Annotated in this window: 55 protein-coding genes and 2 pseudogenes (2 of these 57 cut by a window edge); 13 read left to right on the forward strand and 44 right to left on the reverse strand. The window is 59.7% G+C overall.

What is annotated here, in order from left to right:
• The 3 genes in view from kdpB to D3879_RS16345 are tightly spaced (at most 12 nt apart) and all read right to left on the reverse strand, a layout consistent with a single transcriptional unit that may run on beyond the window.
• A protein-coding gene (gene kdpB / locus D3879_RS16335; RefSeq protein WP_119955335.1) for a potassium-transporting ATPase subunit KdpB crosses the window boundary here: on the reverse strand, positions 1-469 show its 5' end (the start). 1,583 nt of this gene lie to the left of the window's left edge; 469 of the gene's 2,052 nt are visible here — the first part of the coding sequence; its start codon is at positions 467-469; the stop codon falls past the left edge of the window.
• Between the two features lie 12 nt (positions 470-481).
• The gene (gene kdpA, locus D3879_RS16340; RefSeq protein ID WP_119955336.1) at positions 482-2,176 is read right to left on the reverse strand and encodes a potassium-transporting ATPase subunit KdpA; all 1,695 of its coding nucleotides are present in this window, start codon (positions 2,174-2,176) and stop codon (positions 482-484) included.
• 8 nt (positions 2,177-2,184) lie between these two features.
• Positions 2,185-2,274: a K(+)-transporting ATPase subunit F gene (locus tag D3879_RS16345; protein ID WP_119955337.1), complete on the reverse strand. Its 90-nt coding sequence runs from the start codon at positions 2,272-2,274 to the stop codon at positions 2,185-2,187.
• A 113-nt stretch (positions 2,275-2,387) separates the two neighbouring features.
• Between D3879_RS16345 and D3879_RS16350 the strand changes: the two genes are divergently transcribed.
• Positions 2,388-2,588, forward strand: coding sequence for an EF-hand domain-containing protein (locus D3879_RS16350; protein WP_119955338.1), 201 nt, complete (start codon positions 2,388-2,390; stop codon positions 2,586-2,588).
• A 73-nt stretch (positions 2,589-2,661) separates the two neighbouring features.
• Here the strand turns inward: D3879_RS16350 and D3879_RS16355 are convergent, their stop codons facing one another.
• The 12 genes from D3879_RS16355 to D3879_RS16410 all read right to left on the reverse strand — a co-directional run bounded on the left by D3879_RS16355 (position 2,662) and on the right by D3879_RS16410 (position 13,476).
• Entirely contained in the window at positions 2,662-3,735 is a 1,074-nt protein-coding gene (locus tag D3879_RS16355) for an AI-2E family transporter (protein ID WP_119955339.1), read from the reverse strand.
• Between the two features lie 159 nt (positions 3,736-3,894).
• On the reverse strand, positions 3,895-4,701 hold the full coding sequence (locus D3879_RS16360; protein WP_420800934.1) for a DUF4892 domain-containing protein: 807 nt from the start codon (positions 4,699-4,701) through the stop codon (positions 3,895-3,897).
• 8 nt (positions 4,702-4,709) lie between these two features.
• Positions 4,710-5,375 carry a glutathione S-transferase family protein gene (locus tag D3879_RS16365; protein WP_119955341.1) on the reverse strand — a complete coding sequence of 222 codons (666 nt, stop codon included), beginning with the start codon at positions 5,373-5,375 and terminating at the stop codon, positions 4,710-4,712.
• Between the two features lie 50 nt (positions 5,376-5,425).
• A complete protein-coding gene (locus D3879_RS16370) occupies positions 5,426-6,289 on the reverse strand; it encodes an alpha/beta hydrolase (protein ID WP_119955342.1) in 864 nt (287 codons plus the stop codon).
• Positions 6,286-7,095: an alpha/beta fold hydrolase gene (locus D3879_RS16375; protein ID WP_119955343.1), complete on the reverse strand. Its 810-nt coding sequence runs from the start codon at positions 7,093-7,095 to the stop codon at positions 6,286-6,288. Before D3879_RS16375 ends, D3879_RS16370 begins: the two co-directional genes overlap by 4 nt.
• A 99-nt stretch (positions 7,096-7,194) precedes the next feature.
• Positions 7,195-7,848 carry a LysE family translocator gene (locus D3879_RS16380; RefSeq protein WP_119955344.1) on the reverse strand — a complete coding sequence of 218 codons (654 nt, stop codon included), beginning with the start codon at positions 7,846-7,848 and terminating at the stop codon, positions 7,195-7,197.
• Positions 7,849-7,952: 104 nt separating this feature from the next.
• On the reverse strand, positions 7,953-8,759 hold the full coding sequence (locus tag D3879_RS16385; protein WP_119955345.1) for an AraC family transcriptional regulator: 807 nt from the start codon (positions 8,757-8,759) through the stop codon (positions 7,953-7,955).
• Between the two features lie 121 nt (positions 8,760-8,880).
• Positions 8,881-9,321: a hotdog fold thioesterase gene (locus D3879_RS16390; protein WP_119955346.1), complete on the reverse strand. Its 441-nt coding sequence runs from the start codon at positions 9,319-9,321 to the stop codon at positions 8,881-8,883.
• A 24-nt stretch (positions 9,322-9,345) separates the two neighbouring features.
• On the reverse strand, positions 9,346-11,013 hold the full coding sequence (locus D3879_RS16395) for an AMP-binding protein (RefSeq protein ID WP_119955347.1): 1,668 nt from the start codon (positions 11,011-11,013) through the stop codon (positions 9,346-9,348).
• A gap of 415 nt (positions 11,014-11,428) precedes the next feature.
• Entirely contained in the window at positions 11,429-11,893 is a 465-nt protein-coding gene (gene sixA, locus D3879_RS16400) for a phosphohistidine phosphatase SixA (protein WP_119955348.1), read from the reverse strand.
• Positions 11,894-11,915: 22 nt separating this feature from the next.
• Positions 11,916-12,263: a DUF4389 domain-containing protein gene (locus D3879_RS16405; RefSeq protein WP_119955349.1), complete on the reverse strand. Its 348-nt coding sequence runs from the start codon at positions 12,261-12,263 to the stop codon at positions 11,916-11,918.
• A gap of 190 nt (positions 12,264-12,453) precedes the next feature.
• Positions 12,454-13,476 (reverse strand): NAD(P)H-dependent glycerol-3-phosphate dehydrogenase, encoded by a 1,023-nt coding sequence (locus D3879_RS16410; RefSeq protein WP_119955350.1) that lies wholly within the window; start codon positions 13,474-13,476, stop codon positions 12,454-12,456.
• Between the two features lie 345 nt (positions 13,477-13,821).
• On the opposite strand from D3879_RS16410, the gene D3879_RS16415 reads away from it, so the two are divergent.
• The 4 genes from D3879_RS16415 to fabB all read left to right on the forward strand — a co-directional run bounded on the left by D3879_RS16415 (position 13,822) and on the right by fabB (position 18,607).
• Positions 13,822-14,727 (forward strand): ABC transporter substrate-binding protein, encoded by a 906-nt coding sequence (locus D3879_RS16415; protein ID WP_119955351.1) that lies wholly within the window; start codon positions 13,822-13,824, stop codon positions 14,725-14,727.
• The gene (locus D3879_RS16420; protein WP_119955352.1) at positions 14,724-16,652 is read left to right on the forward strand and encodes a response regulator; all 1,929 of its coding nucleotides are present in this window, start codon (positions 14,724-14,726) and stop codon (positions 16,650-16,652) included. The genes D3879_RS16415 and D3879_RS16420 overlap by 4 nt, the downstream gene beginning before the upstream one ends.
• A 207-nt stretch (positions 16,653-16,859) precedes the next feature.
• Positions 16,860-17,375, forward strand: coding sequence for a 3-hydroxyacyl-[acyl-carrier-protein] dehydratase FabA (fabA, locus tag D3879_RS16425; protein WP_119955353.1), 516 nt, complete (start codon positions 16,860-16,862; stop codon positions 17,373-17,375).
• Positions 17,376-17,386: 11 nt separating this feature from the next.
• The gene (gene fabB, locus D3879_RS16430) at positions 17,387-18,607 is read left to right on the forward strand and encodes a beta-ketoacyl-ACP synthase I (protein WP_119955354.1); all 1,221 of its coding nucleotides are present in this window, start codon (positions 17,387-17,389) and stop codon (positions 18,605-18,607) included.
• A gap of 80 nt (positions 18,608-18,687) precedes the next feature.
• Here fabB and mddA read toward each other — a convergent pair whose 3' ends face one another.
• The 4 genes from mddA to D3879_RS16450 form a co-directional block, all read right to left on the reverse strand.
• Positions 18,688-19,452: a methanethiol S-methyltransferase gene (gene mddA / locus D3879_RS16435; RefSeq protein WP_119955355.1), complete on the reverse strand. Its 765-nt coding sequence runs from the start codon at positions 19,450-19,452 to the stop codon at positions 18,688-18,690.
• Between the two features lie 136 nt (positions 19,453-19,588).
• Complete coding sequence (locus D3879_RS16440; RefSeq protein WP_119955356.1) at positions 19,589-22,408, reverse strand: PAS domain S-box protein; 2,820 nt, start codon at positions 22,406-22,408, stop codon at positions 19,589-19,591.
• A 219-nt stretch (positions 22,409-22,627) separates the two neighbouring features.
• A complete protein-coding gene (locus D3879_RS16445) occupies positions 22,628-23,350 on the reverse strand; it encodes a response regulator (RefSeq protein ID WP_119955357.1) in 723 nt (240 codons plus the stop codon).
• A 556-nt stretch (positions 23,351-23,906) separates the two neighbouring features.
• Positions 23,907-24,371, reverse strand: coding sequence for a DUF3859 domain-containing protein (locus D3879_RS16450; RefSeq protein WP_119955358.1), 465 nt, complete (start codon positions 24,369-24,371; stop codon positions 23,907-23,909).
• 294 nt (positions 24,372-24,665) lie between these two features.
• On the opposite strand from D3879_RS16450, the gene D3879_RS16455 reads away from it, so the two are divergent.
• Together D3879_RS16455 and D3879_RS16460 are read left to right on the forward strand one after the other, a co-directional pair.
• On the forward strand, positions 24,666-25,085 hold the full coding sequence (locus tag D3879_RS16455) for an OsmC family protein (RefSeq protein ID WP_119955359.1): 420 nt from the start codon (positions 24,666-24,668) through the stop codon (positions 25,083-25,085).
• 75 nt (positions 25,086-25,160) lie between these two features.
• Positions 25,161-26,024, forward strand: coding sequence for a pirin family protein (locus D3879_RS16460; RefSeq protein ID WP_119955360.1), 864 nt, complete (start codon positions 25,161-25,163; stop codon positions 26,022-26,024).
• A 41-nt stretch (positions 26,025-26,065) separates the two neighbouring features.
• On the opposite strand, the pseudogene D3879_RS16465 reads toward D3879_RS16460, so the two are convergent.
• The 5 genes and pseudogenes from D3879_RS16465 to D3879_RS16485 form a co-directional block, all read right to left on the reverse strand.
• A pseudogene (locus D3879_RS16465) lies at positions 26,066-26,377 on the reverse strand (dienelactone hydrolase family protein); the annotation flags it as partial.
• 53 nt (positions 26,378-26,430) lie between these two features.
• Entirely contained in the window at positions 26,431-28,329 is a 1,899-nt protein-coding gene (gene htpG / locus D3879_RS16470; RefSeq protein WP_119955361.1) for a molecular chaperone HtpG, read from the reverse strand.
• Positions 28,330-28,422: 93 nt separating this feature from the next.
• Positions 28,423-29,679: an MFS transporter gene (locus D3879_RS16475; RefSeq protein ID WP_119955362.1), complete on the reverse strand. Its 1,257-nt coding sequence runs from the start codon at positions 29,677-29,679 to the stop codon at positions 28,423-28,425.
• 50 nt (positions 29,680-29,729) lie between these two features.
• Complete coding sequence (locus D3879_RS16480) at positions 29,730-30,176, reverse strand: PaaI family thioesterase (protein ID WP_119955363.1); 447 nt, start codon at positions 30,174-30,176, stop codon at positions 29,730-29,732.
• Complete coding sequence (locus D3879_RS16485) at positions 30,173-30,649, reverse strand: PaaI family thioesterase (RefSeq protein ID WP_119955364.1); 477 nt, start codon at positions 30,647-30,649, stop codon at positions 30,173-30,175. The genes D3879_RS16480 and D3879_RS16485 overlap by 4 nt, the downstream gene beginning before the upstream one ends.
• A gap of 195 nt (positions 30,650-30,844) precedes the next feature.
• Between D3879_RS16485 and D3879_RS16490 the strand changes: the two genes are divergently transcribed.
• Complete coding sequence (locus D3879_RS16490; protein WP_119955365.1) at positions 30,845-31,054, forward strand: hypothetical protein; 210 nt, start codon at positions 30,845-30,847, stop codon at positions 31,052-31,054.
• Positions 31,055-31,113: 59 nt separating this feature from the next.
• On the opposite strand, the gene D3879_RS16495 is transcribed toward D3879_RS16490, so the two are convergent.
• From D3879_RS16495 to sdhC, 12 genes are all read right to left on the reverse strand, one after another.
• Entirely contained in the window at positions 31,114-31,503 is a 390-nt protein-coding gene (locus D3879_RS16495; protein WP_119955366.1) for an MAPEG family protein, read from the reverse strand.
• A complete protein-coding gene (locus D3879_RS16500; protein WP_119955367.1) occupies positions 31,500-32,234 on the reverse strand; it encodes a DUF599 domain-containing protein in 735 nt (244 codons plus the stop codon). Before D3879_RS16500 ends, D3879_RS16495 begins: the two co-directional genes overlap by 4 nt.
• 97 nt (positions 32,235-32,331) lie before the next feature.
• Complete coding sequence (gene brnQ / locus D3879_RS16505) at positions 32,332-33,645, reverse strand: branched-chain amino acid transport system II carrier protein (RefSeq protein ID WP_119955368.1); 1,314 nt, start codon at positions 33,643-33,645, stop codon at positions 32,332-32,334.
• A 296-nt stretch (positions 33,646-33,941) separates the two neighbouring features.
• A complete protein-coding gene (sucD, locus tag D3879_RS16510) occupies positions 33,942-34,823 on the reverse strand; it encodes a succinate--CoA ligase subunit alpha (protein ID WP_119955369.1) in 882 nt (293 codons plus the stop codon).
• Complete coding sequence (sucC, locus tag D3879_RS16515; protein ID WP_119955370.1) at positions 34,823-35,989, reverse strand: ADP-forming succinate--CoA ligase subunit beta; 1,167 nt, start codon at positions 35,987-35,989, stop codon at positions 34,823-34,825. Before sucC ends, sucD begins: the two co-directional genes overlap by 1 nt.
• A 161-nt stretch (positions 35,990-36,150) precedes the next feature.
• Positions 36,151-37,587, reverse strand: coding sequence for a dihydrolipoyl dehydrogenase (gene lpdA / locus D3879_RS16520; RefSeq protein WP_119955371.1), 1,437 nt, complete (start codon positions 37,585-37,587; stop codon positions 36,151-36,153).
• Positions 37,588-37,652: 65 nt separating this feature from the next.
• Positions 37,653-38,882, reverse strand: coding sequence for a 2-oxoglutarate dehydrogenase complex dihydrolipoyllysine-residue succinyltransferase (gene odhB, locus D3879_RS16525; RefSeq protein WP_119955372.1), 1,230 nt, complete (start codon positions 38,880-38,882; stop codon positions 37,653-37,655).
• A gap of 84 nt (positions 38,883-38,966) precedes the next feature.
• Entirely contained in the window at positions 38,967-41,801 is a 2,835-nt protein-coding gene (locus D3879_RS16530) for a 2-oxoglutarate dehydrogenase E1 component (protein ID WP_119955373.1), read from the reverse strand.
• Positions 41,802-42,051: 250 nt separating this feature from the next.
• Complete coding sequence (locus D3879_RS16535; RefSeq protein ID WP_119956330.1) at positions 42,052-42,756, reverse strand: succinate dehydrogenase iron-sulfur subunit; 705 nt, start codon at positions 42,754-42,756, stop codon at positions 42,052-42,054.
• A gap of 26 nt (positions 42,757-42,782) precedes the next feature.
• The gene (gene sdhA, locus D3879_RS16540) at positions 42,783-44,555 is read right to left on the reverse strand and encodes a succinate dehydrogenase flavoprotein subunit (protein ID WP_119955374.1); all 1,773 of its coding nucleotides are present in this window, start codon (positions 44,553-44,555) and stop codon (positions 42,783-42,785) included.
• Positions 44,556-44,558: 3 nt separating this feature from the next.
• Positions 44,559-44,927, reverse strand: coding sequence for a succinate dehydrogenase, hydrophobic membrane anchor protein (gene sdhD / locus D3879_RS16545; RefSeq protein ID WP_119955375.1), 369 nt, complete (start codon positions 44,925-44,927; stop codon positions 44,559-44,561).
• Positions 44,921-45,307, reverse strand: a complete 387-nt coding sequence (sdhC, locus tag D3879_RS16550) for a succinate dehydrogenase, cytochrome b556 subunit (RefSeq protein WP_177412448.1) — start codon at positions 45,305-45,307, stop codon at positions 44,921-44,923. Before sdhC ends, sdhD begins: the two co-directional genes overlap by 7 nt.
• A 351-nt stretch (positions 45,308-45,658) precedes the next feature.
• Here sdhC and gltA point away from each other — a divergent pair, with 351 nt between their 5' ends.
• Positions 45,659-46,948 (forward strand): citrate synthase, encoded by a 1,290-nt coding sequence (gene gltA, locus D3879_RS16555; RefSeq protein ID WP_119955376.1) that lies wholly within the window; start codon positions 45,659-45,661, stop codon positions 46,946-46,948.
• Between the two features lie 52 nt (positions 46,949-47,000).
• Here the strand turns inward: gltA and D3879_RS16560 are convergent.
• From D3879_RS16560 to D3879_RS16570, 3 genes and pseudogenes are all read right to left on the reverse strand, one after another.
• Positions 47,001-48,223, reverse strand: a pseudogene (locus D3879_RS16560) (IS3 family transposase).
• A 108-nt stretch (positions 48,224-48,331) separates the two neighbouring features.
• Entirely contained in the window at positions 48,332-48,940 is a 609-nt protein-coding gene (locus D3879_RS16565; RefSeq protein ID WP_119955377.1) for an START domain-containing protein, read from the reverse strand.
• Between the two features lie 65 nt (positions 48,941-49,005).
• Complete coding sequence (locus tag D3879_RS16570; protein ID WP_119955378.1) at positions 49,006-49,278, reverse strand: YkgJ family cysteine cluster protein; 273 nt, start codon at positions 49,276-49,278, stop codon at positions 49,006-49,008.
• Positions 49,279-49,508: 230 nt separating this feature from the next.
• On the opposite strand from D3879_RS16570, the gene D3879_RS16575 reads away from it, so the two are divergent.
• Positions 49,509-49,823, forward strand: a complete 315-nt coding sequence (locus D3879_RS16575) for a DMT family protein (protein WP_274381400.1) — start codon at positions 49,509-49,511, stop codon at positions 49,821-49,823.
• 85 nt (positions 49,824-49,908) lie between these two features.
• Here the strand turns inward: D3879_RS16575 and D3879_RS16580 are convergent, their stop codons facing one another.
• The gene (locus D3879_RS16580; protein ID WP_119955380.1) at positions 49,909-50,781 is read right to left on the reverse strand and encodes an NAD(P)-dependent oxidoreductase; all 873 of its coding nucleotides are present in this window, start codon (positions 50,779-50,781) and stop codon (positions 49,909-49,911) included.
• Between the two features lie 96 nt (positions 50,782-50,877).
• Between D3879_RS16580 and D3879_RS16585 the strand changes: the two genes are divergently transcribed.
• The 3 genes from D3879_RS16585 (at position 50,878) to rhtA (ending at position 52,919) form a co-directional block, all read left to right on the forward strand.
• Positions 50,878-51,420: a 3'-5' exonuclease gene (locus tag D3879_RS16585; RefSeq protein ID WP_119955381.1), complete on the forward strand. Its 543-nt coding sequence runs from the start codon at positions 50,878-50,880 to the stop codon at positions 51,418-51,420.
• A gap of 78 nt (positions 51,421-51,498) precedes the next feature.
• Positions 51,499-51,780: a pyrimidine/purine nucleoside phosphorylase gene (ppnP, locus tag D3879_RS16590; protein WP_119955382.1), complete on the forward strand. Its 282-nt coding sequence runs from the start codon at positions 51,499-51,501 to the stop codon at positions 51,778-51,780.
• Positions 51,781-52,037: 257 nt separating this feature from the next.
• Positions 52,038-52,919, forward strand: a complete 882-nt coding sequence (rhtA, locus tag D3879_RS16595; protein ID WP_119955383.1) for a threonine/homoserine exporter RhtA — start codon at positions 52,038-52,040, stop codon at positions 52,917-52,919.
• A 75-nt stretch (positions 52,920-52,994) separates the two neighbouring features.
• Here rhtA and D3879_RS16600 read toward each other — a convergent pair whose 3' ends face one another.
• The 4 genes from D3879_RS16600 to D3879_RS16615 all read right to left on the reverse strand — a co-directional run.
• On the reverse strand, positions 52,995-54,770 hold the full coding sequence (locus D3879_RS16600) for an ABC transporter transmembrane domain-containing protein (protein ID WP_119955384.1): 1,776 nt from the start codon (positions 54,768-54,770) through the stop codon (positions 52,995-52,997).
• Between the two features lie 114 nt (positions 54,771-54,884).
• Positions 54,885-55,325 (reverse strand): thiol-disulfide oxidoreductase DCC family protein, encoded by a 441-nt coding sequence (locus tag D3879_RS16605; RefSeq protein WP_119956332.1) that lies wholly within the window; start codon positions 55,323-55,325, stop codon positions 54,885-54,887.
• A gap of 91 nt (positions 55,326-55,416) precedes the next feature.
• Positions 55,417-55,824, reverse strand: coding sequence for a GFA family protein (locus D3879_RS16610; protein ID WP_119955385.1), 408 nt, complete (start codon positions 55,822-55,824; stop codon positions 55,417-55,419).
• A 67-nt stretch (positions 55,825-55,891) separates the two neighbouring features.
• Positions 55,892-56,768, reverse strand: partial view of an ATP-NAD kinase family protein gene (locus D3879_RS16615; RefSeq protein ID WP_119955386.1) — the 3' portion only. Its footprint extends 245 nt past the window's final position; 877 of the gene's 1,122 nt are visible here — the last part of the coding sequence; its start codon lies off the right edge, out of view; it ends in the stop codon at positions 55,892-55,894.

Genomic DNA, 56,768 nt, shown 5'->3' on the forward strand with positions numbered 1-56,768 from the left:
TGACCGCGGCGACACCTTCGATCACCTCGCCGTCGCCGGGGATCAATTCGCCGGCCTGGACGCGCACCACGTCACCCTTGCGCAGGGTGCTGGCGGCCACGGTTTCGAACTCGCCGCCGGCCTTGCGGCGATGCGCACTGAGGCCCTGGCTGCCAGCCCGCAGGCTATCGGCACGAGCCTTGCCACGACCTTCGGCAAGCGCCTCGGCGAAGTTGGCGAAGAGCACGGTGAACCACAGCCAGAGGGCCAGTTGCACCGCCACCGCGGTATCCACCGCCGGGTTCGGCACGAAGCACAGAACGGTGGTCAGCACGGCGGTCAATTCGACCACCAACATCACCGGCGACCGTAGCAGCACGCGCGGGTCGAGCTTAACGAAGGCCTGGACCAGCGCCACGCGCCAGAGCGAGCTGACTGAGGCAGTCTGGATTTTTGCGCGCTGTTTCAGCGCTTGAGTCTGAGCGTTCATCTCAATCATTCCTTAGAAGCCAATGCTCAGTTGTTCGGCCAGCGGGCCCAGAGCCAGGGCCGGCAGGAAGGTCAAGCCACCGACCAGCAAAATGGTCAGGGTGAGCAAGGTGACGAACAGCGGGCCATGAGTGGGGAAGCTGTTGGGGCCGAGCGGTGCCGTCTTCTTCGCCGCCAGGCTACCGGCGATGGCCAGTACCGGCAGGATGTAGCCGAAGCGACCGATAATCATGGCCAGGCCGATCATCAGGTTGTGGAACGGCGTGTTGGCGCCGAAACCACCGAAGGCCGAGCCGTTGTTGGCGGCGCCGGAGGTGAAGGCGTAGAGCAGTTGGCTGAAGCCATGCGGACCGGGGTTGCTCACCGAGGCCAGCGGGCCTGGCAGAGTCGCGGCGAAGGAGCCAAGCACCAACACACCGACCGGCATCACCAGCAAGGTGGCGACCAGCAGACGCACTTCCTTGGCTTCCAGCTTCTTGCCCAGGTATTCCGGGGTGCGGCCGACCATCAAACCGGCGAGGAACACCGCGATCAGGACGAACAACAGCATTCCGTACAGACCCGCGCCGACGCCGCCGAAGATCACTTCGCCAAGCATCATGTTGATCATCGGGACCATGCCGCCGATGGCACTCATGCTATCGTGCATGGCGTTCACCGAACCGTTTGACGCAGCGGTGGTGGTCACCGCCCAGAGCATCGAGGCGGTGACGCCGAAACGGCTCTCCTTGCCTTCCAGCGAAGCACTCTGCTCCACCGGCAGACTGGCCAGGGCAGCATTCGGCTGATACTCGGCGACCAGTGCCGTGCCCAGGCCGAGCAGGAACAACACCAGCATGCAGGCCAGGATGGCGCGACTCTGGCGCAGGTCCTTGACGTAGTGGCCGAAGGTGAACACCAGCGCGGCCGGGATCAGGATGATAGAGGCCAGCTCGAACAAGTTGCTCCACGCCGTGGGGTTCTCGAACGGATGCGCGGAGTTGACGCCGAAGAAGCCACCGCCGTTGGTGCCGAGCTGCTTGATGGCTATCTGGCTGGCTGCCGGGCCGAGCGGCACGACCTGGTCGGCACCCTGCAGGGTGACGGCGTTGACGTACTCGGCGAAGGTCTGCGGCACGCCCTGCCAAACCAGGAACAGTGCCAGCAGCAGGCACAGCGGCAGCAGCCCGTAGAGGGTGCCACGGGTCAGATCGACCCAGAAGTTGCCCAGGCTGTGACTGGAACGGCGAGTCAGGCCACGGCACAACGCAACCAGCACGGCCAGGCCGGTAGCGGCGCTGACGAAGTTCTGCACGCCGAGGCCGACCATCTGACTGAAGTAGCTCAGCGCGGCTTCGCCGCTATAGGCTTGCCAGTTGGTATTGGTGACGAAGCTCACCGCAGTGTTGAACGCCAGGGTCCATTCCAGGCCCGACAGTTTCAGCGGATTGAGCGGCAACATGCCTTGCAGCATGAGGATGGCGAACAGCAGCACGAAGCCGGCCAGGTTGAAGGCCAGCAGCGCCAGGGTATAGGTCTTCCAGTCCTGTTCGGACTTTTCGTCGACGCCGGATACGCGGTAGCAGAAACGCTCCACCGGCCTTAGAACAGGTGACAAAAAGGTCCGTTGCCCTTCCATCACCCGGTAATAGAAGCGCCCGAGGAATGGCGCAGACACCAGCACCAACGCTAGGAAGGCCAGAATCAGCAGAATATCTTGGCTGTTCATGACTACTCCTAGGAACGATCGGCGCGCAGCAGCGCCGTCAGCAGATAAATGAACAGTCCCGTGGCCATAGCCAGGGACAACCAATCCAGAACAGTCATGGAACTTCTCTCCTTTGCGCGGTTTTTCCGCTTGGGAGAAATTCTCCGCGGGACGGCGTAAAGGAACGAGACGAAGCGGCCGGGAGCGGCGTAAAGAAGGCGTAAATAAGTGCGTGCCCATCGCCAGTAAGGCGGTCGGCGACGGCAGCATCGACAAGGAGGCGAGCGCCGCCCTCACCGCCCCACCACCGCCATCAGCGAGTGGTAGCAGCCTGGCTCAGTTGTTAGGTCAGTTGGACAGCGATGGCAGCGGCAGTATTAGCGAGAACGAACTGAGTAACCTGTTCAGCGCCTCCAGCGCTGCAAGTTTGTAGGAACAGGCGTGCCTGCGAATGGCTGCATTTCGAGGTCGGCACTGCGCAGCTAAACCAGCGTCAATGCAACTGTTTAAACCTCGGGCGGCGGTTCTTTCGCAACGGGCGCCCTGGCCCCGCCGTCGGCCACCCAGTCGTTGAGCAGGCTAAAAGCAACCGCTAGCAGCGTCGGCCCGAGAAACAGGCCCATAAAACCAAAGGCAAGAATGCCGCCGAATACCCCCAGCAACACGACCACCAACGGCAGGTTGCCACCCCGGCTGATCAGGTAAGGCTTGAGCACGTTGTCTACGCCACTAATGATGAACATGCCCCAGATCCCCAGGAACACGGCATAACCATAGTCGCCCTGCCACACCAGCCAGGCAGTAGCCGGAATCCACACCAACGGCGGGCCCATGGGAATCAGGCTGAAGACGAAAGTGAGAATACCCAGCACCAACGCCCCTGGAATCCCGGCGATCCAGAAGCCAATAAGCGCCAACACAGCCTGTGCCGCAGCAGTACCGATAACCCCATTGACCACGCGCTGAACAGTGCCAGCCACCAGTTCGAGATAGTGCTCTGCCCGTTCGCCAATCAGCCGCTGCAGGCCACTCTGTACCAGCTCGGCCATACGTGGGCCGTCGCGGTAGAAGAAAAATACCAAAACCAAACTCAGCGCCAGCTCCAGAACGCCACCGCCAATCTGCGCGCTACGCGCCAACAACCAATTACCCACCTGCCCCATATAGGGTTTCAAGCTCGCGAAGAAAGCCGAGCCCTGCTGGTCGATAGTCCGCCACAGGCCAACCAGTCGCTCGCCCACCAGCGGAATACCCGCCATCCATTCGGGCGGCGGCGGCAGGCCCTGCACTTGCAGATCCTTGAGCAGATTCAGCGCATCGCGGACATGATCCGCCAGGTTAAAGCCCAGCCACACCAGCGGCACCGCCACCAAGACCATCCAGCCCAATGTGAGCAACCCTGCGGCCAGCGCCGCACGCCCGCCCAGCCAGCGCGTTAGCAAGGTCATCAGCGGCCAACTGGCGAATGCCAGCACGGCAGCCCAAAACAGCGCCGACGAAAACGGCGCCAGCACCCAGATGCTGGCACCGAGCAGCGCCAGCAGCAGAATCTGCACCAGTAAGCGGTCGTTATTGGGCATGTAAATGCTCCATGCAAAGAGAAGGAATTAGCTCGAAAGAGTTATTTTCTTAGAGCGTAGGCTGGGTAGAGCGCAGCGAAACCCAGCGAGGCAAACGCTGGGTTTCGCCAAAAGCGGCTCTACCCAGCCTACAGATACCGCATTAGGTTAACGAATCAATTAAGGCAACACTTTCAAAAGCAAGCCGGTCCCCGTAGCCGTATCCAACTCAAGCCGCGCAGCTCGCACCCTTTGCGCGACCAAGGCTTCGCGCCAGGCTTCCGCGTTTGCCCCGGAGAGGCTGACGCGCAAGGTGCTATCCAGGTTCAGACTGCGTGCAAGCAACTCGACCCAAGGCGCTAGCGGTTCTGCATTCAGCTTCGGCAGGGCCAGCTCGCCCGTACTTCTCAACTGACGGAGCAAGGTGTTTGGACTGGGTAACAACTCACCGAGCGGTGCACCGGCGTCCAGCTGTTCGACATGCAGATACGCCCGGCGATTGCCACGGGTGATGCTATAGAGCGCCACGAGGCTGTCCTGCTGTGGCTCGGCCAGGCGTAGTAACAAGTACGCCTGTTGATCGTCGGCGCCATACAGCTTGGCGTTACCGAATACCGAGTTGGCCCACAGGCTGCTGGAGCCGCAGTCACGGCTCTCGCACCAGTACAACAACTCGGCGCCCTGCGCCTGCAAAGCTTCACGGGCTGCGTTGAATGCCTGCCCGGAAGAGTGTTCGCGAGGTAGTTCGTAAGTCACCGAACGCAGTTGCCCTTGCGTCGGCACTTCCCGCTCGAAACGTAACTGGCCGCTAATCCGGCGGATCGAGCCCAGCGGATAGATCCGTTCCTGGGCGCTGCCCTCACGAAAGTCGACAATCTGCGCGCGAGGGAAACGCGGCAGTACCTCGAGGTCATGGCTACCGGGTAAGTCGGCGGCCAGCAACATGCCGCTGACCATAAACAGGCTGAGAACACCCAATAGGTACATGCTGCTCCTCATCGAACCAGCATGGCTTGGCCGGACTTCACCAGTTTTTCGGCGTCCTCTTCCATAGGTTTCGGCACCAGCAAACCGCGCTGCACCGCCGGCCGCTCGTCGATGGCTGCTAGCCAGCGCTGCAGGTGCTCCAATCCCTCGACCGAAACACCGGCCCAGTCATACAACCGCACCCAGGGGAAGGTAGCGATGTCGGCAATGCTGTACTCACCGGCCAGGTACTCCACTTCACTCAGGTGGGTATTGAGTACTTCGTATAGGCGGCGGGTTTCATGCTGATAGCGGTCGATCGGGCCCTGCAGCTTCTCCGGGAAATAGCGGAAAAACACATTGGCCTGGCCCTGCATGGGGCCGACACCGCCCATTTGGAACATCAGCCACTGGATCACCCGTGAGCGGCCTTTGACGTCCTGCGGCATCAGTTGGCCGGTCAACTCGGCCAGGTAGATGAGGATGGCGCCAGACTCGAACACAGCGAAATTGTCATTGGCCCGATCAACGATGGCCGGAATCCGCCCGTTGGGATTGATCTTCAGAAACGCCGGGGTCTTCTGCTCTTGCTTGTCGAAGCTCAGCACCTGCACCTGGTAAGGCAGGCCGAGTTCCTCAAGCGCGATGGAAATCTTGTGGCCATTGGGGGTAGCGGCGGTGTACAGGTCGATCATGCTTCTCTCCTGTGGCGATCCGCTCAGCCTCCCCAGTTGGCCCGGGCAAGTCAAGGCACAGCGAAGAACCGATTGAAACAGTCTGCTACGGCCTGGGCACCCGCCTCGTCATCCAGATGCAGATGGTGCCCACCGGCCAGTTGATGCAACTCGAACGGCAAGCCCTTGAGCATATCGGTAAAACGCGGTTGTTCCAGCAGCATGCCCCGCTCGGCCAGCACCAGGCTGACCGGGCAGCTCAACCGCTGAATGAACGCCTGGGTGTGGGCGCGAGTCAGGCGCAGGGGCGATGGCAAGGTCAGACGGCTGTCGGTACGCCAAGTGTAGCCACCGGGCACCGGCATCAAGCCGCGCTGTGCCAACAGCTCGGCGGCTTCGCGGGTCACCGCGCCGACGCCTTTCATGCGCGCTTCCACCGCTCGCTCAAACTTCTCGTACACCGGTTTGCGTTTGCCGGCCAAGGCCATCTGCGCCTTGAGCGCTTCACCGAGTTTTTCCGGCGCGGTCTCGGCTTCGCCGGTGTAGGGGATCAGCCCGTCGATCAGGGCCAGACGCTCGACTCGCTCCGGCATCGCACCTGCCAGCAACACCGAAACAATCGCGCCCATGGAGTGACCGAGCAGTGAGAAACGCTGCCAACCGAACTGTTCAGCTACTTGCAGCACATCGTGGGCGTAATCCCAAAGCGCATAGCTGCCTCCCGCCGGGCGGTGATCGGAATGGCCATGCCCAGCGAAGTCCAGCGCCACGATGCGCAGACCATCCAGCTTGGGCGCCAAGCGGGCGAAGCTCATGGCGTTATCCAGCCAGCCGTGCAGGGCAATCACCGGCTGACCGTCTTGCGGGCCGAACACATGGGCCGCCAGTTCGATATGCGGCAGGCTCAGGCGGACTTCTTCGAAAGGTATGTTCATGCAGACTCCTGCTCAGCCCTACGGCCATGCCAACGGCTGAAGAGTTGTTTCAGCAACTCGGCGGTGTCTTGCGGGCGTTCCAGGGGGAACATATGGCCGCCGGGCAACGTCAAGTATTCGCCCTGCGGCACCCGCCGAATCAACCGGGTGTGGTGCGGCAGCACCACGCGGCTATGGCGCCCACGAATCATCGCCAACGGCACCTTGAGCTGCTGCGGCCGCCCCGGACTGGTATGCGGCACGCTACGGTAGATGCTGATCTCGGTAGCCGGATCGAAACGCAAGCGCAGGCTCTCGCCAGTGTTGTGCAGGCCGTGCTGCACATAGGCGTCCAGGCATTCAGGATCGAAACGGCGGAACAGCGACTTGGCGGAAAAATAGCTACGCGCCTCGGCCAGGTCGGCGAACTCTTCGCGGCGACCCAGGGTGCGGCCGGCCGGAGTGATGCGGTCGATAAAACCAAAGCGTTTGGCCGCGCGAATGACCAGGCGGTCGGCCAGAGTCAGCACCGGCGAGTCGAGCATCACCACGCCACGGTAAAGCTCCGGACGCAGCAGGGCGGCGTGATAATGCAGCACCCCGCCCAGAGAATGCCCGACACCCCAGACCGGCTCAGCTTGCCCCTGTAGATGATGCAGCAACTCGTCGACCAGGTTGCTCCAGTTGTCGTTGACCGGGAAGCGCGGATCATGGCCGTGCTGCTGCAAGTGCTGCACCTGATAAGCCGGCGCCAAAGCAGCAAATAACTTGCCGTAAGTGGCCGAGGGAAAGCCATTGGCATGGGCAAAAAACACCTGCTGCGACATACACGCACATCCGTCAGGGAAAAACTGGCTGATTGTCCGCAACCGGCTCCCCTGCGGCAATGACCGTAACTGCCAGGAATGATGACAGTCCGGCCAAGCCTATGACGCGGTGAACGCACTCCGCAGCCAGGGGTTGCTCAACACGATCCCCAGGGCCACCAGCAGGAAGACCAGACCGCACAACGCATCGATGGCCGGCACCGCACGCAACAATCGGCGCTGCATGGCCGGCTGCGTCAGAATCACGCTGAGCAGGCTGAACCAGCCAAGGCCCATGCCAAACAGCATGCTTGCCACCGCCACTTTACCGGCCAGCGAGATATCTGCCGGAATCAAGCTGGACAACAGCGCCAGAAAAAACACCAATGCCTTGGGGTTCAGCAGATTGGTGGCCAGCCCTCGTAGCCAGGGCCCTAGTCGGGATGGCGCGAGCGTGCCGTCCAGGCCGCCCGACGCCCCACGCCGCAGGAAAGCGCACAAGGCGCCGTACCCTAGCCAACCGAGATAGCAGGCGCCGAGCAACTGCAGCAGGCCAAATAACAGCGGAGATCGACCAAGTAATACCGACACCCCGGCCAGCACCAGAGTGCCATGCACCAGAATGCCGCAGGCCAGGCCCAGCGCGCTGAGCAGGCCGGCGCGCCGCCCTTGATGCAACGCGGTGCGCACCACCAAAGCCACATCGGGGCCAGGGCTGACCAGGGCCACGGCGAACACAGCCGTGAGCGTCAGCAAGACGGACGTCTCCTGCATGGGCTTATCTCCAGATGAGCAATGAATGAACGTTAGGGAAAATCTGAAAAAGTAGTGATTCATCGCTCCTGCGCAGGCGGAATGACGATTTACTCAGCGAGTCCTTAGAGCTGCGCGCGCAGGCGAGCGGGCGGCAAACCATAGGTGCGGCGAAACAGACGAGTGAAATGCGCCTGATCGTAGAAGCCGAGCTGTACGGCGATATCACTTAGAGGCATGCCGCCAAGCACCAGCGGCAAGGCCCGTTCGAGACGCAGTTGAGTCAGCCATTGGTGCGGCGGCAAGCCACACTGGCGGCTGAAACGCCGCAGGGTCTGCCACGGACTCAGTTCACAGAAAGCCGCCAGTTCCTCCAGTGAGGGTGGCTGATCGAGGCGCGACTCCAGCCACTCGCGGATCTGCCCCCAGCGCCTCGGCGCGAAACCCTGCTCGAGCTCGACGACGCGTAAAGTCGAGGCCAGCCCAAGCAAACCCGCCATGGCCTGCAACAGCAGGCTTTCCTGCGACAATCGCGAGCCAGTGCGCATGGCCCCATGCAGGTTATGCAAATCCAACTGCAAGCCAGGGTTCCGCAGGATGGCCGTGGTCAGCCGCGGCGCCCCCTGACGGCCGTCACTCAAGCTGCGGCTGGCCTGCTCCAGCCACCGCGGATCGAGCGCCAGCACCCGGATTCGATAACCTTCGCCGGGCAGACTGGCGCCATCATGGATGCTTTCCGGAGTCATCAGCAGCGTATCGCCAGCCCCCGCCAGGTGCCGCTCACCGCGATAGACGTAGCGCTGACGGCCCTGCAGCAGCAAGCCGATGTGATATTCCAGATGGAAATGTCGGGGAAATGCAAAACGGTGGTATTCGGCGTCGATAAGACGCACGCCGGGCAACGCGCTGCTGAAGTGGTTGATCTGTTCCATGCCCAGCACTTTACCTGGCAGGCGATGGGATGATCTTGTACAAAATTGCAGTAGATACCGAGTACTAACGGCCGACCATAATCAACGATCGGCCGTTAATACTCAGTTTTTTTATACAGTCTTATTGGGGTGGCAGTTGACCCAGTGGTACCACCGCCATGGTCAGCCTTGCAATGCAGCTGGGCTTGCCGTCGTCACCGCTCAGGCGGATATCCCAGACATGCGTGGTGCGGCCCAGATGTATCGCCCGTGCGACCGCCGTCACCCGGCCGCTGCGCAGTCCGCGCAGATGGTTGGCGTTCACCTCAAGCCCCACGCAGTAAAACTTCGAACTGTCGATACACAGAAAGCTGGCCATAGAGCCGAGAGTTTCCGCCAGCACCACCGAGGCGCCGCCATGCAGCAGGCCATACGGCTGATGAGTACGCTGATCGACCACCATACTGGCGCTGATGGACTCGTCATCGATTGATTCGAAGCGAATATCCAACAGCTCACCAATGGTGTTCTTCTGAAAACTATTGAGCTGCTCCAAGTCTGGAGTGCTGCGCCATAAGCTCATACCGGCTCCTCATCCCAAGTCAGATCAATCATGCCAAACCAGCGCCTCACGGCGCTCGGCCCACTCCTGGAAACGCCCAGCGTAGGTGCCTTCCACCACATTCCGCTTGATCTTCAGGGTCGGTGTCAGGAAGCCGTTATCGACCGCCCAGACCTCTTTGAGCAAGATCAACCCGCTCAGCCGCTCATGCTTATCGAGTGCGCCGTTCACCTCTTCGAGCAAAGCCTTGAGACTACCTTCCAGTGCCGCACGCGAGTCGTTCGCCGCTTCCTGTCGCCCGACTTCGGAGAGCACACAGAGCGCCAGCGGCTGCGGCATGCCGTCGCCGACCACGCAGACCTGCTCGATCCGCGAATGCACCGCCAAGCGGTTCTCGATCGGCGCCGGAGCCACGTATTTGCCCTTGCTGGTTTTGAAGATCTCCTTGATCCGCCCGGTCAGGCGCAGATAGCTGTCGGCGTCTTGTTCGCCCTTATCGCCAGTGCGTAAAAAACCATCGTCGGTAATCGCTTCCGCGGTTTTTTCCGGGTCCTTGTAATAGCCCTGCATGGTCGCACCGCTGCGGACCAGCACTTCGCCCTGCTCGCTGATACGCACTTCAACACCAGGGCTGGCCTGGCCAATCCAACCGACTTTGGCGTTACCTTTGCGGCAAATATGCGAGTAGCCGCAGTTCTCGGTCATGCCATAAACCTCCAGCACCTCCAGACCCAGACGCTGGTACCAATCGAGCAACGCCTCCGGTACCGGAGCTGCGCCACACAGGGCATAGCGCATTGCATCCAGCCCCAATCCAGCGAGCACCTTGCGCCCAATGAGCTTGCCGAGGATCGGCAGCTTGAGCAGAAAGTCGAGGCGCGCGGCCGGCATCTTGGCGTACACCCCCATCTGGAACTTGGTCCAAATTCGCGGCACCCCGAACATCAAGGTCGGGCGCGCGCGCTTCAGATCGACCAGAAAGGTCTCCAGGCTTTCAGCGAAGAATACGGTCTGCCCGCCATAGATCGAGGCCAGCTCGACAAACATGCGTTCGGCGACATGACAGAGCGGTAGGTAGGAGAGCACCCGATCCTCTTCCGACGACTCGAATAATTGCAGGCCATGGGCGGCGGCAAAGGCGAAGTTGCTGAAGTTGTGCATCACCCCTTTCGGTGCGCCAGTGGTGCCGGAGGTGTAGATGATGGTGGCGAGCTGATCGGCTGCCGGGGTTGGATTGTCACGGATCGGCGTGCAGGCCTGCAGCTCGCTCCAGTGCAGATCGAACTGCCCCTCCGGGTGCAGCGGCAAAGCCACGGTGCGGATGCCCTCGGGCACCCCCGCGGCCATCGCCGGCCAATCGTCCAGTTTGCCGACGAAGACCAGGGCCGACTCGGAATGCTCCAGCACTTGCCGCGCCGAGTCGGCGGTCAGGTTCGGGTAGAGCGGCACGGAGACGTAGCCGGCCATCCAGATCGCCAGATCGGCGATGATCCAGTGCGCACAGTTCTTCGAAACCAGCGCAATCCGGCTGCCTTGCGGCAGCTCAAGCGTGCGCAACCAGTTGGCCGCGCGACGTGCTTGATCGCCCACATCGGACCAGCTCAGTTCTTGCAGCTGACCGCCGGGGAGTGGCTGCACCAGATAGCGTTTATTTGGGTGACGGGCTTCACGCTCGTAAAGCATCTCGAGCGGCAAACGGGCAGCATTAGCCACAGGGCCTCCTCCTTATTCTTTTTGTGGGGAAACAACCAAGCATTTGCTTGGTCGGACTATTCCACGCACACAGACGAGGCGCAAGTAGAGAAATGTTTCGGTGTGTAGTTGGCTTTAAGAACCTGTTCACGATCTCGCGAGCCAAGGTCAGGGCCGCACCCGTTCTCGAAAATGCTCCCGGCATTTTTCCTACCTCCCCCATCCATGGGGTCGCCTACGGGTAGCGGCATTCCCCACATCCATGTGGGTCACAAGGCGCAACGCAGCGAAGCGGAGTAACAGCCAAAGGCTGGCCCGCAGGGCGAGCGTAGCGAATCAGTCGGGCGAAAAAGCGCAGTTTACAGGTAGTAAATGACCATTTTTAGCCCGATTTCAACGCCGCATGGCCAAAGTGCAGCAGATCATGAACAGGTTCTTAGCCGTGCTGCGGATGCACCAGTGCCAGTAAATCCATCAGTCCGGCAGCCGGGAAGTCGCCCTCCAACTCAGCCAGACTGGCCGTGCGCATCGGTAGCGGCTCTTGGCGATGGCCGTGAATCAGCAGCCCTGCCAGATCGCCAATCAGAGGCTGATGGCTGACCAGCAACAATTCGGCCTCACCACGTTCATCCAGATAGCGCAGCACCTCACGCGGGTCGCTGTCCGGCGTCAACCAGGGCGCAATGCCGATCGCTGCGGTAAAACCCAACGCCTCACGAACCAGCTCGGCGGTCTGCTGCGCGCGCACGTAAGGGCTGGCAAGAATTGCGCTAATCGGCCGCCCCTCGAGCTGGGCGGCACTCAGCAGCACTTCCTTGCGACCGCGCTTGGTCAACGGTCGTTCGGCATCACTGCGCGCTTGCGGCTCTGCTTCACCGTGGCGTAATAACCAAAGCCTCATTTATGCTCCCCGCTCATGAGTTTTAGAGCTTGGGCTCTTCATCGCGAGCCGGGTGGGGCGCCGCTGGCACTGCATGGGCAGCTTCACCTTGCGGGGCCTGGGCGGTCGGCCAATCGGCGAACGGCCAGGGCTTCTCATCGCTATTGAAGGTGCCAAACCGGCCGATTTGCGCCAAATACTGGCTCAAGCTGTCGCCGAATGTCAGCAGCCCGGCATTCGGCGCGCCGTAAAACAAGCGATAACCGAGTTGCAGCAGCACCGTGCCACCGAGCAGCAGCTCAGCCACCTGCCAGACGATGCTGAACAGCAGCATCCACAGAATGCGCAGCAAAATCGACTCGCGCTGCAACTCGTCAGTGGGTTCGCTCATGGGAATCTCCTTATTCGACTGGATTGGATCAGGGAGTCCGGCTAAACGCCGAAACTCCCTGAGGTGTGGAACGCCGGGCAAGTTCGAGAACCCACCCGAAAAATTTTATCGGCTACCCGAAACAGTATCCGCCATTTCCACGCAGGTGGAGCTCTGGCTCCACGGTGCATCCGGATTGTTCGCTGGGCCCCTAGAAACCACTGGTAGGGATAAAGTCGACATCGGTCTTCGGTTCGGCGCGCATCAGCAGTTCAATCACCTGAGTCAGCGTACGTCCCTCGAAAAGAATGGCATGCAGACCCGCGACCAGCGGCATGTAGATCTGCAGCTCTTCAGCCTTGGCCTTCAGCACCTTGAGGGTATTGACCCCTTCGGCGACTTCACCGAGGCGCGTAACCGCTTCCTCCAGGCTCAACCCCTCGCCCAGAGCGAAGCCGACCTGATAATTGCGGCTTTTCGGTGACGAACAGGTGACGATCAAATCACCGACCCCTGCCAGGCCCAGGAACGTCATCGGATTGGCACCCAGTTTGACGGCAAACCGAGTCATCTCCGCCAGCGCACGGGTGATCAGCATGCTCTTGGTGTTCTCGCCCATCCCCAGCGCCGCTGCCATGCCGGCAATAATTGCGTAGACGTTTTTCAGCGCACCACCCAACTCGACACCAAACCGATCGCTGCTGGCGTAAACCCGGAAAGTGCGGCCATGCAAGGCTGCCTGCACACGTTGGCAGAGCGCATCGTCTTCACTGGCAATCACGGTTGCGGTCAACGCATGTTCGGCAATTTCTTTCGCCAGGTTAGGCCCGGACAGCACACCAATACGTGCCTGCGGGGCAATATCTTCAAGAATCTGGCTCATCAGTTTGAAGCTCTGCGCCTCAATACCCTTGGTCAGGCTCACCAACAGTTTGCCTGCCAGTTGCTCGACAAACGGCTGCAGCACATTGCGCAAAGCATTCGAGGGCAGCGCGACAAACACCATCTCACAAGCTGCCAGACTGGCAGCCAGATCGGTGACGGGTTCCACACCCGGGTGAATTTTCACGCCTTTGAGGTAACGCGGATTCTCGCGATTGACGCGGATTGCTTCAGCCTGCTCGGAATCACGCATCCACAGCTGCACATGCTGGCCGTTCTCGGCCAAAAGATTGGCAATCGCGGTGCCGAAGCTCCCGCCACCTAGCACCGCGATGGGTTGCTGTTCAGTCATAACGAGTCCGTATTGAGCCATTCAGCATGGCGGTCCACCGGCATTATACGGTGCGACCGGTCAGCAACCAGTCCTCAGGGACGGCGTTGCCCCAGACAGGTTTAAATTAAGCAGAATTACTCCGTGCGCGCTAAGTAGCCAAAAGGCAAAACCACCCACCTCGGTTAACATGACGCAATCCCCGGCGTGAACAAGGGTGCTTCATGCACATTGACTTAGACAACCACGCGCTGAGCCGGCGCACAAAGCACTGCGACGAACGTCAACGGCTGTATTCCAGCGTGCAGCTAGAGTTTCAGGATGCGTTATAACTCCTTGAGGACGAGCCCCCCACGAGGCCCACGGATGCGCCGTCTCCCCCTACTAATAAGTTGCTGTCTGCTCAGTGGCTATCTGCTGTCCGCCGCGCCACTATGGGCCGCTGAAGTATTGCTCAGTGGCGCCGATGACAGCTCGACACTGCGCGCGTTCAGTCGCGTCTTGGGCGAACTTCGACCGCAGGACCAGGTGCATTTTGTCCCCCTCGCGCAACTGCCAGCCCCCGGCACCTTGCCCCGTGACACCCGGCTTATTCTGTTCGGCAGCCAGGCCCTCAATTGGCGCCTGGCTGAACCGCAGGGCCCGCCGACGCTGATACTGCGCGTTAGCCGCGTGCAGGCTCAGCAACTCCTCGGCGACGCGCGTCCCAACCATCTCAGCCTGCTCTGGAGTGATCCCGCACCGGCGCGCCAGTTACGCCTGGCACGGCTGATATTCCCTGCGGCCAAACGCATCGGTGTACTGCATGATCAGCACAGCGACTTTATGTTTGACGAACTGCGCCTAGCCGCAACGGCACTGGGGCTGGAGGTCATCGACCAGCTCTGGACCGACACCCGTGACACTCGCCCAGTACTGGCTCTGCTCAACCGCAGTGACTTGCTACTGGGCCTGAACGACCAGGACTTCTATACCCCGCAAACCAGCAAAAGCCTGCTACTGACCAGCTATGCCCAGCAACGCGCCCTACTCGGCCCCAGCGCCAGTTTCGTCAAGGCCGGCAGCTTGGCCAGCAGTTACAGCGACCGGGCTGACTGGTTGGCCACGCTCGATACACTGCTCGATCAGACGCCGTCGAGCTGGCCCCGGACGCTCTACCCGATCTATTTCAAAGTACTCGGTAACCACCCAGTAGCACGCGCCTTGGGCATCGAACTGGCCGACGACGCTGAATTGACGCGGCAATTGGCTGAAGGAGAGAACATCCCATGAACCTGCGCCGAGGTTGGGACATCCACACCCGCACGCAGTTGATCAGCGTTGGCCCGGCCCTGTTGCTGACCCTGCTGCTGACCGGTTTTTTCACCTTTGTGCGCTTGCAGGATCTGCGTCAGGAGCTGAACCACACCGGCCAGCTGATCGCCAACCAGCTCGCCCCAGCAACTGAATACGGCGTCATCGCCGGCAACCTGCAAGTGCTGGACACCTTGCTGCAAGCCACCCTGAGTACCCCGCATGTGCGCTTCCTCGAGGTCCGAGACCGCGAAGACAACATCCTGGTGTACATCGAGCAACCTAATAGCCAAAGCCAAAGCACCCCACAGGTCGAGGTGTTCCACGCGCCGATCCGCCTGCAAAGCATCGCGCTAGGCAACGATTTTTTGCATTCCCCCAACGAACGCAGCAGTCATCTTGGCAACAATTATCTCGGCCGCGTCGTGGTCGGTATGTCTAACGATGCGTTCAGCAGCCGCCAGCAGGAAATTCTGCTGAAAGCCACAGTGCTGGCGGTGTTTGCCCTACTGCTGACCTTTCTGGTGGCGCGCCGCTTGGCACGTCGCCTGTCACAGCCGATCAGCGCCATGGGCGAAGCCGTGAAGGCCATCCAGGCCGGCAACTACCGCACGGCGTTGCCGGAGGTCGACGACGGTGAACTGGGCGACCTGGCACGCCACATCAATAACCTGGCCAGCGGGCTTGAGCAGGCCAGCCACGAGCAGCAGCAGGCCATCGCCCAACTGATCAAGACGCGCGAAGAATCCGAACAGGCTAACCGCGCCAAGTCTGACTTCCTGGCGATGATGAGCCATGAACTGCGCACCCCGATGAATGGCGTGCTCGGCATGCTGCAACTGCTGGAAACCACCGAGATGACCGGCGAGCAAGCGGAATACTCGGCGTTGGCGACTGAGTCCACCGAGCATCTTCTGAAGGTGATCAACGACATTCTCGACTTCTCGCGCATCGAGCGCGGCGCGCTGGAGTTGGAACGCATCCCGTTCAACCTGCTGGATCTGATCCAAAGCTCGGCGCAGGTATTCCAGCACAGCGCACAACAACGCGGCCTGGCGCTGAAACTGGACACCCAGGCCGGGCTGGAGCAGCTCGAGGTACAGGGCGATCCCACACGTATTCGGCAGATTCTGGTCAACCTCTTGGGCAACGCGCTGAAGTTCACCGAAGACGGTAGCATCCGCATCGAGACCCGCTGGCAACCGCTAGACAACGAGGTGCTCTGGTTCAGCTACGCCGTGCATGACAGTGGCATAGGTATTTCGCCTGAACGTCTGGCGCGCATGTTCGATGCATTCCAGCAGGCCGACACCTCGATCTCCCGACGCTATGGCGGCACCGGCCTCGGCCTGCCTATCGCCCGCACCCTGGCTGAGCGCATGGGCGGCACCCTGCGGGCCGAAAGCCATGAGGGTCGCGGGTCGATCTTCACCCTGGAAATCCCCCTCCCCTTTTGCCAGCAGGCTCCCGCCCCACAGCACCGAGCAACGCAAGATAGCGTCAACGGGAATGGCCAAGAAGTCCTGCTCGTCGAGGACAACCCGGTCAACCAAACGGTCATCGAGGCCATGTTGCGCAGCCTCGGTTATCAGGTCAGCCTGGTTGGCGACGGCGCTCAGGCGCTGCACAGCGCCGAACGCTACAGCTTCGACGCCATCCTGATGGATTGCCGACTACCGGTAATGGACGGTTACGAGGCAACACGGCAGATTCGTCAATTACCGGAGCGCGCCGAGGTTCCAATCATTGCACTGACCGCCAATGCCCTGCAGGGTGACCGCGAGGCTTGCCTGCTAGCCGGGATGAACGATTACCTGGCCAAACCGTTCAAACGAGCCGACTTGCAACAAGTACTGCAACGCTGGCTGCCACCCCGACCTTCGGCGAGTGGCCAGGAGTGTTAAAGTGATCCAATCTGATCCAGCGCAAAGCGCTAGGGTCGAGCTGTTGCGACAACCGTCAGCGGGACTGGTGTACAACTGTGCTCAGTACGCTGTGACTTTCACCACAACGCAACAGTCTATGACTAGGCTGCCAACGACGCCCTTCGCGCCGGGCCAGTTTAGATGATTCGCTTAGCCCTGCCGCACGGGGATTATTGAGGAGCTCGCATGTCCAAACAAAACGCTTTTACTCGGGAAGATCTGCTGCGCTGCAGTCGCGGCGAGCTATTCGGCCCAGGTAACGCGCAATTGCCCGCCCCGAACATGCTGATGGTTGATCGCATCACTCACATCAGTGAGACCGGCGGCAAATATGGCAAGGGTGAACTGGTTGCCGAGCTCGATATCAACCCGGACCTGTGGTTTTTTGCCTGCCACTTCGAAGGCGATCCAGTAATGCCGGGCTGCCTGGGCCTCGACGCCATGTGGCAGTTGGTTGGTTTCTACTTGGGCTGGCAAGGTAACCCAGGCCGCGGTCGCGCATTGGGCTCGGGCGAAGTTAAATTCTTCGGTCAGGTACTTCCGACTGCAAAGAAAATCACTTACAACATTCAAATCAAACGCACCATCAACCGCTCGCTGGTCCTGGCTATCGCCGATGGCACCGTTAGCGTCGATGGCCGCGAGATCTACAGTGCCGAAGGTTTGCGCGTCGGCCTGTTCACTTCCACTGACAATTTCTAAGGGTTATCCGCATGCGTCGCGTCGTGATCACCGGTCTGGGCATCGTTTCCTGCTTGGGCAATGATAAAGACACCGTCTCCGCCAACCTGCGCGCTAGCCGTGCCGGTATCCGCAAAAACCCGTCCTATGCCGAAATGGGCCTGCGCAGCCAGGTTTCCGGTTCGGTCGACCTGAACCTCGAAGAGCTGATCGACCGCAAGGTTTACCGCTTCATGGGCGACGCCGCGGCATATGCCTACTTGTCGATGGAACAGGCGATCAAGGATTCCGGCCTGACCCCGGAGCAGATTTCCAACCCGCGCACGGGCCTGATCGCCGGTTCCGGCGGCGCCTCGACCGTCAACCAGATGGAAGCCATCGACACCCTGCGCGAGAAAGGCGTCAAGCGCATCGGCCCATACCGTGTGACCCGCACCATGGGCAGTACGGTATCCGCCTGCCTGGCCACGCCGTTCCAGATCAAGGGCGTGAACTTCTCCATCTCCTCCGCTTGCGCCACCAGTGCGCACTGCATTGGTCAAGCCATGGAGCAGATCCAGTTGGGCAAGCAGGACGTGGTCTTCGCCGGTGGCGGTGAAGAAGAACATTGGAGCCAAAGCTGCCTGTTCGACGCCATGGGCGCCCTGTCCACCCAGTACAACGAAACCCCGGAAAAAGCCTCGCGGGCTTACGATGCCAAGCGTGACGGCTTCGTCATCGCTGGCGGCGGTGGCATGGTGGTGGTCGAAGAATTGGAGCATGCGCTCAAGCGCGGCGCCAAGATCTACGCGGAAATCGTCGGCTACGGCGCCACTTCCGATGGCTACGATATGGTCGCCCCGAGCGGTGAAGGCGCCATCCGCTGCATGCAGCAGGCGCTTTCCACCGTTGAAGGCCCGATCGATTACCTGAATACCCACGGTACTTCCACCCCGGTCGGCGACGTTGCCGAGATCAAGGGCGTGCGCGCAGTGTTCGGTGACAAGGCGCCGCCGATCAGCTCGACCAAGAGCTTGTCCGGCCACTCCTTGGGCGCCGCCGGCGTGCAAGAGGCGATCTACTGCATGCTGATGATGGAAGGTAACTTCATCGCCGGCTCGGCCAACATCGAAGAACTGGATCCGGAAGTGGCTGATCTGCCAATCGTCCGCAAGACCCAGGAAAACGTCACGTTGAACACCGTGATGAGCAACAGCTTCGGCTTCGGTGGCACCAACGCCACCCTGGTACTGAAGCGCTGGACCGGGAAGTAAGCTAAACATTCCCGCATACGACAAGGGCGCCAAATAGGCGCCCTTGTCGTTTCTGGCCTTCGCACTCATGCATTCTGACCTCAGGCCAGCTCACTGGCCTTCTCATCTTGTGGTGACTTACGGCCAAAGCGTGGCAGCAGCTTCGGCACCTGCTGGCGATAACGGCGATACTCGGGATGAGCCGCCAGCAGGTCGCGTTCCTCCAGGCGGATAGCGATCAACACATAGACCGTGGTCAGCACCGCGAACAATAGGTGCGCCGCGCTCATGCTCGGGGTCGCCCAGAAGCACAGCAGCCACCCGGCATAGAGCGGGTGACGCACCAGTGCATAAGCACCAGACTCCTGCAGCGGCAGCGGTTCATAGGGTTTACCCAGCAGTTGCAAGCTGACCTGACGTAGACCGAGCAACTCGAAGTGATTGAGCAGAACAGTACTGTAGATCAATAGCGCCCAGCCAAAACCAAAGGCCGCGCCCAGCACTAAGCGCCCGGAATGGTTGTCCACCTGCCAGATCAGCCCGCCCAACGGCTGCCAGAAGCTGAACAGCAGGATCAGCGCCAAGCTGGAGAACAGCACATAGGTGCTGCGCTCGGCGGCCTGCGGGATGATCAGGGTCAACCAGCGCTTGAAAGCCGGCCGCGCCATGGCACTGTGCTGCACGACAAAGACTCCCAGCAGCAGCACGTCCACACCCAGAGCACTCCAGAACCCCAACCCGGGCGTGCCGTCGATGGTGTTCGGCACCTGCGGTAGGTTGCCGACAAAGCCGATGGCATAGAGAAACGTGACGAAGAAGATTGCATAACTGGCAACGCCATACAGGAAGATCGCTAAGCGTTTCATGGTCGTAGTCCTGCCTCAGTGATGAGAGTCTGCAAGGCTTTCTGCAGTTGAGGTCAGGTTGCGCCGGCGCTGTATCAGCGCGATGGCCAGCAAGGCATAGTTTGTATCAGCTTGGTTGCAGCAGGTTTCCGCTGGCTCAGGCCAAAGGTAGATGGACGCGTAACAGAGCGTGCAAACGCGCCTGATCCAGAGGTTTATGCAGCAGGCCCTTGAGACCTTGGGCGATCACATCCGCTTCCGTCAGCTGGTCGCTGAAACCGCTGTAAAGTGCAATTGGCAGATCGGCCCGCGCGGCCAGCAGACGCCGCGCCAGTTGCAGGCCGGTGAGGCGCGGCATGCTCTGATCGAGAATGACGAAATCCCAGGCGTAAGGGTCGGCCAGCAACAGCGCCGAAGCCTCTTGCGGATCAGAAAAGACGCGCACCTCGGCGCCCCATTGCGCCAGGCGTTCGGCCATGAACTCAGCCACCAGCGGCTCGTCGTCGACCACCACCACCCGCCCGCTCAGCGGCGCCAAGACCGCATCCGGGTCCGTCAACCTGTGTGGCTCCGCACTGCAGCTGCTCGTACCAGCCATTGGCGGAATAAGAATCTGGAACCCCGTGCCCTGCCCTGGCGCGCTCTGCAACAGGACGTGCCCGCCATATTCGTGGACGATGCCATGCACCATCGACAAACCCATACCGCTGCCTTGCCCCAACACCTTGGTGGTGAAGAACGGTTCGAACATGCGTGTCTGGACCGCCGAATCGATGCCGGGCCCACTGTCCTGCACCGAGAGCACCAGATAGTCACCGGCGAAAGCCTGCTGACAGGAGGTGCAAACGGCAGCCGGATATGCGCGGCGTTGCAGGCCGATATGCAGTTGGCCGACACTGCCCATGGCATCACGGGCATTGATACACAGGTTCATCAGCACCTGTTCCAACTGCACCGGGTCGACCAGCACCAGCGGCAGCCCCTCGCTCAGTTGGGTATCTATCTCCACCGTTGCTGGCAGGGTCGATTCGAGCAGGCGGATGAAGTCTGCGATCAGGCTATCCAGGGCCACCGGTTGCGGCTGGCCACGACTGCCGCGGCTGAAGGTGAGCATCTGCTGGATCAGATCGCGGGCCTTTTCCGCCGAGCGCTGCACCCGCCCAAGGTACTGCCCCAGGCGCTCGTCACCGAGGCGCTCGGCATGCTCCTCGGCCATCACCGTGTAACCAAGCATGCTGGTCAGCAGGTTATTGAAGTCATGGGCGATGCCCCCGGTCAGGTGGCCGATGGCTTCCATCCGCTGCGCTTGCCGTAGTTGACGCTCCAGGCGCTCGCGCTGCTCCTCGGCTTCCTTGCGCTCGGTGATATCGCGCAGGTAACAGATAAAACTCGGCCCCTCGGCTCCCTGCACCACCGAAATCGCCAGCTCCGCGGGAAATTCCTCGGCGTTGGCGCGCTGCGCACTGAGTTCGACCCGGCGACCGAGTAGCGGCCCGTCACCGTTGGCCAAGTGGCTGGCAAACCCCTTTTTATAGATCTCGCGCAACCGCTCGGGGATCATCAACTCGGCCCAGGGCTGGCCCAGCGCCTGTTCCCTCGTATAGCCGAAGCACTGTTCTGCTGCGGGGTTAAAGGTGGTGATGCGCCCACGGCTGTCCATGCCGATGATGCAGTCCAACGCCGTACTGACAATAGTGCGGTACTGCTGTTCGCTGGCGCGCAGGGCTTGTTCGGCCTCCTTGCGCTGGGTGATCTCGCGGGTGAAAGCGAGAATCCGATCGATCCCGCCGATGGTGGCCCGCTTGAGAAACACCTCGTCCCAGTGCAAACCGCCATCGCGGTTGCGCCGGTGCCACTCGAAACGTTGCGGCTCACCCGCCCGCGCCCGCGCCAGCCAGCCGGCCGCATCGACATCGGTATAAGGCGGGTAGCCAGCACTGAAGGTGTCCACCCCCAAGCTGAGCATTTCCTCATAACTGTAACCATAGGCCTGGCAAGCCCGCGGATTGACGTCGACCAGCGTGCCGCTGTGCAAATCGAGGACGAAGATGGCGTCTTCCGAAGCCTCGAAAATCGCCCGGTAACTGGCCTCGGCATCCAGCCGCTGTAATTCGGCGGCGGCCCGTACCGAGAAGATCCGCAGCACCGACTCGACCCGATTGCGGTCTTCCTGCAAAGGGCTGCAACGCCCGGCGGCGATCAGGCCCAACGGCCGCCCATCACTGGCGAATAGCGGATAGCCGGCATAGCTCTGTATCCCGAACGACTTCGCGACGCTGTCATTCGGGTAGAGCTCGAGCAGATCACTGCCGACGAAGTGGAAGGCCCGGTTGAACACTTGCTGGCAGGGAGTACCCGACAGCTCGTAGGTGGCGTTGGTGTGGAGTTTGCCGTTGTAATACAAAGCCAGCGTGGTCAAGCACTGCGGCCCCTCATCGCTGACCCGGCTGACAAAGGCGAAATCGGCTTGCAGCGAGCGCGCCAGATAGCGGGCAAGGGCCTCGAACACTTCAGTACCGGTAGCCGCCGACACCCCCAACGCGACATAGCGCAGGGCATCCTCGACCTTTTTCCGATCGCTAATATCGGTCGAGATACCGCACACGGCGGTCACCTGACCCTCGGCGTCGAACAGCGGGAATTTGCTCGACAGGTAGGTCGAGGCCCGTTCGCCGATCTGCAACTGTTCCTCGAATTCGCGCGACTGGCCAAGGCTCGCCACGCTCAGGTCGTTAGCCCGCAGGCTGGCGGCCATGCTTTGCGGGAACAGTTGGTGGTCGGTCTGCCCTAACACGTGCTCGGCGGGCAGCTTGAAGAGGTTCTCGAAGGCGCGGTTGACCAGACAGTAGCGGCCCTGCAGATCCTTCACGTAGATCACCGAATTGCTGTTATCGATGATCTGCCGTAGATGGTGTTCAGCCGCAATGGGGCCGGCACCAGAGGAGGCGATAATCGGGCTTGGCAGTGGCTGGCTCATGCAATGGGCTCCGCTTCAGGGGCTTTTCTGCCGAGTATAGAGATGGCCGGTGGCACTCAAGCAGTCGAACAACCAGGCTGAAACAATTGAAACACTCGGCCTTGCGACCCTTCGAACCTAACGCCGAGTCAGAACCTGTTCAAGCACGTCGCGAGCGCAGGTCAGACGAGCCTGTTTTCAACGCCGCATGACCAAGCACAACAGATATTGAACAGGTCCTCAGGAGCGCGGCCCAGGCACGCACATATAGCCCACCCCACGCACGGTACGGATGATCTGCGGCTTGTCTGGATCGGCTTCCAGTTTGCGCCGCAGGCGGGCGATGCGAATGTCGATGGAGCGGTCAAACGGGTTCCAATCGCGATTCTGGGTCAGATTGAGCAGTTGATCGCGGGACAGTGGTCGGTTCGGCCGCTGGGCGAACGCTTGCAGCAGGTCGAACTCCATGGCGGTCAAGGCAATCTCCGCGCCGTTTTCATCGAGTAACTGATGACTGTCCAGATCCAACTGGTAATGCCCCAATTGCACACAACGGGCCGCCTTACCGGCATCCTGCGGTGCTGGCGGGGTGCGTTGATAGCGACGTAGCACAGTCTTCAGCCGGGCCAATAGCTCGCGCGGATCGAAGGGCTTGGCCAGGTAGTCGTCGGCCCCGACCTCCAGTCCGATGATGCGATCCAACGGGCTGCCCGCTCCCGAAATCATGATCACCGGCAGGTCATGCCGCTCACGCAGGAAACGCGCCAGGCTGAGGCCATCCTCGCCCGGCAGGCCAACATCCAGCAACACCACATCCGGCAGCTGGCTAGCCAGCTTTTCCCGCAGCTCTAGGCTGCTGCCCACGCTCTGCACCGCGTACCCCTGAGCACCGAGATAGTCTTCCAGCAATTGGCGCACCTCGGGCTCGTCATCCACCACCAGCACCTGAATGCTCTCGCTCATCCGCAAACCTCAAGCTGTCATCGGCAACGTCCACAGCATAGCCGGCCGCTTATCATGCGCCGTGCTGCTGGTCGTCGCCAACAGTCCCTTGGTGGCTCGCTCGGCGTCCTGCCTCGACAATTGCTCCCGGCATCGCCCTACCTCCTGCATCCATGCAGTCGTCGCGTCCCCCTCCTCAGTACCTCCACTCGGACTACTAACGGGGATCGGGGTGTCGCCTGCATGTTCTTTAAAAAACTCGAAGCCTCTGCTGCCTAGTGGATGGGATACATCAGGTGTGCGAGGACAGCGCCCCGTCAGGGAACCCGCCGCAGGCGGGCCGGATGCCGGGGCAAGCGCTTTTGGTTGCTTTCCCCGCGACTGGGAAAAGTGACTCGCCCAGCAGGGCGAAACCGGGCTGTCAGCCAGCACGGCAAGCACCGAATGACACCAAACGACAAGACAACACCCTCTTGCCCATCCGGTATTAGCCCTCATGCCCCCCGGCAATCCGTGAAAAACCATAAAAAAGCCCGAGCCGTATACCGGCTCAAGCGGTGCTAAACAACAGCGCGAATCAACGCACGTTAAAACGTTGCTCCGCCAACAGACGGTCACCCTGGAACACCATGAAGCGCCATTCGCCCGGCACGACCTCATGGTATTCAGTGAATTCAAACGCCATCACGTCTTGCGGCGCACCGACCACCAGCTTTTGCACCACTTCAAACTTGTCGTGCCGTTTGCCGTCCGGCGAAAGCATTCCGGGCGTGAAATACAACAGGGTCAACGGCGTGTCGTCAGCCTGTTTACCGATCAGGCTGTAGCGCATACCGAACTTGGTACCGAGCTTCGCGGGTATCACATCGGTCTGCTTGATCTGCTGGTTACTGCGCGTCAGCACACGCTCGCCGGGCTGAAGGTTCTGCGCGCTGCTCTCGAATAGGCCGTACTCGACCGGTCCTTCAACACGCACTTCGGCATTGGCCAAACCGGCAAACAGCATCAACGCAGCCAGCGCACTCAAACGGGTGTATTGCATATCGCGCTCCTTGATTGGGATGCCGCGAGCCTATGACGTTGGCATGACAGGCTGATGACAGAGGCACTGCAGCGCTGACGCCTGAGTACCGCAAGCCAGCACTTCACAACCTGGAGACGCAATGAGTCGGCCGGTTGCGGCATAACCCTGCTCAACTTAGCGACCCTTGATTGTATGCAGGCGCCTGCTGCATGGTGAGACCCAAAGTCGGTGGCGCTGTGCCCAGAGCGCCCAGCCACCAGAGGCTCTATAACTTAGAACGAGGCGCCCCAACTGCCACCGGAGAGAATTGCCATGACCGTTACCGTCACTACCGGATCCAGCGCCGGCTACCGCCATGCCATCAAGGTCAATGAGCGGCATGAGTTGTTCACCGACATGCCCAAGGCCCACGGTGGCGAAGGTTCAGCGCCTGAACCGCATGACTACTTCGACGTTGCCCTCGGCGCCTGCAAAGCACTAACCGTCACGCAATACGCACGCAGCCACAACATTCCGCTGAGCGGCATCAGCGTGGATGTCAGCAGCGACAACAGCAAGGAAAGGGAAGGCTTCTACGGCATGACCGTACAACTCACCCTGCACGGCACGCTGACCGATGAGCAGCGCGCCAAGTTACTGGCGATTGCCAATAAATGCCCGCTGCACAAGCTGATGACCACCGTCGAAGTGAAAATCGAGACACGCTTGAACCAAGGCGCACTGACTCAATAAACCGACTTATCCACTAAATCGACTTACCCGACACACGGGTTATGCTGGTCGCATAGCCCGCTGCGAGTGCCCGCCATGCCTAGCCTTATTCTGGTCCGTCCCCGCGCCGAGGACGTCGAAGGTCAACCCATCTTGCGCGCCCTGCCCTCGGCCCAGCGCCGCAGTGTTGGGCCCTTCGTATTCTTCGACCACATACTGGCCAACACCTTTGCGCCGGGTAGCGGGATGAATATCCGCCAGCATCCGCATATCGGCCTATCCACCCTCACCTACCTGTTCGAAGGCGAAGTGCTGCACAAGGACAGCCTCGGCTCAGATCAACGGGTGCAAGCCGGTGACGTCAGCTGGATGACCGCAGGCAGCGGCGTTGCCCATGTCGAGCGAACCCCGGCCGAGCTGCTTAAAAGCGGTTCGCGGCTGCATGGTTTGCAGATTTGGCTGGCGCTGCCGCGCGAACAGGAAAACTGTGCCCCCAGCTACAGCCATCACAGCGCCGCCAGCCTGCCGGTCAGCGAAGCGCTCGGCGTACAAGTCCGCATGCTTGCCGGTGAAGGCTTCTGCCTGAAATCGCCAGTACCGGTACTCACACCGACGCTGCTCGCCGAACTGAAACTCAGCACCGGCGCGACCCTGTTCATACCGGCTGAGCATCCGCAGCGCGCGTTGTATGTCCTGGCGGGTGAAGCATTGCTGGACGATCGAGCGCTGCAAGCGCAGAGCATGGTCGTGCTGCCGGAAGGTGAAAGCTTCAGCTTGAGCGCCGACAGCGACTGCCACTTGATAATGATCGGCGGCGCCCCGCTAGATGGCCTGCGGCGGATGAACTGGAACTTTGTCGCCAGCGATCTGGCGCTGATCGACCAGGCCCGTGAGCGCTGGGCTAAAGGTGATTGGCCCAAGGTACCAGGGGAAACCGAGCGCATCGAATTACCGCGGTGAGACGAGTTGCTGGCAGGGTTGCCTTCCCGTCTCTTGCGCGGCTACTGCGCGGCAAACACCGCATCGAACAGATCGTTCATCGCCTTGAACGCGCGGGTAGCCACCAGCGGGTGGTACTGGTTGCGTCCAGGCACATTGGCCACTAGGTTAGTGAAGGAATGCACCGCCCCGCCATAGCTGACCAGTTGCCAATCGGTTTTCGCCGCTTTCATCTCGGCGATAAAGCCATCGACCTGCGCCCGCGGTACTGCCGGATCGTTCGCGCCATGCAGCACCAGCACCGGCGCCTTGATGTTCTGCGCATCCGCCGGATTCGGCGTATCCAGATTGCCATGGAAGGACACGAAGCCTTTTTACAAAAAAAAAAAGCCCAGCATAGAGCTGGGCTTTCTCTTTACGTCGCGTGTCAGGCAGAGAGTTCCACCAACAACTTGTTCAGCCGGCGCACATAGGCCGCCGGGTCTTTCAGGCTATCGCCAGCCGCCAAGGCGGCCTGATCGAAGAGGATGTGCGACAGGTCGCCAAAACGCTCTTCACTCTGCTCGGCGTCCAGCTTCTCGATCAGCGGATGCGCCGGGTTGAACTCGAAAATCGGCTTCGAGTCCGGCACCTGCTGCCCACTGGCTTCGAGAATCTGGCGCATCTGCAGACCGAGATCCTGTTCACCAATGGCCAGAATCGCTGGCGAGTCGGTCAGGCGATGAGAAACCCGCACCTCACTGACTTGGCTGCCCAATGCAGTTTTCAAGCGCTCGACCAGACCTTCTTTGGCCTTGGCAGCCTCTTCCTGGATTTTCTTGTCTTCTTCCGAATCCAACTTACCGAGGTCCAGATCACCACGGGCGACGTCAACGAAGTGCTTACCGTCAAACTCAGTCAGGTAGCTCATCAGCCACTCGTCGATGCGGTCGGTGAGCAGCAGCACTTCGATGCCTTTCTTGCGGAAGACTTCCAGGTGCGGGCTGTTCTTCACCTGGGCGTAGCTCTCGCCGGTGAGGTAGTAAATCTTGTCCTGACCGTCTTTGACACGACCGAGGTAGTCGGTCAGGGCGACGCTTTGCTCGCCGCTGTCATCGCTGGTGGAGGCGAAACGCAGCAGGCCGGCGATCTTCTCTTTGTTGGCGAAGTCTTCCGCTGGGCCTTCCTTGATCACCTGGCCAAAGTTCTTCCAGAAGCCTTTGTATTGCTCAGGATCGTTCTTCGCCAGTTTCTCGAGCATGTCCAACGCGCGCTTGGTCAGTGCCGACTTCATCGAGTCAATCACCGGATCCTTCTGCAGGATCTCGCGGGAAATGTTCAGCGACAGGTCGTTGGAGTCGACCACGCCTTTGACGAAACGCAGGTACAACGGCAGGAACTCGTCGGCCTGATCCATGATGAATACGCGCTGCACATACAGTTTCAAACCGTGCGGCGCTTCGCGCTGGTACAAATCGAACGGCGCACGCCCCGGCACATACAAGAGCGAGGTGTATTCCAGCTTGCCTTCGACCTTGTTGTGGCTCCAGCTCAGCGGGTTCTCGAAATCGTGAGCAACGTGCTTGTAGAACTCTTGGTATTCCTCGTCCTTCACCTCAGCCCGCGGGCGAGTCCACAGCGCGCTGGCGCGGTTGACGGTTTCCCACTCAACCTCGGTCGGGGTCTCTTCGCCATGCTGCTCTTTCGGTAGTTCGATCGGCAGGGCGATATGGTCGGAGTACTTCTTGATGATATTGCGCAGGCGCCAGCCGTCGGCGAACTCTGTTTCGCCACTCTTCAGGTGCAGCACGATGCGCGTACCGCGCTCGGGCTTGTCGATGCTGGCGACACTGAACTCACCCTCTCCATGGGATTCCCAATGCACGCCCTCGCTGGCCGGCAGGCCGGCGCGACGCGTGAAGACATCCACCCGGTCGGCAACGATAAAGGCCGAGTAAAAACCGACGCCGAACTGGCCGATCAGGTGCGAATCTTTCTTCTGATCACCCGACAGATGCTTCATAAAATCAGCGGTGCCGGACTTGGCGATGGTGCCCAGATGCGTGATCGCATCCTCGCGGCTCATACCGATGCCGTTGTCTTCGAGGGTGACGGTGTTGGCGTCTTTATTGAAGCTGACCCGGATCTTCAGCGGGTCGCCTCCTTCCAGCAGATCCGGCTTGGCCAGGGCCTCGAAGCGCAGCTTGTCGGCCGCATCGGAGGCGTTGGAGATCAATTCGCGAAGGAAGATTTCCTTGTTGGAATACAGCGAATGAATCATCAGGTGAAGCAGCTGCTTCACCTCGGTCTGGAAGCCCAGGGTTTCTTTTTGAGTTTCCACACTCATGGTCGTCTAACTCCACTTAGATGGCATAAGCCGCAATAGCGGCGGATGTCATGCAGATGGGGGCAACGACAGCGATTTCAAGTGCTTAGCCAATCACGGTTCGAGCAGCTCAATCGTCTTGATCTCTTCCGGCCGCACGGCAAAGCTGGCCTCGCCCTGCCCGCTCAGATTGCGCCGAATGACGATTCGACCGTCTGGATTAATACCGGTGAAACGACCTTCTGCCATGCTGCCGCGCTCAGTCACGATTCGCATGCTCAAGTTCTGATACCGACTTGGGCTGCTTTGCAGGCGCGGCAAGGTGAAACGCAAACGCCGATCGAGTGGACGGCCAGCCTGCTCCGAGGCGGGCATTGGACTCCCTACTGTGGCCTGGCGACTGCCAACGATAGCCACTGACTCGGCTGGCAGGGGCGAAAAATGATCCCCTTGCACTTCCCAGCCCCGCGATTGGCTTTTTTTCAGCCGCAACGGCAAATGTTGAGGCTGGCCATTGACCTGCGCATCGATCTCCAGCTCCACAATGGCGGCTGGCAAAGTCACCGCTGGCAAGCTGGCCAATTGCACCAATCGAGTCGTAAAGCGGCGTTTTAGATAGTCCTCGATCACATAGGCCAGGGTGTCGCGCGAATCGAATCGGGCATCGACTTTACCGTCGACATAACGCAGACGATTACTGAACAACTCGACCTTACCGCTCAAGGTGGTCTTGAACTGCGGTGGCAAAACCAAGTGGAAGTCGCCCACCAGCTTGTTCGGTGCCAATGGTTTGAGATCCAGATGCAGGGTGTAGCCGTGAGTCAGGCGGCGCGCCTCGGGTAGCTCCTGCTCGGGCAGCAACCAACTAACCTGCACTTCCGGTAACGAGCCGCGATCCTGCGGTAGCACGTCCACCCGCACCGCACCGTTGACCGGCTGCGGCAGACGGATGCTAATTTCGCGGCGGGCGAAAAAGTCTTGCCCCTCACGCAGGCTCAAGCTGCCATCGATCAACTCGCCTTGCTGCGGGGCAAACGGCTGGCCATTCAACTCGCCACGCAAGTGAATGACCAACTCGGCCGGAGCCTGCGTCTCAGGTTTAAGCCAGCTCAGGCTGAGAATGGCTTCCAGCCGCTGCGCATCTTGATTGGCTAGCAAGGTCAAACCGACCACCAGGGGAATGAAGCCCAGCGCGCTCAGCACTACCGCTTTGCGCGCGGTACGCCAGTAACGCAGCACATACACCAGGGTAAGCGGCGGCAACAAACTGCCCAAGCCCCAGAGCAGACTGGTGCCAAAGGCCAGCATGACCAGCCAGACCAGGCCGACCAGAATCAACAGCAAACCACCGAGGATCAACAACGCATCCATCCAGAATTCCTTATTCTTGAACCGCCCTCAGCCTGCGGCAACCGCACAGATTAAGGTTCGTCGACCTTGAAGTGGGCGCGAGCGGTGGCAATCGGCTCGGCTTGAGTGGTCTGCCAGGCCGTAATGGCAACGTTGGCGACGCGACGGCCTTGGCGCCACACCTGGCATTGGGCATAGGTGTCACGATAATGGCCGGCGCGCAGGTAATCTATCGAGAAGTCGATGATTTTCGGCAAATGTGGAATACCCATGAACATCAGCAGGTGGAGCATGGCGGAATGCTCCATGAAGCCCGCGATCACCCCACCATGGATTGCTGGGAGTATCGGGTTGCCGATGCTGTCTTTGTTGGCCGGCAGACGAAAGACCAGGTCATCACCCAGCCGTAAACACTCGATACCGAGCAACTTGGCATAGGGAATCAGGCTGAGCAGCCCTTCGTAGTCATTCTTCTCGTGCGCTTCGCGCACCAACTGGTTGAGGCTCAGGCCGCTCATGCGGCACCGCCTTGAATATCCCGCTTAAGTTCTTTGCCACCCTGAGTACCCTTGCCCATGCGCATGAAGGTTCCGACCACATGGGCGATCGGCTGCTGCGGATCGTCCTGATAGGCGTAACCACGGGTAAAAATGATATTCGGTGTCACTCGGTAGCATTCAGCTACCCCATAGACATCCTTGTTCGGCTCAGCCGGGTGCATGTAGTCGATACGCAGGTCGAGGGTCGGGCAAATCTCGAACTCCGGCAGCACGCAGACAATGGAAATACCGCAGGTGGTGTCCATCAGCGTGGTGATGGCGCCGCCATGGATCACACCAGTTTCCGGATCACCGATGATGTGCGTGCTGTAGGGCAAGCGCAGGGTCAGGCTCTGGCTGTCCGCAGCATGCACGCTCATGCTGAGCACCTGGCAATGGCGCAAGGCCGAGAGAAAGCGCTGGGCGCGCTCGAAAATGGGGTTTTCCGACATGACAGCAACCTAGGCGGGGAACATGGCAAAGAGCCGCATGATACCCTGCCCCCGTCTAAGCTTCAGCCTCGGACTACGCGGGAATCCGTCAGCATGCGCATGTTCGTGCGATTCTTCTAGGCGCAGTGGAACTTAATGTAAAACCTGAAGTTCAAAGTGCTATCACTGAAGAAAGCCACACATGGAGGCTCAAAAATGAAAAACACCCTGTCCCTTGCCCTGCTCCTGGCCGCCAGCCTTGCTCTTGCTGCCTGCGATAAGAAAGCGGAAGAGAATGTCCAGGCCCCGGCTGCTCCGGCGACTGAAACCATGCCGAGCGCACCTGCCCCGGAAGTGCAGCCGAGCACACCTGCTCCGACCCCTCCAGCCACCGCACCGGAAGAACAACCAGCGCAAAGCCAGTAAGGTTTAGCGCCTCCTGGAAAGCACAAGGCCCGCAACTGCGGGCCTTGTGCTTTCTGCTCTCAGAGCGCAGGGCTGAGCATCAGCACCAGGCAGCAGACCAGGCCGACCACCCAGACCAGGCTGCGCAACTGGTGCTTGTCGTTCCAGTAGAGGAACAGGTAGAGCACCCGCGAGACGACGAAGAGCACCGCCAGCAGACCCACCAGATTGCCATGGGTCTGGGTGACATGGGCCATCAGCACGCCGGCGACGAACAGCGGGAATATCTCGATGCTGTTCTGATGGGCGGCCAGGGCCCGCGCGCCGAAACCACTCAGTCGCGCTTGCTGGGCTCGCGGGTGACGATTGTCATAGCCACCGCCCTCCTCCTTCATCGCCTTGGCCACGGGAATCTTCGCCAGGTAGATCAACAAGGCGGCAATGAACAGGCACCAGAACGGAATACTCATTCGCTTTTCTCCTTGGCCGGCGCAACCACTGGGGTTGGCGTGTAAACCATCACGTCCAGCACATCGGAATGAAACTCTCGGCGGTACAGCACCAACACCACGCCAGTGGTGACCAACATGAAAAACCAGGGGTTGATGAACCAGGCCAGGGTTGCCATGCCGAAATAATAGGCACGCAGGCCAAAGTTGAACTGGTTGGCGGCCATCGAGATCACCCGCGCAGCCCGCTCGGCGAACGCCTTGCGCTCCGCCTCGGTAACGTGCCGCTCGCCTATCATTGGCGCAGAGCCAATCAGCACCGCGGCAAAGTTGTACTGGCGCATACACCAACTGAAGGTGAAGAAGGCGTAGACAAACACCACCGCCAAACAGAGCAGCTTGATCTCCGATACCCCACGGCTGACCGGCTCGACGAGGGGCAGATCCGCCAACAGCGAAACCGCACGATCCGATGAGCCCAGCACAGTGAGAATACCGGCCAGGATAATCAGGGTACTGGAGGCGAAGAACGAAGCATTGCGCTCAAGGTTACCGATCACACTGGCGTCGGCGATACGGTTATCGCGCAGCAACAAGCGGCGCATCCAGTCTTCACGATAAAGGTGCAGCACACTGGCCAGACACGGCGTATCGCGGCCTTTCCAAATGGCGTAGCGCGTGTAACCGCCCCAACAGATGATGAACCAGAGGACAGCAAGCAAATGCGGCAGATAGCTTTCGGCGATGAACATGAAAACTCCTTGTAAATCTGCCTCGATTATAGCCAGCCGAAGCTGTCGCCAAGCCAACAAAAAGGCCGCCAAAGGCGACCTTTCAATTGAACCAGGCTTAAACCAGTACTTCGCCGCGCTCGCCCAGCAAACGATCGAGCAGCGTGGTCACGGCTAAGGTGAACACCGCCGGTACCAACCACGCCAAACCCTGCTCGGCTAACGGCAAATGCGCCAACCACTCGGGCATCCACTGAGCCAACCCCGCGGCCTTGACCCCATCGACGATGCCGAACAGTAACGCGACCAACATCACCGGGGCGATGACACGACTCGAGGAGTGCCAAAACTCGCGACAGAAACTCAACGCCACCAAGGCGATGCACGGCGGATAAATCGCCGTTAGCACGGGTACTGAAACCTGGATCAGCATCGTCAAGCCCAGATTCGAAACCAGCAGTGAAAAACCCGCCAACAAAATGACCAGGGTGCGATAGGACAGTGGCAATACTCCACTGAAGTACTCGGCACAAGCACAGGTCAGACCCACCGCCGTCACCAAACAAGCCAGCGAGATCAGCGCGGCCAGGAACACACTGCCCAACGAACCGAAGGTGTGTTGCACATAGGCATGTAACACCTCCGCACCGTTAGTCGCGCCAGCCGCGATTGCATGACTGCCGGCGCCCAGGCGAAACAAGCTGATATACACCAATGCCAGACCCAGCCCGGCAATCAGCCCGGCGATTACCGCATAGCGGGTAATCAGTCGCGGCGATTCCACCCCTCGGGAACGGATCGCGTTGACGATGACGATGCCGAACACCAGCGCCCCCAAGGTATCCATCGTCAGATAACCATTGATAAAGCCTTGGGAGAAAGGCGCCGCTACATAGGCCGGCTCAGGTGTACCTATGCTGCCCGCGGGCAGGGCAAAGGCCGCAATACCTAGCATGGCCAAGGCAATGATCTTCAGCGGCGCGAGGAAGCGCCCCACCGTATCCAGCAGTCGCCCTGGGTAAAGCGAGACCCAGAACACGATGAGGAAATACACCAGGCTGTAAGCGAATAGCGCCAGCGGGCTGTTGCCAGTCAAAGGCGCCAAACCGACTTCGAAAGACACCGTCGCGGTGCGCGGTGTCGCGAACAGAGGCCCGACCGCGAGATAACAGACCGCGGCCAGTACGCCGCTGGCCACCCGGCCAATTGGACTGCTGAGTTCATCCATGGCACCGCCGACCTTGGCCAGCGCCACAATGGTGATCACGGGCAGACCGACAGCCGTGACCAAAAAGCCCAACGCCGCCATCCACAAGTGCGGACCGGACTGCAAACCAACGATGGGCGGGAAGATGATGTTGCCGGCCCCGACAAACAGGGCAAACGTCATAAAACCAAGTGCCAGAATGTCCTGGCCTTTCAACACTTTCATTGAGGGAAACACCACATTGCTAAATCGGAATTTGCAGAGGGTTTCCCTGAGAGGTCGAGGGAAACGCTGCCTGTCCGGATAGGACAGACCACCTAAGCGCCGTACCCCTTATGGGGGCCGAACACGAGAAATAGTTGCCAGCCTAACGAATTCGTCTCAGCCAAGCACTGACGCAGGTCGGACTGTCCGTTGCACGGAACGGCTTGTCGCATCCATGACAGATTCGCACCCCAGCCACAAAGCACAGAGGCCACCCGAAGGTGGCCTCTGTTTTACTCTCGCAAGTTAGCCGAAGCTTACTTCACGTTCCAGCCAGTCAGTTCGGCCAAGGCCTTACCGATGTCAGCCAGCGAACGCACGGTTTTTACACCAGCGTCTTGCAGCGCTGCGAATTTCTCGTCAGCGGTGCCTTTACCACCAGAGATGATGGCGCCAGCGTGGCCCATGCGCTTGCCCGGAGGAGCAGTCACACCAGCGATGTAGGACACCACCGGCTTGGTCACGTGGGCTTTGATGTAAGCAGCAGCTTCTTCTTCAGCAGAACCGCCGATCTCACCGATCATCACGATCGCTTCGGTCTTCGGGTCTTCCTGGAACAGCTTCAGGATGTCGATGAAGTTGGAGCCCGGAATCGGGTCACCACCGATGCCCACGCAAGTGGACTGGCCGAAACCGGCGTCAGTGGTCTGCTTCACGGCTTCGTAAGTCAGGGTGCCGGAACGCGACACGATACCGACTTTGCCAGGCAGGTGAATGTGACCTGGCATGATGCCGATCTTGCATTCGCCGGGAGTAATCACGCCCGGGCAGTTCGGTCCGATCAGGACTACGCCCAGCTCGTCGCACTTGACCTTGGCTTCCAGCATATCGATGGTCGCAATGCCTTCGGTGATGCAGACGATCAGCTTGATACCACCGAACGCCGCTTCAAGGATGGAGTCCTTGCAGAACGGAGCCGGAACGTAGATCACGCTGGCAGTGGCGCCAGTTTGCTCTACCGCTTCCTTGACGGTGTTGAACACCGGCAGACCCAGGTGAGTGGTGCCGCCTTTGCCCGGAGTCACGCCGCCAACCATCTTGGTGCCGTAGGCAATGGCTTGTTCGGAGTGGAAAGTACCTTGCGAGCCGGTGAAGCCCTGGCAGATTACTTTGGTGTCTTTATTGATCAGGACGCTCATTACTTGCCCTCCGCAGCTTTAACGACTTGCTGAGCAGCGTCGGTCAGGCTGGTTGCCGCGATGATGTTCAAGCCACTTTCAGCCAGTACTTTGGCACCCAGTTCAGCGTTGTTGCCTTCGAGGCGAACCACGACCGGAATCTTCACGCCGACTTCTTTCACTGCACCGATGATGCCTTCGGCAATCATGTCGCAACGAACGATGCCGCCGAAGATGTTCACCAGAACTGCCGCTACGTTGGTATCGGAGAGGATGATCTTGAACGCTTCGGTTACGCGCTCTTTGGTCGCACCGCCGCCAACGTCGAGGAAGTTGGCCGGCTTGCCGCCGTGCAGGTTGACGATGTCCATGGTGCCCATGGCCAGGCCAGCACCATTGACCATGCAACCGATGTTGCCTTCCAGCGCTACGTAGTTCAGTTCGAACTTGGCTGCGTGAGCTTCGCGCGGGTCGTCTTGCGACGGGTCGTGCATGGCGCGCAGTTTTGGCTGGCGATACATCGCGTTGCTGTCGATGTTGATCTTGGCGTCCAGGCAATGCAGGTTGCCGTCAGCCTTGATTACCAGCGGGTTCACTTCCAGCAGTGCCAGGTCGTAGTCCTGGAACAGCTTGGCCAGGCCCACGAAAATGTGGGTGAACTGCTTGACTTGGTCGCCTTGCAGACCCAGTTGGAACGCCAGTTCGCGGCCTTGGAACGGCTGAGCGCCGACCAGCGGATCGATAGTGGCTTTGAGAATTTTCTCAGGGGTATCGTGAGCGATCTTCTCGATGTCCACACCACCTTCGGTGGAGGCCATGAACACGATGCGACGGCTCGAGCGGTCGACTACGGCCCCCAGATACAGCTCTTTGGCGATATCGGTGCAGGACTCAACCAGGATCTGGTTGACCGGCTGACCATTCGCGTCAGTCTGGTAGGTCACCAGACGCTTGCCCAGCCACTGCTGAGCAAAAGCTTTGGCGTCTTCTTTGCTGCGAACCAGCTTCACACCACCGGCCTTACCGCGACCACCCGCGTGGACCTGGGCTTTAACCACCCACTCAGTACCACCGATTTTGTCGCAGGCTTCTGCAGCCGCTTCCGGGGTGTTTACTGCAAAGCCTTTGGATACGGGCAGGCCGTACTCAGCGAACAGTTGTTTACCCTGATACTCGTGAAGATTCATGCTTATCTACCGTCTTCGTTAGGTATTGCGCATCGGCGCTGCGTATTAGGTGCCGCGCCACCTGTGACTGTCCCTGAGGAAACAGTCCGCCGGGCGTTCCGCGGTGAGACTTCCGAAGAAGACTCACGACGGGCAGCTCGGCGTGGTTCTTGTTGTCGCTATTAACGCTTCTTGCGGTTGGCGATGTGAATGGCCTGGCCATTCACGGCCAAGGCCGCTTCGTGCAGCGCTTCGGACATGGTCGGGTGGGAGAAAACCATCATTCCCAGGTCTTCGGCACTGGTGCCGAACTCCATACCGATCGCACCCTGTTGAACCAGCTCAGCCGCGGCTGGACCGATTACGTGTACACCCAATACGCGGTCTGTCTTGGCATCGGCGATGACTTTGACGAAACCTGCAGTGTCGTTGGCAGCCATGGCACGGCCACTGGCGGCGAACGGGAAGGTGCCGACGTTGACCGCAACACCTTCGGCCTTGAGAACCTGCTCGGTCTTACCAACCCATGCGATTTCCGGGTGGGTATAGATCACGGACGGGATCAGATCATAGTTCATCTGGGCTTTGTGGCCGGCGATACGCTCGGCAACCATCACGCCCTCTTCCGAAGCTTTGTGCGCCAACATCGCACCACGCACCACGTCACCGATGGCGTAAACGCCCGGCACACTGGTGGCGCAATAGTCGTCGACGAAGATGAAGCCACGCTCGTCCAGATTCACACCGCTGTCGGCGGCCAGCAGATCGGTGGTCACCGGGCGACGGCCGACCGACACGATCAGCTTGTCGAACGTCAGCGTCTGCTCGCCATCGGCGTCGGTGAAATTCACGTTGACTTGCTTCTTCTTCACTTCTGAACCGGTCACGCGGGCGCCCAGACGGATTTTCAGGCCCTGCTTGGTCAGAATCTTCAGGGCTTCCTTGGCGACCTGGTCGTCGGCGGCTGGCAGGAACTTCTCCAACGCCTCCAGCACGGTCACTTCGGCACCCAGGCGAGCCCATACCGAGCCCAGCTCAAGGCCGATTACGCCGGCGCCGATCACGCCCAACTTCTTCGGTACGGCCTGGAATTCCAGGGCGCCGGTGGAATCTACGATGGTGTCCTGGTTGACCGGAGCCGGCGGAATGTCGACCGGCGTGGACCCGGACGCCAGAATCACGTTGGTGGCTTCGACCACTTGAGTTGTGCCGTCGCCAGCAGTGACTTCCACTTGCTTGTTCGCCAGCAGCTTGCCGTGGCCTTCCAGCAGAGTCACACCGTTGGCCTTGAACAGGGTGCTGACGCCGCCAGTCAGGTTCTTCACGATACCGTTCTTACGCGCGACCATGGCCGGTACGTCGATAGTGACGCCCTTAGCCTCGATGCCGTGAATCGCAAAGCCGGCATGGGCCTCATGATATTTGTAGGAGCTATCAAGCAGTGCCTTGGACGGAATGCAGCCGACGTTCAGGCAGGTTCCACCGAGGGCGATCTTGCCCTCTTTGTCCTGATACTTCTCGATACAGGCGGTCTTCAGACCAAGTTGAGCGGCTTTGATGGCGGCCACATAGCCCCCCGGGCCAGCACCAATCACTACCACGTCGAATTTCTGGGTCATAACTCATTCCTTCTCGGATGAAACCGGACGGCCCCTTGTGGGGACCGCCGTGATCAGACAACGGATCAAATATCCAGCAGCAGGCGTGCCGGATCTTCCAGTAGGTCCTTGATGGCGATCAGGAAGGTTACCGCTTCCTTGCCGTCGATCAGACGGTGGTCATAGGACAGGGCCAGATACATCATCGGCAGAATCACTACCTGACCATTCACCGCCATCGGCCGCTCCTGGATCTTGTGCATGCCCAGGATCGCGGTTTGAGGTGGGTTGACGATCGGCGTCGACAGCAGCGAACCGAACACACCGCCGTTGGAGATGGTGAAGGTACCGCCAGTCATGTCTTCGATGGTCAGCTTGCCGTCTTTAGCTTTCTTGCCGTAGCTGGCGATAGTGCCTTCGATTTCTGCCAGGCTCATCAGTTCAGCGCTACGTAGAACCGGTACCACCAGACCGCGATCGCTGGACACCGCAACACCGATATCGGAGTAGCCGTGATAGACGATGTCGCCGCCGTCGATGGAAGCGTTCACGCCCGGGAAGCGCTTGAGCGCTTCAGTCGCGGCCTTGACGAAGAAGGACATGAAGCCCAGGCGTACGCCGTTGTGGGTCTTCTCGAACAGATCCTTGTACTTCGAACGCAGGTCCATGACCGGCTTCATGTTGATTTCATTGAAGGTGGTCAACATCGCCATGGACGATTGCGCTTCAACCAGACGTTCGGCGACCTTGGTACGCAGACGGGTCATCGGTACACGCTTCTCAACGCGATCGCCGGTAGCAAAAACCGGGGCCGCAGCAGCCGGAGCAGCCGGTTTGGCCACTGGAGCCGCAACCGCCGGAGCGGATTTCTTCGCTTCGATTGCCGCGACCACGTCTTCCTTGGTCACACGACCGCCCTTGCCGCTGGCGGCGATGCGGTTGACGTCGATGCCGTTCTCTTCAGCCAGCTTGCGCGCGGCCGGCGAAAGAATCAGGTCTTCGGCGGCTGCAGCCGGAGCAGCAGCTTGTGCCGCAGGTGCCGAGGCCGGTGCGGCTGCGGCTGGAGCGGCAGCTGCGCCGCCTGCTTCGATAGTGCCCAGCAATTCATCGGAAAGAACGGTGTCACCTTCGTTCTTGACGATGCTGCCCAGAACGCCGTCGGCGGTAGCCAGAACTTCCAGGACGACTTTGTCGGTTTCAATGTCGACGATCAGGTCGTCACGCTTGATCGCATCGCCCGGCTTCTTGTGCCAGGTTGCAACGGTGCCGTCGGCAACCGACTCCGGGAAAGTAGGGGCTTTGATCTCGATAGCCATTATGTGCGGGTCCTTAAATTCGGTTTCTTCTACGAGGCGGCTGCACAGCTACTGCGCTTTGCGGCCACCTCTTATATGAAGGCGTTAAACAGTAAAGGCGTCCTGCAGCAGTTTTTCCTGCTGCTCGGCGTGCATCGATGCGTAACCACAGGCCGGAGCAGCAGAGCCTTCACGGCCGGCATACTCGAGGAACAGGCCTTTCTTATGCGCAGTGGCGACACGACGCATATGGTGCTGGCTGCAATACCAGGCGCCCTGGTTCATCGGTTCTTCCTGGCACCAGACGACGTGCTTGAGGTTCTTGTACGGAGCCAGAACTTCGGTCAGATCGTCTTCAGGGAACGGATACAGCTGCTCGAGACGCACGATGGCGATATCTTCGCGGCCTTCGGCACGGCGTTTTTCCAGCAAGTCGTAGTAAACCTTGCCGCTGCACAGCACCAAACGGGTCACTTTCTTCGGATCGATTGCATCGATCTCCGGGATCACGGTCTGGAACGAGCCTTCAGCCAGATCTTCCAAAGTCGAGATGGCCAATTTGTGGCGCAGCAACGACTTCGGAGTCAATGCGACCAACGGCTTGCGCAGCGGGCGGATAACCTGGCGGCGGAGCATGTGGTAGACCTGCGCCGGGGTAGTCGGTACGCACACCTGGATGTTGTGCTCAGCGCACAACTGCAGGTAACGCTCCAGACGCGCCGAGGAGTGCTCAGGCCCCTGCCCTTCATAACCGTGCGGCAGCAGCATGGTCAGACCGCAGAGACGGCCCCACTTGTGCTCGCCACTGGTAATGAACTGGTCGACGACCACCTGGGCACCGTTGGCGAAGTCACCGAACTGAGCCTCCCAAATCACCAGCGCATCCGGCTTAGTGGTGGAATAGCCGTACTCGAACGCCAGCACCGCTTCTTCCGACAACAGCGAATCGTACAGATCAAAACGCGGCTGACCGTCGTACAGATTCTGTAACGGCAGGTAGGTGCCGGCATCCTTCTGGTTGTGCAACACCGCATGGCGGTGCGAAAAGGTACCGCGTCCCACGTCCTGGCCGGTGATACGTACTGGATGGCCTTCGAACAACAGCGTCGCGTACGCCATGGTTTCGGCGTAGCCCCAGTTGATCGGCAGCGCACCAGCACTCATTTTCTGGCGGTCTTCGAGGATCTTGGAAACCTGGCGCTGAACCACGAAACCTTCCGGAGTTTCCAGCAACTTGCCGGCCAGTTCCTGCAGGGTTTTCAGCTCGAAACGGGTGTCGTGACGAGCGGTCCAGGCATGACCCAGGTATGGACGCCAATCAACAAACAGCTCTTTGTTCGGCTCTTTGACCAGACTTTTCACCACATGCAGGCCGTTATCCAGCGCATTGCGGTAGTCGTCGATCTTCGCCTGCACGCGCTCGCTGTCGTGGCTGCTGGACTGCACCAGCGCCTCGGCATACAACTCACGGGTGGTGCGTTGCTTGCCGATCTGCTGGTACATCAGCGGCTGGGTGCCGCTCGGCTCGTCGGCCTCGTTGTGGCCGCGACGGCGGTAGCAAACCAGATCGATCACTACGTCGCGCTTGTATTGCATGCGGTAGTCGATGGCCAACTGGGTGACAAACAGCACAGCTTCCGGGTCATCGCCGTTCACGTGCAGGATCGGCGCCTGGATCATCTTGGCAACGTCTGTGCAGTACTCGGTAGAACGCGAGTCTTCCGGGTTGCTAATGGTGAAGCCGACCTGGTTGTTGATCACGATGTGGATGGTGCCGCCCGTCTTGAAGCCACGGGTTTGCGACATTTGGAAGGTTTCCATGACCACACCCTGACCGGCGAATGCCGCGTCACCGTGCAGGGAAACCGGCAGAACCTTGTCACCGGCGGTGTCATTGCGGCGATCCTGACGAGCGCGCACGGACCCCTCGACCACTGGCGAAACGATCTCCAGGTGGGACGGGTTGAATGCCATCGCCAGGTGAACTTCACCGCCAGGAGTCATTACGTTGGAGGAGAAGCCCTGGTGGTACTTGACGTCACCGGAGCCCAGCTCGACCAGCTTCTTCTTGCCTTCGAACTCGTCGAACAGGTCGCGCGGGTTCTTGCCGAAGGTGTTGACCAAGACGTTCAGACGACCACGGTGGGCCATGCCGATGACGATTTCCTTGGTGCCGTAGGAACCCGAGCGCTGGATCAGCTCGTCCAGCAGCGGGATCAAGCTCTCGCCGCCTTCCAGACCGAAACGCTTGGTGCCCGGGTATTTGGTGCCCAGGTATTTTTCCAGGCCTTCAGCAGCAGTCAAGCGCTCAAGCAAATGGCTCTGAACTTCAGCCGACACAGTCGGGCGACCACGCACGCTTTCCAGGCGCTGCTGGAACCACTTGCGTTGCTCCGAATCGACGATATGAGTGAATTCGGCGCCAATGGTGCGGCAATATGTCTGCTGCAAGGCGACGTAGATCTCGCGTAAAGTCGCCTCCTCTTTGCCGATGTAAAGCTCACCGGTGCGGAAGGTCGTGTCGAGATCGGCATCAGTCAGGCCGTAATGATTGATCGCCAAATCAGCAGGTGCTGGACGCTTCCACAGACCCAGCGGATCGAGCTGAGCAGCCTGATGGCCACGCATCCGATAAGCCTGAATCAGTCGCAAGACTTCGACCTGCTTCTTCTCGTGCTCACTGCTCACACTACCGGCGGACACCGGTTGAGCGCGACGCTGGTTTTTCGCCAGCAGTACGAAGTGATCGCGGACCGTAGAATGGGAAACGTCGTTCGCAACGTTACCGTCAGCGGGCAGCTTCTGGAAGTAAGTGCGCCACTCTTCTGGCACAGCGTTGGGATCGTGCAGGTAGAGCTCGTAGAGCTCTTCCACATAGGCAGCGTTACCACCGGATAGGTGGGCACTGTCCCACATGCGCTGCATCACGCTTTCTTGCATGCTTGGTCACCCTCGGTAAGGGGACACCACCGGCGTGGAAACCGCATGGGCTTTAAAAGTCCTAAAGCAGCGACTTCGGTAAAGCCACTTCGGATCCCGCAGATAGTCCGGGCACCAGCCCGGATGCCCCTGCTGGTCGTCAAATTTTCCAAATAAGAACCGCGGCTTTGTGAGCTGCGGCTCGATCTAAAACTACGGCGCCGAAATCTATTCCAGCGCCGCAGGCATTACCGGTGTAGCAAAGAACGAATCAGGTACCGCTTTGCAGCAACATGTGGCGCACGTGACCGATGGCCTTGGTCGGGTTAAGACCTTTCGGGCAGACGCTCACGCAGTTCATGATGCCGCGGCAGCGGAATACGCTGAACGGATCATCCAGCGCAGCCAAGCGCTCTTCAGTCTGGGTGTCACGGCTGTCGGCCAAGAAGCGATAGGCTTGCAGCAGAGCAGCTGGACCGAGGAACTTGTCTGGATTCCACCAGAAGGACGGGCAGGACGTCGAGCAGCAAGCGCACAGGATGCACTCGTACAAACCATCCAGTTTCTCGCGCTCTTCCGGCGACTGCAGACGCTCAATTGCCGGAGCCGGCGTGTTATTGAGCAGGAAGGGTTTCACCTTCTCATACTGCTTGTAGAAGATGCTCATATCGACAACCAGGTCACGGATGACTGGCAGGCCCGGCAATGGACGAACGATCAGTTTGTTGCCTTTTACCACCGCCGACAACGGAGTAATGCAGGCCAGACCGTTCTTGCCATTGATGTTCATGCCGTCGGAACCACAGACGCCTTCACGGCAGGAACGACGGTAAGAGAAACCTTCGTCCTGCTCTTTGATCAGCGCCAGAACGTCCAGAACCATGATGTCTTTACCATCGGTATTGACCTGGAATTCCTGCATGAACGGAGCAGCGTCTTGATCCGGGTTGTAGCGATAAACGCTTACTTGCAACAGATTGGCTTGCGACATATCGGCCACCCTTAGTAAGTACGAATCTTGGGTTCAAACGCCGGGACAGTCTTCGGCGCGAAGTTGACGGCACGCTTGGCCACGCGCTTTTCACCTGGGAAATACAGGGAGTGGCACAGCCAGTTTTCGTCATCGCGATCTTCGAAGTCTTCACGGGCGTGCGCGCCACGGGACTCTTTACGAACCTCGGCAGCAATCGCAGTGGCTTCAGCCACCTCAAGAAGGTTTTGCAGTTCCAGCGCTTCGATACGAGCGGTGTTGAACGCTTGGCTCTTGTCGGCGATTTTGACAGTGGCGATACGCTCGCGCAGATCGGCCAACTGCGCGATACCCTTCTGCATGTATTCGCCAGTACGGAATACACCGAAGTAGTTCTGCATGCAGCTTTGCAGCTCTTTACGCAGCGGAGCTACGTCTTCGCCAGCCTTGCGTTCGTTCAAGCCGTTCAAACGAGTCAGGGCGACGTCGATATCTGTATCACTGGCGTTACGGTACTCAACGCCTTCTTTCAGGGTTTTTTCCAAGTGGATACCGGCCGCACGGCCGAACACCACCAGGTCGAGCAACGAGTTACCGCCCAAACGGTTAGCGCCGTGGACCGATACGCAAGCCACTTCACCTACCGCGAACAAGCCCGGGATGATGGTGTCGTTACCGTTAGCATCCTGAGTGATCGCCTGGCCATGGATGTTGGTGGCCACGCCACCCATCATGTAGTGGCAGGTCGGAACCACAGGAACTGGAGCAGTAACCGGATCGACGTGGGCAAAGGTCTTCGACAGCTCGCAGATACCTGGCAGGCGGCTGTGCAGCACTTCTTCACCCAGGTGGTCGAGCTTCAGCATCACGTGATCGCCATCCGGACCACAACCGTTGCCGGCGATGATCTCTTTAACCATGGAGCGCGCAACTACGTCGCGGCCAGCCAGGTCTTTGGCGTTCGGAGCATAACGCTCCATGAAACGCTCGCCATGCTTGTTGATCAGGTAACCACCCTCACCACGGCAACCTTCGGTGACCAATACACCTGCACCGGCGATGCCAGTCGGGTGGAACTGCCACATTTCGATGTCCTGCACCGGCACGCCGGCACGCAGGGCCATGCCCACGCCGTCACCGGTGTTGATCAGGGCATTGGTAGTCGACGAGTAGATACGCCCTGCACCGCCGGTAGCCAGCACTGTGGCCTTGGAGCGAATGAAGGAGGTTTCACCGGTTTCAATGCAGATAGCGATGATGCCGACGATGACGCCGTCCTGGTTCTTCACCAGATCGACTGCATACCACTCATTGAGGAATACGGTGTTGTTCTTCAGGTTGGCCTGATACAGGGTGTGCAGCAGTGCGTGACCGGTACGGTCGGCAGCAGCGCAGGTACGAGCGGCCTGGCCGCCCTTACCGAAGTCTTTCGACTGCCCGCCGAAAGGACGCTGATAAATCCGGCCTTGTTCGGTACGGGAGAATGGCAGGCCCATGTGCTCCAACTCGAACACGGCTTCTGGGCCGACAGAGCACATATATTCGATAGCGTCCTGGTCACCGATATAGTCGGAACCCTTGACGGTGTCGTACATGTGCCAGCGCCAATCGTCGTTCGGATCGGCCGAAGCGATAGCGCAGGTGATGCCACCCTGAGCGGATACGGTGTGGGAGCGGGTCGGGAAGACCTTGGTCACTACAGCAGTCTTATGGCCGCCCTGGGCCAGCTGCAGCGCGGCGCGCATGCCGGCACCGCCGCCACCAACAATGATGGCGTCGAAGGAAAGCGTACTAATGTTAGCCATGAATCAGATACCCCAAAGAATCTGCACACCCCAGACGAAGAACGCGAACATGGCAATGCCACACGCTGCCTCGAACAGAAAACGCACGCTGGTCGCCCACTTGCCCAAGGCCATCGGGGTCAGGTAGTCAGTTGCGATTGTCCACATGCCGACCCAGGCGTGAACGCCAAGGGCAACCAGGGTCAGAAGGCTGAAAATGCGCATCCAGTTCTGCGAGAACAGACCGTGCCAGACGGTGAAGTCCAGGCCTGGGTGAGCAACGAGATATCCGATAAGGAAGAGAAAATAAACCGCGAGAACAACCGCAGAAACGCGCTGCGCCATCCAGTCGTAGAGGCCCGAACGCGAAAAATTCGTGACGTTGGTTACCATATCCACACTCCTGCCAGCACGATCAACACCACCGAAATGGCGAGAACGATTTGCGAGCCCAGCTTGCCGCCTTCCAGCGTCTCACCGATGCCCATGTCCATGATCAGATGGCGCACACCGGCCACCAAGTGATACAGCAACGCGGACAGCAGGCCCCAGATCACAAATTTGGCCAGAGGGCTGGCCAGACACGCTTTCACCTGCTCGAAGCCTTCCTCGGACGCCAGGGACTTGTCGAGCGCGAACAGCAGCACGCCGAGACCCAGGAAGAGGATGACGCCGGAAATCCGGTGCAGGATGGACGTGTAAGCAGTGACTGGGAGTTTGATCGTCCTTAAGTCTAGGTTTACAGGTCTTTGGCTATTCACGGCTTTTTTCACACTGAAGGGCCCCTAACAATCAGGGCAAAGTTGTCGGGAAGTGCACTGGTCAGGTACCCACCACCCAGGGAGTGACAACCTCCAGAATACGGGCCCTAAAGCCCCTGGCGGTCGGACGCAGAGTATAGACAGTTAGGTTACTAATGACAACGCAAAGGCCTCCCCCAAAGAGCGCATTGCGCACCTTATATAAATGGCGTAAATAGCGCCGAATTTCGCAAAAAAATCGCCCTGCAGCCCTTCTGCCACCTGGGTTCACGCAAATTGACTTTAGGATTTATCTCTCTATAGTGTTGCGGGCCCTGCGTGGGGGGCAGTCTGGTGATTTCAAGCATAAATAGGAGGCCACACATGGCTGACAAAAAAGCGCAGTTGATCATCGAGGGCGCAGCCCCCGTCGAGCTGCCCGTTTTATCCGGCACCGTTGGTCCCGATGTAGTAGACGTGCGGGGCTTAACCGCCACGGGCCATTTCACTTTTGATCCTGGCTTTATGTCGACCGCCTCTTGCGAGTCGAAGATCACCTATATCGACGGTGACAACGGTGTTCTTCTGCACCGTGGCTATCCGATTGAGCAGCTCGCTGAGCAATCCGACTACCTGGAAACTTGCTATCTCCTCCTGAATGGCGAACTGCCAACCGTTGAGCAGAAAGCCAAGTTCGTCAGCACCATCAAGAACCACACCATGGTTCATGAACAACTGAAGAGCTTCTTCAACGGTTTCCGCCGTGACGCTCACCCGATGGCAGTAATGTGCGGCGTGGTTGGCGCCCTTTCGGCCTTCTACCACGACTCGCTGGACATCAAGAACCCACAGCATCGCGAAATCTCGGCGATTCGCCTGGTTGCCAAGATGCCGACCCTGGCTGCCATGGTGTACAAGTACTCCATGGGGCAGCCGATGATGTACCCCCGCAACGACCTAACTTATGCAGAAAACTTCCTGCACATGATGTTCAACACCCCGTGCGAGATCAAACCGATCAGCCCGGTGTTGGCCAAGGCAATGGATCGGATCTTCATCCTGCACGCCGACCACGAACAGAACGCTTCCACCTCCACTGTGCGCCTGGCCGGCTCGTCGGGTGCCAACCCGTTCGCCTGTATCGCCGCAGGCATCGCTGCACTCTGGGGCCCGGCCCATGGCGGCGCCAACGAAGCGGTACTGAGCATGCTGGATGAAATCGGCGATGTCTCGAACATCGACACATTCATCGCCAAAGCCAAGGACAAGAACGATCCGTTCAAGTTGATGGGCTTCGGTCACCGCGTTTACAAAAATCGCGACCCGCGCGCCACCGTGATGAAGCAGACCTGCGACGAAGTCTTGAAAGAGCTGGGCATCACCAACGATCCGCAGCTGGAACTGGCCATGCGCCTGGAAGAGATCGCCCTAACCGATCCGTACTTCATCGAGCGTTCGCTGTACCCGAACGTCGACTTCTATTCGGGGATCATCCTCAAAGCGATCGGCATTCCGACCAGCATGTTCACCGTGATTTTCGCCCTGGCGCGTACCGTTGGCTGGATCTCGCACTGGAAAGAAATGCTCTCCAGCCCGTACAAGATTGGCCGCCCGCGCCAGCTTTACACCGGCTACCCGCAACGTGATATCGCACCACTGTCAGACCGCAAATAAGCCCTTCGACTAGAAGATGTCTAGTCCTGAAATAGGTTGACACCTGCGTCACTCAAAACGCCCGATGCACCGCATCGGGCGTTTTGTATTGCAAAGCAAGATGGGGCCGTTTGCTGTTGTAGATCAACACTGACTCATCAACCATCCGGGTTGCCTCCGCGAGATCCTTCGGCCGGTGTAGCAGAAACTCGGTTTTCAAGATCCCATTCACTCGCTCGGCCAGAGCGTTCTGATATCAGTCGTAGCCGTCTGTCATCGAGCATGTGATGCCATGTTTGGCGTGCAGCCGCTGGTAAAGCTCGGAGCAGTATTGAACACCTCGATCTGAGTGATGCATCAACGGCTGGCCGGTTCTTCTCTGCTTGAGGGCTTTCTTCAGCGCTTGGATTACGGAGGTGGTGTGCAGGCTTTCGTGCACATGATGCCCCACGATCTTGCGCGAGTACGCGTCGGTTACCAGGCTTAGATAAGCGACGCTCTGCTGTGTCGGCAGGTACGTTATGTCGGCCACCCAGACTTGCTCGGGGCCCGTGGCGATGACTTGTGCCGGGCCCGCCTTGAGCAAGTTGGGGTGGCGGCGGAAGCGATGATGGCTGTCGGTAGTTTTGTGGTACGCCCGCTTGCGGGGAACCAGTTGCCGACGATCTCTCAAAATATTAAATAGCCGATCCCGACCGACTTTCAAGGCCGCATCGGGTTTAGCGTGCATGAGACTGTGCAGCTTGCGAGTGCCAAGCCTTGGTTGCTGAAGTCGTGTTTCCAGCACAAACCCCATGACCTGCTGGTTATGGCTGACTCGGGCGTCATAAGCCCGGTTGCGCTTGTAATACGCCTGACGGGAGATCCCCATGAATTGGCAAGCCCTGGTGATGCTCAGGTCTTTGACTTGCCCTTGGGAGAGGACTTGCCGGGTCGCTTTTTTACGACAGAAACACCGTAATCGTTCTTCAACACGTCAACGACGGCTTCAAAGAACTGGGCCTTCTGGTTGGCCAGCGCGAGTTTCTCTTCAAGCTCTTTGATTCGCTGCTCAGGTGTCAGCGGAAGATTTGGCTCGCCCATGGGGCAGTTCCTCTGGATGCGAATGGAAGCACCCTGGCTCCAGTCCTGCCGACCATGCTTGCGGAGCCACACCAGCACCGTTGACTTGCCCTGAATCCCGTAGCGCCTTTGAGCCTCTTTATAACTCAGTTCGCCTTTTTCGACCTGATCGACGACCGCCAATTTAAAAGTCAGTGTGTAATCGCGCTGACTGCGCCTTTTCCCCGAATCCATTGCATCCTCCTGAAAATAGGTCAGAAGGTGTAAACCTTATTCAGGACGAGACAAGAGCAAATAAAAAGGCTGCCTCCGGGCAGCTTTTTTTTCGTTGCAGCCAACCGTTTAGCGTTTCTCAGCCAGCTTACGCAGGGCTTGCAGCGTGTTGTACGGTGCATCCACCACAAAGCTGTTGGCCAGCCAGGACGGAACACTACCACCCGGCTCAGTTTGCACCTGATAAACAACTTCAACCTGCCCAGCGCCGTTCGGGGTCAGTTTCCATAGGCCTTCGACCTTGCTCACGCGGACAAAACCCTTCTCCCGCGGCACATAGTCCGCCACCCCTTCAAGAATGCGGATGACACTGCCGTCTGCATCCTCTTTGGTCGTCACATGCAGCACTGAATCACGCGGCGTCACTGGCCACGGGGTGTTGAAACGGGTGTAGGTCCAGCTTTCTGCACCCTGATGCTTGAGCAACTTCTGCTCACGGCACTCATGAATCCAGGCACAGGAACCACTGACATCCTCTTGCAACGCATTGATGCTGGCGATATCGGCCTTGATGGTAGTGACGCCGCGGTAGGCCTTGTATTTCGAACCCGGAACGGCACTGAGGTAAACGCGAATACCATCCTCGTCTTTAGCCAACTGCCAATCCTCGGCATGTGCTGTGGCTGTCATCAGCACGCTCAAGCCACACAGCGCAGCCACTCGACATAGCGATCCCATGCTCCACTCCTTCTGAATTCAATACATAAGCGCAATGATCGGCCTCACCCCACAGGGCTCGGGAACTATCTGAAACGACCCTGCGTCACCGCCGTAGCCTGTTCCAACCAGCCGAGCAGACGAATGGCTTGATCGCGACTGTCACCACAGACCTCGGGATCAGCCTCGAACTCCAAGCACACCGCCGGCCGCTCAGGCTTACCGAACAACCCACACAGGTGTTCGACCGAGAGGTGCAGACAGCGTTCGCCAGCCGCCTTGCCGTACGGCATTCCGGGAATCGGTGAGCTGATAGAAGGGGCGATACAACAAGCGCCACAGCCTGAACGGCACTGCATGACGGACGACCTCAAGCCTTGATCCAACAGACCCGCGATTTTACTCGGGCACCCGTCGATTTGGCATCAGCGTCATAAGGAACTTAAGCCAGCGACAAACAACTGATACAGAACAGCACCACAGGCCACCTCCTGCACTCACGGCCTAACCTTGTTGCCGGGGAAACCTCCAGTTAGGCTGCGCGCATTCAGCGCACTGAGATCATCAACATGCCAAGCAAACCTCTGCCCTGCTCGCCCTCTCCAACGTCTTTATGACCTTTGCTTGGTATGGCCATCTGAAGACCTTGCACGGCAAGCCCTGGATCATCGCCGCAGTGATCAGTTGGGGCATCGCGCTGTTCGAGTATCTGGTCATGGTGCCGGCCAACCGCATCGGCTACACCGAGCTGTCCGTGGGGCAGCTGAAGATCATGCAGGAAGTCATCACCCTGGCGATCTTCGTGCCCTTTAGCCTTTTCTATATGCAGCAGCCGCTGAAACTCGACTACCTGTGGGCCGGCCTGTGCTTGCTAGGTGCGGTGTATTTTGTTTTCCGGGCGTAGGCTGGGTAGAGCGTAGCGACAAAACGGCAGGAAAGCCGTTTTGCACAGCTTCAGCTGTCCGCAGGGCGCAATAAATCGCCCCCCCCTACGACGCCGGCTTCAGCCGAGTAATCAGGCTCGAAGTGTCCCAACGGCCACCGCCCATGGCCTGCACTTCGGCATAAAACTGATCGACCAGCGCAGTGACCGGCAATTGCGCACCGTTACGGCTGGCTTCATCAAGGACGATAGAGAAGTCCTTGCGCATCCAATCCACCGCAAAACCGAAATCGAACTTACCCTCGAGCATGGTCTGATGGCGGTGTTCCAACTGCCAGGACTGCGCCGCGCCCTGACTAATGACCTCCATCGCGCCCTGCGCATCCAGGCCTGCGCACTGGGCGAAATGCAGCGCCTCAGCCAGTGCCTGCAACAGACCGCCAACGCAGATCTGGTTGACCATCTTGGTCAACTGACCACTGCCTATCGGGCCCATCAGCCTGACCATCTTCGCGTAACTCTCGATCACCGGCGCGGCGCGATCGTAGAAAGCCTGCTCGCCACCGACCATCACCGTCAGCATGCCGCTCTCAGCACCCGCCTGACCACCCGACATCGGCGCATCGAGAAAGCCCAGTTCGCGCTCTGCTGCTAACACCCCGAGTTCGCGGGCAACGCTGGCGGAGGCCGTAGTGTGATCGACCAGGACACTGCCCGCGGCCATACCGGCAAAGGCACCGTCGGCACCCAGCACCACACTGCGCAAGTCGTCGTCATTGCCGACACAGGTCATCACCAGCTCGGCGCCCTGCGCCGCTTCGCGCGGCGTGGCCGCACCATCGCCAGCAAATTCATCACACCAGAGCTCAACCTTGGCTGGCGAGCGGTTATACACGCAGACCTGATGCCCCTCGCACGCCAAATGTCCGGCCATGTGAAAACCCATCGTGCCCAACCCGATAAATGCCACTTTAGCCATAGCTCACCTCCATCGTTCGACCAAACCAGAGCCTAGCATGCAGTTTGCCGACTCAGAAAAGCCCTTCCATACTGCCGAAAGCACAACGGAGGAGCTATGGGATATTGGTTAGTGATCGACCTGGAAGCCACCACGGAAGAAGGTGGCTGGCCAATAGCCGAGATGGAAATCATCGAGATTGGCGCCAGCCTGGTCTCCGCCGACGGCCGTGAGCTGGATCACTTCCAGCGCTTCGTCCGCCCATTACGCAGGCCCTACCTGACCAACTTCTGCCGCGAACTCACGCATATCAGCCAAGCTAATGTGGATGCCGCCGCACCACTCGCTGCGGTCTGGCCCTTATTCGAGCGCTGGCTGACCGCGCACCATCCACGCTTAGCCGGCTGGGCCAGTTGGGGCGAGTATGACCGCCGCCAGTTGGAGCAGGATTGGCGCCAGCAGCAGCTCAATAGCGCGCTAACTGCGGTGCCGCATCTCAACCTCAAACAGCGCTTCGCCGATGCCCGCCAACTGCAGCGACCGGTGAGCCTGAACACCGCGCTGCAACTGGCAGGCCTGCACTTCAACGGTCAGCAGCACCGCGCCCTGGAAGATGCACGCAACACCGCCCGACTGCTCCCCCTAGTTCTTCCCGCCTAAAGCCAAGCAAAGCGGATGACGCACCGAAACACCTTGGGCATACTGACCGGCCTTTCTAACCCCTTCGAGGAATGCCGCATGTTCAAGGTCAACGAGTACTTCGACGGCACCGTCAAATCCATCGCCTTCGGCATGGCAGACGGCCCAGCTACCATCGGCGTGATGGCCGTAGGCGAATACGAATTCGGCACCAGCCAACTGGAAGTGATGCACGTCGTCGCTGGCGCCCTGACTGTCAAGCTGCCAGGCAGCGACGCCTGGGAAACCTTCGCCGCGGGCAGCAAATTCACGGTGCCGGCCAACAGCAAATTCCAGCTGAAAGTCGCCGTCGATACCGCCTATCTCTGCGAATATCGCTGAGTTAAACAGGCCATGAAGAACCGGCCTCAATGGTCGGTTTTTTTTCGAGATCGGTTTTAAGCCGACAGCCGCGGGCTCCGCTCGCTACCAAGTAAATGCCGGATAGCCTGATCGAAGGGCGCAGCCAGTGGTCGCTACGCCAATCCTGCGGCTAGGCTAGGAACGTTTCCCCCTCCACTCTATGCACTGCGAGACAGTACCAGGTCACTGCTGCGAGATTGCACGGTGGCAACCTGCTTTCAGCAACGGACACGAACATGCCTGGGTCTAAACACGCACCGTCAATCCTCCTGCCGATCGGCCTGCTGCTTATCGCCATGTTCTCTATTCAGGGCGGCGCCTCCCTGGCCAAAGGACTGTTTCCGATCATCGGCGCTGAAGGCACTTCGGCGCTGCGCCTCGGCCTGGGCGCGGTCATCTTGTGCCTGGTCATGCGCCCCTGGCGCGCTCGAGTAACCGCCCGCTCGTGTCGTTCGTTGATTGCCTATGGCGCTGCCTTGGGCGGCATGAACCTGCTGTTCTACATGGCACTGAAGACCGTGCCGCTGGGCATCGCCGTGGCCCTGGAGTTCACCGGCCCGCTGGTTCTGGCGCTGCTGTCGTCGCGGCGGATCATCGACTTTTTCTGGATCGCCCTGGCCGTGCTGGGCCTGGTGCTGCTGTTGCCGACCGATCAGTCGAGCGCGCAACTCGATCCGCTCGGCATGGGCCTGGCCCTCGGCGCGGGCGTGTGCTGGGCGCTGTACATTGTCTTCGGCCAAAAAGCCGGCGCTGAACATGGCGCACATACCGTCGCGCTGGGGACGATCGTTGCCGCGCTGATCGTCTTCCCGATCGGGTTGGTGCAGGTCGGCAGCGCCCTCTTCAGTTGGTCGTTGCTGCCCGTCGCAATCGCTGTCGCCATACTCTCGACAGCCTTGCCCTACAGCCTGGAAATGGCCGCGCTCACCCGTCTACCCGCGCGCACCTTCAGCACGCTGATGAGCATCGAACCGGCGGTCGCGGCGCTCTCAGGCCTGCTATTCCTGCACGAGCAGCTGAGCCTGACGCAATGGCTGGCCATTGGGGCGATCATTATCGCGTCGGTAGGCACCGCCACGACGGTCAAGCCCAAACCTCAAAAGCTGAGCCTGGACTGAGCAGACACGGCCGCATCGAACGCAATCACGCGCTAGCGCAGTCTCGTGGCGCCAGCACACATCAAAGCAGCGGACTCAGGCCACAGAGTCCGCAGTGTTGAACTGCAACTCGGCCAGCCGCCGATACAACTCGTTAGTCGCAACCAGTTCATGATGGCTGCCGACGGCAATCAACTTGCCGTGCTCGATCACCGCGATGCGGTCGGCGTTCTGTACCGTCGCCAGGCGATGCGCGATCACCAGTGTGGTGCGCCCACGCATCAGCCTTGGCAGCGCTTGCTGGATCAGATGCTCGCTTTCCGCATCCAAGGCACTGGTGGCCTCATCCAGCAGCAGAATCGGCGCGTCGACCAACAAGGCGCGGGCGATGGCCAGGCGTTGCCGTTGACCACCAGAAAGCCCCAAACCACTGTCGCCAAGATGAGTCTGGTAGCCGTTGGGCATCTTCATGATGAAGTCGTGAGCATGCGCGGCGCGCGCGGCGGCCTCGACTTCGGCGTGCGAGGCCGAGGCTTTGCCGTAACGGATATTTTCTTCAACGCTGCCGAAGAACAGCGCCGGACTTTGCGAAACCAGGGCAAAACAGCGGCGGAGAGCCTGCGGGTCCAGCTGAGCAATAGGCTGCCCTTCGACCAGGATGCGGCCCTCTTGCGGGTCAAAAAAGCGCAACAGCAAATCAAACAGCGTGGATTTACCCGCTCCGGACGGCCCCACCAAGGCCAGCGTTTCACCGGGCTCGACCACCAGACTGATGCCATCGACGGCATAACTGTCGCGACGCGTCGGATAAGAAAAGCGCACCGCCTCCAGCACGATCCGTCCGCTCACCGGCTGTGGCAACTGCACTTGATTGGTGGCCGGCGGGTTGATTTCACTGCGTGCCTGCAACAACTCGGCAATCCGCTCGGCCGCCCCCGCCGCGCGCTGCAACTCGCCAATCACTTCGCTCAGCGTGCCAAACGCGGTGCCGACAATCAGGCTGTAGAAGACAAATGCCGCCAACTCGCCACCGGAAATACGGCCGGCGATCACATCCATGCCGCCGACCCAGAGCATCACCCCGATGGCGCCCAGCACCAGCAAAATCACCACGCTGATCAGCCAGGCGCGCTGGGCAATGCGTTTGCGCGCGGTGTTGAAAGCTTCTTCCACGGTGCCGCCGAAACGGCTCTTATCCTCTTCCTGGTGGTTGTAGGCCTGCACCGTCTTGATCTGCCCCAGTGTTTCGCCGACATAACTGCCGACATCGGCGACCCGATCCTGACTTAATCGGGAAAGGCTGCGCACTCGGCGCCCGAAGATCAGGATCGGCGCAATCACCAAAGGCAAGGCCGCAATCACAATTGCCGAGAGCTTGGGGTTGGTAATGAACAGCAGAATGATCCCGCCAATCAGCATCAGTGCATTACGCAACGCCATCGACAGCGACGAGCCAATCACTGACTGCAACAGCGTGGTATCCGCGGTTAGCCGCGACTGAATCTCGGAGCTGCGATTGGTCTCGTAAAAACCCGGATGCAGGTTGATCAAGTGGTTGAACACGCGCTTGCGGATATCGGCGACAAAGCGCTCGCCAATCCACGACACCAGATAGAAGCGCGTAAAGGTGCCGACCGCCAGCGCCAGCACCAGCACCATGAACAGCGCAATCGACTGATTGAGCATGGCTGGCGATTGCGTAGCGAAGCCCTTATCCACCAACAGCTTGACGCCCTGCCCCATGGACAAGGTGATACCCGCGGTAAACAGCAACGCCAGCAAGGCGCCGATAACCTGCCAGCGATAAGGCGCGACAAAGCGGCGAGTCATGCGCAGCGCATTGCGCTGGCGGGATGTGAGAAGTGAAGCCATAGGTAAGACTCAATTAGAGGAAACGAAGGCCCGCGCCCGTACGATCCGCGCCAGCCAGGCCATTAGCCGCAACTTATCCAGCGGCTGGGCAAGCGCTGCACTTATTCTATGGATTCAGGCGTCGGCATGCAGAAAGCGTCGAGCATGCTCGGGGCTGGGTAAAAGACAAGCGTCATATTTACCAAATAGACGATAGCGATTCAGCGCGATACGGTCATACAGCCAATTGCGTAGCGGCCTCGGGATAAGCCGCAGCACTAGCAAACCACGCCAGGGCCAGTGCAGTTGGCCAACTATCCGCAGGATCGCCTCGGAGCGCACGAGCAACTCCCGGCCCTCGACATAGGCCATGGTTTCAAAGGTCTCGGTCGGCAGCCCATACCAACGCAGAATCGCTTGGCCTTCCGCCGACTGCACCGCGGCCAGCTTGAACAGTTGCTCATGGTCATAGCGAAGCAAAAACCGCACCCAGCCGTTGCACAGCTTGCAGACCCCGTCGAACAGCACCACACGGTCGCCGGGCTGAACAAAGGGCGGGTAATCGTCAGCATTCATCAAGAACATCCTTTGCCGCATTCGACCGAGCAACAACCACTATGCGCTTACAGCGGCCAATTCGCCCACCGAGCACCCGCAGCAAATCACTTCAGGTTTTAGCCAGATAGCCCTGGGCATATTTCGGCAAATCATCGCTCAGCTCCCACCAATTGGCCTTGGAATCGATATAGAAGTGCGCCATTGGGCGGGTTTTCAGTTCGCCCTCCAAAGTGCCTGCGCGGATCCGCAGTACGCCTGGAGTGTGTTGGTTTTGGCTATAGATAGGTGAACCGCAGTGGCTACAGAAAACCCGCTGCTTACCGGGAGAGGATGAAAACGCCTTGAGCGCATCCGCGCCACTAAGCAGACGGAAGGCCTCGGTTGAGACCGGGATATTGGTCACGAAGGGCACGCCTTGGGCCTTGCGGCAAAGGCTGCAATGGCAAATCTGAATCGGCTCCAGCTCACCTGCAATCTCGAAGCGGACAGCACTGCATAAGCAACTGCCTTGATACATAGAACACTCCTCGCTCTACTCGATCGCCCTCGCCAGCCTGGCGCAATGGCGGGCCACGCGTTTTGCCTCAAGCCCCATAGCCAAGCGGGTAAAGCAGTTCCTCCTTGTAACCCGCCCACACCCGGATCGCATCCGGAAAGGCTTCGTCCAGGGCTGGATCACCACTATCCACCAGCAGCGGGCGGCCTGCGAGGGTTTCCAGTTTGCGTTTAGTCGCCACCACTCGCAGGTGGTCCAGGCCCACCGCGCGCAGCACTCGCGGACTGATCTGCTGGTTACCGCGACCGATAATATGCCCCTGTCCACCGATGGCCGTGACCAGTAGAAAAGCCGGATAACCGTCGACCAGCTCGAACAACTGCGCCTCGGTAACATCGTGCGCAATAATTTGGCCATTCTCGACCACATCGACGCCGAGCAAGCTGGTCTGCAAGCCGAGGTTATGCGCCAGGCCATGCAGGGTAGAACCGGGGCCGAAGATATAACGCACATCGCGCTGCCAGGTGTCCTCCAGCCAGGCGGCCAACTCGCTCAGCACCAGCTCTTCGGACTCCATACCGGCTTGTTTGACCTGCTGCATGTAACCGCCCTCTTGCGGCACGGTCAGTTCGCCGTACCAGCGTGCGGCCACCCGACCGTCGCGCAACGCCGCTTCATCGAGGTCCCGCACTTCGCCGCTGGCCAGGCGAATCAGGCCGCCCTCGATCAGGCGACGGGTCAACTCACCAGCCGCGCGCGGGCTGATGGCGTAAACCCCGGAATGAATCTTCACCCCGGCCGGAATGCCCAGTACCGGCTGCTCTTGCCGGGCTACAGCGCACACATCCCGCGCCGTGCCGTCGCCGCCAGCAAATAGAATCAGCGCGACGCCGGCAGTTTGCAGCACTTCGACGGCTTGTCGGGTGTCGTCCGCACTCGTCATGCCTTCGCATAACTCACCCAGC

The sequence above is a fragment of the Pseudomonas cavernicola genome, assembly GCF_003596405.1.
In the GTDB taxonomy this organism is placed as follows: Bacteria; Pseudomonadota; Gammaproteobacteria; order Pseudomonadales; family Pseudomonadaceae; genus Aquipseudomonas; species Aquipseudomonas cavernicola.

What these genes read in the sequence shown, in the direction of transcription:
- sucC (WP_119955370.1), bottom strand. Translation starts at nt 35,989, where the DNA reads ATGAATCTTCACGAGTATCAGGGTAAACAACTGTTCGCTGAGTACGGC.
- D3879_RS16450 (WP_119955358.1), bottom strand. Translation starts at nt 24,371, where the DNA reads ATGCAATACACCCGTTTGAGTGCGCTGGCTGCGTTGATGCTGTTTGCC.
- D3879_RS16380 (WP_119955344.1), bottom strand. Translation starts at nt 7,848, where the DNA reads ATGCAGGAGACGTCCGTCTTGCTGACGCTCACGGCTGTGTTCGCCGTG.
- D3879_RS16460 (WP_119955360.1), top strand. Translation starts at nt 25,161, where the DNA reads ATGCCTAGCCTTATTCTGGTCCGTCCCCGCGCCGAGGACGTCGAAGGT.
- D3879_RS16500 (WP_119955367.1), bottom strand. Translation starts at nt 32,234, where the DNA reads ATGTTCATCGCCGAAAGCTATCTGCCGCATTTGCTTGCTGTCCTCTGG.
- D3879_RS16345 (WP_119955337.1), bottom strand. Translation starts at nt 2,274, where the DNA reads ATGACTGTTCTGGATTGGTTGTCCCTGGCTATGGCCACGGGACTGTTC.
- D3879_RS16580 (WP_119955380.1), bottom strand. Translation starts at nt 50,781, where the DNA reads ATGGCTAAAGTGGCATTTATCGGGTTGGGCACGATGGGTTTTCACATG.
- brnQ (WP_119955368.1), bottom strand. Translation starts at nt 33,645, where the DNA reads ATGAAAGTGTTGAAAGGCCAGGACATTCTGGCACTTGGTTTTATGACG.
- D3879_RS16530 (WP_119955373.1), bottom strand. Translation starts at nt 41,801, where the DNA reads ATGCAAGAAAGCGTGATGCAGCGCATGTGGGACAGTGCCCACCTATCC.
- D3879_RS16565 (WP_119955377.1), bottom strand. Translation starts at nt 48,940, where the DNA reads ATGGGATCGCTATGTCGAGTGGCTGCGCTGTGTGGCTTGAGCGTGCTG.
- odhB (WP_119955372.1), bottom strand. Translation starts at nt 38,882, where the DNA reads ATGGCTATCGAGATCAAAGCCCCTACTTTCCCGGAGTCGGTTGCCGAC.
- sucD (WP_119955369.1), bottom strand. Translation starts at nt 34,823, where the DNA reads ATGAGCGTCCTGATCAATAAAGACACCAAAGTAATCTGCCAGGGCTTC.
- D3879_RS16480 (WP_119955363.1), bottom strand. Translation starts at nt 30,176, where the DNA reads ATGAGCGGCCTGAGCCTCAACCAGTTGGTGCGCGAAGCGCACGAGAAG.
- lpdA (WP_119955371.1), bottom strand. Translation starts at nt 37,587, where the DNA reads ATGACCCAGAAATTCGACGTGGTAGTGATTGGTGCTGGCCCGGGGGGC.
- D3879_RS16570 (WP_119955378.1), bottom strand. Translation starts at nt 49,278, where the DNA reads ATGCAGTGCCGTTCAGGCTGTGGCGCTTGTTGTATCGCCCCTTCTATC.
- sixA (WP_119955348.1), bottom strand. Translation starts at nt 11,893, where the DNA reads ATGAGGCTTTGGTTATTACGCCACGGTGAAGCAGAGCCGCAAGCGCGC.
- D3879_RS16600 (WP_119955384.1), bottom strand. Translation starts at nt 54,770, where the DNA reads ATGGCTTCACTTCTCACATCCCGCCAGCGCAATGCGCTGCGCATGACT.
- D3879_RS16375 (WP_119955343.1), bottom strand. Translation starts at nt 7,095, where the DNA reads ATGTCGCAGCAGGTGTTTTTTGCCCATGCCAATGGCTTTCCCTCGGCC.
- D3879_RS16405 (WP_119955349.1), bottom strand. Translation starts at nt 12,263, where the DNA reads ATGAGCGAACCCACTGACGAGTTGCAGCGCGAGTCGATTTTGCTGCGC.
- D3879_RS16390 (WP_119955346.1), bottom strand. Translation starts at nt 9,321, where the DNA reads ATGAGCTTATGGCGCAGCACTCCAGACTTGGAGCAGCTCAATAGTTTT.
- D3879_RS16445 (WP_119955357.1), bottom strand. Translation starts at nt 23,350, where the DNA reads ATGAGCGAGAGCATTCAGGTGCTGGTGGTGGATGACGAGCCCGAGGTG.
- htpG (WP_119955361.1), bottom strand. Translation starts at nt 28,329, where the DNA reads ATGAGTGTGGAAACTCAAAAAGAAACCCTGGGCTTCCAGACCGAGGTG.
- sdhA (WP_119955374.1), bottom strand. Translation starts at nt 44,555, where the DNA reads ATGGCTAACATTAGTACGCTTTCCTTCGACGCCATCATTGTTGGTGGC.
- D3879_RS16355 (WP_119955339.1), bottom strand. Translation starts at nt 3,735, where the DNA reads ATGCCCAATAACGACCGCTTACTGGTGCAGATTCTGCTGCTGGCGCTG.
- D3879_RS16360 (WP_420800934.1), bottom strand. Translation starts at nt 4,701, where the DNA reads ATGTACCTATTGGGTGTTCTCAGCCTGTTTATGGTCAGCGGCATGTTG.
- kdpA (WP_119955336.1), bottom strand. Translation starts at nt 2,176, where the DNA reads ATGAACAGCCAAGATATTCTGCTGATTCTGGCCTTCCTAGCGTTGGTG.
- D3879_RS16490 (WP_119955365.1), top strand. Translation starts at nt 30,845, where the DNA reads ATGAAAAACACCCTGTCCCTTGCCCTGCTCCTGGCCGCCAGCCTTGCT.
- fabB (WP_119955354.1), top strand. Translation starts at nt 17,387, where the DNA reads ATGCGTCGCGTCGTGATCACCGGTCTGGGCATCGTTTCCTGCTTGGGC.
- D3879_RS16370 (WP_119955342.1), bottom strand. Translation starts at nt 6,289, where the DNA reads ATGAACATACCTTTCGAAGAAGTCCGCCTGAGCCTGCCGCATATCGAA.
- D3879_RS16475 (WP_119955362.1), bottom strand. Translation starts at nt 29,679, where the DNA reads ATGGATGCGTTGTTGATCCTCGGTGGTTTGCTGTTGATTCTGGTCGGC.
- D3879_RS16605 (WP_119956332.1), bottom strand. Translation starts at nt 55,325, where the DNA reads ATGAATGCTGACGATTACCCGCCCTTTGTTCAGCCCGGCGACCGTGTG.
- fabA (WP_119955353.1), top strand. Translation starts at nt 16,860, where the DNA reads ATGTCCAAACAAAACGCTTTTACTCGGGAAGATCTGCTGCGCTGCAGT.
- sdhD (WP_119955375.1), bottom strand. Translation starts at nt 44,927, where the DNA reads ATGGTAACCAACGTCACGAATTTTTCGCGTTCGGGCCTCTACGACTGG.
- gltA (WP_119955376.1), top strand. Translation starts at nt 45,659, where the DNA reads ATGGCTGACAAAAAAGCGCAGTTGATCATCGAGGGCGCAGCCCCCGTC.
- D3879_RS16440 (WP_119955356.1), bottom strand. Translation starts at nt 22,408, where the DNA reads ATGAGCCAGCCACTGCCAAGCCCGATTATCGCCTCCTCTGGTGCCGGC.
- D3879_RS16385 (WP_119955345.1), bottom strand. Translation starts at nt 8,759, where the DNA reads ATGGAACAGATCAACCACTTCAGCAGCGCGTTGCCCGGCGTGCGTCTT.
- rhtA (WP_119955383.1), top strand. Translation starts at nt 52,038, where the DNA reads ATGCCTGGGTCTAAACACGCACCGTCAATCCTCCTGCCGATCGGCCTG.
- D3879_RS16455 (WP_119955359.1), top strand. Translation starts at nt 24,666, where the DNA reads ATGACCGTTACCGTCACTACCGGATCCAGCGCCGGCTACCGCCATGCC.
- D3879_RS16585 (WP_119955381.1), top strand. Translation starts at nt 50,878, where the DNA reads ATGGGATATTGGTTAGTGATCGACCTGGAAGCCACCACGGAAGAAGGT.
- D3879_RS16610 (WP_119955385.1), bottom strand. Translation starts at nt 55,824, where the DNA reads ATGTATCAAGGCAGTTGCTTATGCAGTGCTGTCCGCTTCGAGATTGCA.
- D3879_RS16410 (WP_119955350.1), bottom strand. Translation starts at nt 13,476, where the DNA reads ATGACTGAACAGCAACCCATCGCGGTGCTAGGTGGCGGGAGCTTCGGC.
- D3879_RS16485 (WP_119955364.1), bottom strand. Translation starts at nt 30,649, where the DNA reads ATGTCGGAAAACCCCATTTTCGAGCGCGCCCAGCGCTTTCTCTCGGCC.
- mddA (WP_119955355.1), bottom strand. Translation starts at nt 19,452, where the DNA reads ATGAAACGCTTAGCGATCTTCCTGTATGGCGTTGCCAGTTATGCAATC.
- D3879_RS16365 (WP_119955341.1), bottom strand. Translation starts at nt 5,375, where the DNA reads ATGATCGACCTGTACACCGCCGCTACCCCCAATGGCCACAAGATTTCC.
- ppnP (WP_119955382.1), top strand. Translation starts at nt 51,499, where the DNA reads ATGTTCAAGGTCAACGAGTACTTCGACGGCACCGTCAAATCCATCGCC.
- D3879_RS16420 (WP_119955352.1), top strand. Translation starts at nt 14,724, where the DNA reads ATGAACCTGCGCCGAGGTTGGGACATCCACACCCGCACGCAGTTGATC.
- D3879_RS16415 (WP_119955351.1), top strand. Translation starts at nt 13,822, where the DNA reads ATGCGCCGTCTCCCCCTACTAATAAGTTGCTGTCTGCTCAGTGGCTAT.
- D3879_RS16495 (WP_119955366.1), bottom strand. Translation starts at nt 31,503, where the DNA reads ATGAGTATTCCGTTCTGGTGCCTGTTCATTGCCGCCTTGTTGATCTAC.